Origin of the sequence: Pseudomonas protegens, from assembly GCF_013407925.2 — a bacterium.
Taxonomy (GTDB): domain Bacteria; phylum Pseudomonadota; class Gammaproteobacteria; order Pseudomonadales; family Pseudomonadaceae; genus Aquipseudomonas; species Aquipseudomonas fluorescens_AP.
The window spans coordinates 2304992-2362662 of record NZ_CP060201.1 but is presented as its reverse complement, the minus strand read 5'-3'; the positions used below and the strand labels follow the sequence as shown (position 1 = coordinate 2362662).

Here is a 57671-nt window from a genome sequence, read left to right as displayed (position 1 = left end):
GACGTTTCTTACCGCGAGAGGGGGATTTGCGCCGTGGCTTCACATCCGCAGTCTGATTCTTTGACCTTCGTCACAGTGATGGCGCAGTGCCATTAAAGAATCCCCGGGTGGCGCCGAAGTGCTGGGAATCACCGTCGGTACAGGCGGCTTATTTCGGTCAGGGAGTCGTGCAATGAGCTTTGGCAAAACCACCCCCATCCTGCGGATCTTCGATGAAGCCAAGGCCCGGGAGTTTTACCTCGACTTCCTGGGGTTCAACCTGGATTGGCAGCATCGTTTCGAGAATGACTTTCCGTTGTACATGCAGGTGTCCCGGGGCGAATGCGTGCTGCACCTGTCCGAGCATCACGGCGATTGCACCCCGGGCGCGGCGCTGCGCATCGAAACCGACGAGCTGGAAGCCTTCCAGCAGCAATTGCTGGCCAAGGACTATCGGTTTTCCCATCCGCAGATCCAGGCCATGCCCTGGGGCAGCCAGGACATGACCATCAGCGATCCGTTCGGCAATCGGCTGGTGTTCACCAACGCCATCAGCGTCTGAGCGGGCTCAGGCCTTGCCGGCGCCCAGCGTGGCCTGACGAAACTGCCCCGGGGTCAGCCCGGTGCGGTTCTTGAAGCTGCGGTGAAAGGAACGGGATTCGCTGTAGCCCAGGCAATCGGCGATGTCCTGGATCGACAGGGCGCTGTGGCGCAGGTGGTGCTCGGCCAACTCCTGGCGCAGGTCATCGAGAATCTGTTGGTAGGAGGTGCCGGCCTGTTGCAGCTGGCGCTGCAGGGTGCGTTCCGACATCTGCAACTGCTCCGCCACCTGCTCCTTGCGCGGCAGGCCGTCCTTGAGCAACTGGCGCAATACGTTCTGCACCTGCAACGCCAGGGGCGCATCGCCCAGTGATGCCATCATCGCCTGGGCATGTTCTTCCAGGGTCTTGAGCAGGCGCGCGTCGGCCTGGCGCAGGGGCAATTGCAGATAGCCCAGTGGCGCCAGCAGCGCCGAGCAGGGTTGCTGGAACAGCACCGGGCAGCCGAACAACGCCTCGTACTGCGCCGCCTCGGCGGGTTCCGGCAGGGCGTGCTCGAACCACACCGCGCTGGGCGACAACTGCGAATCGGCGATCCAGCGCGCATACAACAGCCAGGAGGCCAGGACGTTTTCCACCAGATGCCGGCGAATCTCCGGGCGCTGATGGCGACAACTCCAGATCAGCCGCACCTGATCGCCGGCCACCTCGGCACGACTGGTGCCCATGTCCCCCACCAGTTTTTCGAACGGCATGATGCGGCCCATGGCCTCGCCCAGGGTCGCGCAATTCATGGTGATGTAGCCCAGCACATTCCACGAGCTGGGTTTGACGAAGCGCGCCGAATTGAGCCCGAACAGCGGATCGCCCGAGTGCTGGCAGAAATAGTCCAGCAGTCGCTCATGCACCTCCAGCGGCAGGCGCAGGCTGGTGTCGTTCAATTGCGCGGTGCTAAGCCCGGCCGCCGCCAGCGCCGGCTCGGTGGCAATACCCAATTGCTCCGCATAGAGCAGGTATTTCAGCAGGGGCGGGACCGAAGTAAAACCGAGGCTGGGCATCGAGGTATTCCTGGTGACAGATCCTTCGGACAGCAGGACGAAGACCGGAAAAGGTAAGGGCAAACCCCAAGTCCTGTAAATGGCCTGCGCCCGCGCTTCTTGCGCGCTTCTTGTAGCCGCTGCCGCAGGCTGCGACCGGCCCCGAAGGGGACGCTGCTCTTGAGGGCCTCGGAAGGCCCTGCGGGCCTTGTCGCAGCCTGCGGCAGCGGCTACAGGGGATGCGATAAAGTTTGCCTCTGATGGCGGATTTTCGCTTTGATTTGTAGGGCGTTTCCGCGAGAGTCCCCTCGTTACATTTCGACTGTTTGCATGGCTTGTGCCTATGAAATGTCCAGGGCTAGTCTTCGGCCGTCGCTGACTTTCGACAGGCCTTAATCTGTCGACGTGTTATGGCGGTGCTGCGCAGGGCACCTTGTGTGCGCTGGGTTTCCTGGAGTCCCGGTCTACCAACCTGCGTATAGCCGCCACCTTGATCGTTTGGTAGCGACGCGTGGCGGTTCAAGTTCGATTCATTCGGTGGAGATGGCGCGGGCGGTGATGGATGCGCTGCTCGACGGTGCCGAACAACCCTCTGTAGCCGCTGCCGCAGGCTGCGATCGGCCCCGAAGGGGACGCCGCTCTTGAGGGCCTAGGAAGGCCCTTCGGTCCTTGTCACAGCTTGCGGCAGCGGCGACAGGACCGAAGGGCGCGCTGCAAATCAGACGCGGAAGTGGCTGACCATCATCTGCAACTGGCCGCCCAGGCGCGCCAGTTCAACACTGGAGGCAGCGGTTTCATCGCTGGCGGCGGCGGTCTGTTCGGAGACGTCGCGCACGTTGATGATGCTGCGGCTGATCTCTTCGGCCACGGCGCTCTGTTGTTCGGCAGCGGCGGCGATCTGCTGGTTCATCGATTGGATGTTGGACACGGTGCGGGTGATGCTTTCCAGCGAGGCACCGGCCTTGCGGGTCAGTTCGACGCTGCTGTCGGTCAGGCTGCGGCTGTTGTTCATCACCGTGGCCACTTGCTGGGTGCCGTTCTGCAGGCCGGCCACCAGTTCTTCGATCTCTTCGGTGGACTTTTGGGTGCGCTGGGCCAGGGCCCGCACTTCGTCGGCGACCACGGCGAAACCACGGCCGGCTTCACCGGCGCGGGCGGCTTCGATGGCGGCGTTCAGTGCCAGCAGGTTGGTCTGTTCGGCCACCGCCTTGATCACGTCCATGACGCTGCCGATCTTGTCGCTTTCCTGTTGCAGCACGGTCATGGCGTCGGTGGAACGCACCACTTCACTGGCCAGGCGCTCGATCTGCTCGATGGCCTGGGCCACTACCTTGTCGCCCTGGCGGGCTTCGCCGTCAGCGGCGGCCGCGGCCTGGGAGGCTTGTTCGGCGTTGCGCGCGACTTCCTGCACGGTGGCGGTCATCTCGTGCATGGCGGTGGCCACCTGGTCGGTCTCGACTTTCTGGCTGTTGACCCCGGCGCTGGTTTCTTCGGTCACGGCGGACAGCTCTTCCGCAGCGCTGGCGATCTGGGTCACGCCGTCGCGGATGCCGCCGATCAGCTCGCGCAGGGTCACGCCCATGCGCGCGATGCCCTGTTGCAGCACGCCCAGTTCATCGCGACGGGTGACCCGCAGGTTTTCGGTGAGGTCACCGGAAGCGATGCGCTCGACCACGGCCAGGGTTTCCTGCAGCGGGCGGGTGATCTGCCGGGTGATGATCACGGCGGCCAGCACACCCACCAGCAGCGCCAGCAGGGTGCTGATCAATTGCAGGCTGCGGGCCTGGGCGCTTTCGATGTCGCGGCGGTCCAGCTGGATCTGGTACAGGGCGTCGCTGCGGCTGACGATGTCGGCGCCCTGGTCGGTCATTTCCTTGCGCGCCTGCACGGCGTCGGTGAAGGCGACCTTGAAGGCCTGCAGCGAACTGCGGTAGCCGCTCAGGGCGCTTTCCAGCTGTTGCAGGGCCTCGCGCTGGGTGCTGCCGAAGTGCGCATTGAGCTGGTCCAGCTCGGCAATCGCCGCATTGAGCTGGGTCACGGCTTTCTGTTCGGTGTCCGGGTTGCTGGTGTTGGTGTAGCCGCGCACTTCGTAGCGCGCCAGCTGGAAGGCTTCCTTGGCCTGGGTGATGGCCTGGAATTGGGTAAAGCGCTCGTCGCTCAGGGGCATCTGCTTGACCCGGGCGTTGATGGCGTTGATCAGGTCGTTGGCGCGTTCGGCGTTCTGGTTCATGGCCTGGCGCGCGGCGTCGCCGGTGCGGTAGGCGTTGCGCATCTTGTTCAGCGAATCCTGGTAGGCGCTGATGGTCGCGCCCAGGCCCTGCAGGAGCTTGATGTTGTCCGGGCTCTGGAACGAGGCCAGGAGCTTTTTCTGCTGCGCGCTGAAATCGTCGAGGGTGTTCTGTACGCCCTGGGCCGCGGTTTCGTCGCCGTTGGCCAGCATGTACTGCAGGCGGGTGACCCGCAGTTTGGTCAGGCCGCTGTTGAGCTGGGTGATGTCGCTCATCCAGTTGCTGCGGTCGATCAGGCTGCCCAGGCTGGTCCAGCCGGTCAGGGCCAGGACGGTGGTGAGGGCCAGGACCAGGCCGAAACCCAGGCCCAGCTTAAGGTTGACGCTGATGTTGGCAAACCAACTACTCATTGAATTCCTCCAGGAACGTAGCTCTTCTTGATCTTGAGTTGGCTGGAAGATTGTTGTTGTTGGTGACCAGCAAGGTGTTTTGTAGGGGGTGTATCGGCGGGACGGCCCATAGCTGAAACGATTTCGTTGGTATTGTCCCAGGACAATGTTTGAGGCGATGGACGGTTATTTTGCGGGATCACCGTCGGTCCGTTGAGCTTTTTTTCACATTCATTTCACCCGCGCCCCACGCTTGCCGCCCTAGAGTCCGACGAGTCGATGCCACAGGCATTGGCCGGCACTCGATTGTCATCAGCAGGCGCTAGCCTGATGGCGAGTTGCTCAACACATCGGATCATTCTCAGAGGGGCGGTTGCTCAGTGGCCACAAGACTTGCTTTGCCGCCGGTCAAACGCTCATTGGCGATGAGCGGCCTGACGCGTTACAAGAACCGCCTGGCCTTGCTGCTGGCGGTTCTGTCGCTGCTTGCGTTGTGCCTGTTTTGCTGGCGTCCGGCGGCGGTGCCCGATCTGGCTCATGGCAACGTGGCCGGGATCAAGGCCCTGACCAGCAGCTGGGCCAAGGGCGACACGATTGTCCTGGTGCGGCATGTCGAGCGCTGCGACCGTTCCAGCGCCCCCTGCCTGGGGCCCGCCGATGGCATTACCGATCGTGCGCGGGAAGTGGCGGTGGCCATCGGCGCGCGATTCGAGCAGTTGGGCCTTGCACGCACCGAGATCTACAACAGCCCCATGACCCGCACCGCGCAGACCGCCGGCTACATGTTCAGCAAGGTCAGCAGTGGCGATGGCTGGCTGTATAACTGCAAGGGCAGCATGCTGCGCGACGCCCTGGCGCATAAGGTCGCCGGGCGCAACCTGGTGCTGGTGACCCACAGCGAATGCATGGATGAACTGGAGCAGGAGCTGAAGCTGGCGACCCCGACCCTGGGCTACGGCGCCTCGCTGTTCATCACCACCGATACCCTCAACGGCGCGCCGAAGATGCTTGGGCTGATCGAGGCCAGCGACTGGCGTTCGGTGAACCTCAAGCCTTGAGGCGCCTTGGGGCTGACCGCTGCGGTCAGCCGGGCGGGCCCGGGGCTCAGGGGACCAGCAAGTCCGGGTCGGCAGGCGCAGCGCCAGCCGCTGCGGCCGGGGCCGGGCCTTCATTGATGCGTTGCGGGCTGATCAGGTTGGTGAACTCTTCGATCAGGCGCTGGATCGCTTCCGGCGGTTGGCAGTCGCGAAACTCCATACTGATCTGAACTTCGTCCGGGTCGCGTTCCTGGCCATCACGCTTGCCGCTGCCGAAGGTGACGAAAAACTTCTCGCTTTGCAGCTCGCCATTCTCCAGGTCGTGGCTGGCCTTCTGCAGCTCGGTGGCCTGCATGCGCACCGACAGGTCCACGGTCATCTTGTGCAGGGCCAGGCCCTTGGGCGAAACCAGGGCAATCAGCGGCACGTTGATGATGTGGTCATCGTTGAGCGCCACCTCGACCATCTTGGCCTTCATCGGCGTGCCCAGGTCGTTGACGTTGTAATCGAAGAACTGGTCGAACAACTTGATGTACTGCTGGGCGATCAGGTTGTGAGTGGCGGCGGCGGCCTGGTGCATGCCTCGGGTGATGTGGCTCAGGTCGCTGGCCGACATGGGCTCCTTGCTGCGGGAAAAAAACGCCATGGATCACGCTCCTTGTTCGGTGGCTGAGGTGCCCCGCCGTGAAGGCGGGGCGGGTTGCTGGGGCGACGGTGCCGCGTGGATCAACCGCCGGTGCCGGTTTTCTTCTCGGCCGGGGCGTCCGGCATTGCCAGCGTATTAGCGGTTGGCAGCTTGTCCGGGTCGGTCGGTTGCGTGCTCGGCAGCCGCACCGGTTTGGTGGCCGCGTCGGTGAGGAAGTCGATGACGCGCATCAGGGCTTCCGGTGGGTCCTGGCGGACGATCTTGGTGCTGATGGCGTAGCGCGCGCGGGTGTCGGTCTTGCGGGTCTGAGTGGATTTGTGGCTCGCCGCGCCCTTGACCGACACACTGAACGGGCCCCAGCCCAGCTTCGCCTCGAAGCTGCCGGAGGCTTCGGTGGAGCTGGTGTCCTCGGCCATCTGGCTGATGGTCAGCTCGAACTCGATGGAGCCTTCCTCGATGGTGATGTTGGGGTGACTGATGGCCGCCAGCAGCGGAATGCGCATCGACTTCTTCACCGTGCCCTTGTAGACGCCCTGTTCATCCACCAGGGTTTCGTCGTAGTCGAACTGCACCGATACCGCCTGGCCGTCCTTGATGCACACGCCCATGAGGAAGTCCGCATAGGCTTTGCTCGCGGCGACCTGCGCCTGAATCATCGCCATCAGCGGACCGGTGATCATCTTGTCCAGGGGCAGCGCGGCAATCACGCCGCCGATCAAGCCCTTATCAATATCTGCCATGGTCTAGCTCCTTGTTCTTCGTTGCGCGAAATGCGCCCCTGCACCTTAAGAAAGCCGCGGCGGCCGATTCAGCGGGAATCGATTACCGGTGAGTGTTGGCCTCCAGGCGACGGATATTGCCGATCTGCCGCAGGCTCAGGCCGTACTTGTCCGCCAGCACGCTGCGGGAGATGCCGCCGAGACTTTCCAGTTGGATGTGCTGGTTGCGGATCTGCCGGCAGAAGTGGTCGGCCTTGGGGATTTCCAGGGCCAGGCCGGCGAAGCGTTCGATCAGCGCGTTGAGGGCGTCGGGGGGCAGGATCAGGGCCAGTGAGGTGCGTTCGGCGTGCTTGGGAATGTACTTGGGGCGGCCGCCGTACTCTCGGGTCAGGCGGTAGGCGTTCTCCAGGCCGATGCAGTCGATGAGGGCCTGGAGCGAGTGAGGGAGTTGACGAACATCGATGAGACTGAGGTCTTTCACGTCCATTTGGTACCTCCTTGGAATTATGGATAACGCTGGTTCGATCCTAAGGAGGTGCCTCGTCCGTTGTTCAGTGGGAAATTTCCCCCTTATTAAGGGGAACTATTACATCCTGATGCTGTATCGGTCGCCGGTGGTGCACTGGATTTTCTTCAACTGTTGGAGGAAATATCCATGTCACGTTATGCGATTGATTTCAGCTTTATCGCCGCCCTCGAAGGCGGTGCCATGACTCGCGGTTATGTGCCCGATGCGGCCAATAGCAAGAGCGGGGTCACGGTGGGCACCGGGTTCGATCTGGGGCAGCGCGGGGTCCAGGATCTGCAGGCGCTGAACCTGCCGGCGGATCTGGTGCGGCGGCTGACGCCCTACCTGGGGCTGACGGGGCTCAAGGCCAAGCAGTTTCTCGATGGCCAACCCCTGAGCATCAGCAGCGCCGAGGCCGAGCTGATCGATGAGGCGTACAAGGCGCCCTTCGTCGATCGACTGGCAGCGGCCTACACCCGGGCCAGCGGGGTGGATTTTGCCCAGCTGCCGGCGCCGATGCAGACCGTGATCGCCTCGGTGGCCTTTCAGTACGGCAACCTGGCCACTCGCACGCCGAACTTCTGGGCCCAGGTGGTGGCCCGCGACTGGAAGAGTGCCCTGGCCAACCTGCGCAATTTTGGCGACAGCTACGGCACTCGTCGGCGCAAGGAGGCCGATCTGCTGGGCTCGCAGCTAACCTCGTAAGTGCTCGCCGCCCAGGCTCAAGGCCTGGGCGGCTTGCCGCTGTCAGAGGCAGGGGTAGGTTTGCAGCAGGCTGGCGTTGCCCATGTGGCTGGTGTCGTCCGGTGGCGTGCCGCTGGGCAGCGAGCGCCAGTCCACCAACAGGCACATGGCCTTGAGGGCAATGCCCTTGGCCTGGCCAATCGGGTTGGCAAACTCGTAGCGGTACAGCGCCTGGGTGGTGTTTTGCGCGGACACGCTGCTGGCATTGAGCAAGGTGGTGCGGACCATGTCCGGCAGTTTGTCCTGGCTGACGGTAAAGCGCGGTTGCTCGCCCTGGTGGGTGAACGCGCCCTGGTCCCGAGAGCGTTTCCACAGTTGCTGCCACTGGCTGTTGCCGGCGACGCTGTTCAGGGTGGCGGCGTAGGCCTTGAGGGTGGCGGGTGGCAGGTGGGTGGTTTCCAGGGCGTGGGCAGCGCCGGCCAGCAGGGTCAGGCCGAGGATCAGTGAACGCAGAATCAACATGGGAATATCTCCTTTTCCAGGCCGCAACGGCCCGGCACGAACAGCGGGAAGTCCCCCGGCGACAGGGTGCCGCCGGGGAAGCAGGGCTTAGCGAGCGTCAAGGTAATCCCAGCGCAGGCCTTCCTTGTTGTTCTTGGCGGTCAGCTCCTTGGCCACGGTGTTTTCGATGGCGTTGACGTTGATGTTTTCCACTTCGAGGATGTTCCTGTTCGCCAGTTGCTTGCGGAACTCGGCCTTGTTGGTGAGGAACTGGCAGGCGTGCCCCAGCTCATGCATCAGCACCAGGGCCGGGGACAGCCGCTCGACCCGGTCGCTGCTGAACAGCGCGAGGAATTTCTGGAAGTTGCTCAGGTCCGGCTGTTTGTATTTTTTCTCGATGGCGTACACCTGGGACTTGAGGTTCCACACCACGCGTCCGGCGGACGTGGTGGAGTTGGCGGCCGGAGGAATCCAGCGGTCGGTCTTGTCCGGGGCCGAGGAGTTGGTGACTTCCACGATCAGCTCTTCCTTGACCGCGATCAGTTCGTCGAGCAGGAAATTGGCCAGATCGGATTGGCGCAGGTAGCGGCAGGCATCGTCGAAACGCTTCTGGGCGACGGCCTGGTCCAGGGTCGTGGTGGTAACAGTGATGGTCATGACTGACTCCTTTGAGGAAATGCCCGTCAATGGGCAGGAGTCATGGTTTCAAGGGCGGTGAGCGGGTATCAGCGGGAAAGGGTTCAAGGGGAAGCGATTTCGGGATGGGCATTTTTACCCCTCGCGAGTAAAGTGCCGCGCCCGGGAAATGAATCCCGGATGTTTTTTTCATGGAGTTAAGCCTTGAAACACATCAGCAAAGTCGTTGCCTCTGCCTGTCTCGGTCTGGTTCTTGCGGGCTGCACCGGCACCCCGATGAAAACCCAGCAGTTGGACAGCAGCCAGTACACCGTCATCGGTCACAGTGAAGCGACCGCCACCGGCATCATGTTGTTCGGAGTGATCCCGATCCAGCAGAACAGCCGTTTCGTCCGCGCGCAGACCGCGGCGATCAAGGCCAAGGGCGGCGATGCGCTGATCAATACCCAAATCCAGGAAAACTGGTTCTGGGCCTGGGTCCTGAGCGGCTACATCACCAAGGTCTCCGGCGATGTGGTCAAGCTGAAGAACCCTCAGTAAGCCTCGCCCGGATAGACAAACGGCACCTGATTCAGGTGCCGTTTTCATTGGTGGGTCACTGGCCCGGCGCCAGGTTGACGAAGTGGTAGGCCTGGCGGCTGACCATGATGGTCTTGAGGATCTGCAACGGCGGCTTGGGCGTCTGGTCGCCGCCGATAAGGGCCACATGCTGCGGCGACTCGGCGAGAAAGGCCTGCAACTGCGCTTCGGTCTGCAGGTCCTTGAGCAGGCTTTGGGTGTAGAACACGCTGGCCCCGGCGATGCGCTCGTTGGCCTGATACAGCGCCAGCTGATGCCCGCTGGCCTGCAGCGCGATGATCTGGTCGGTCACCGGGACGAAGGACAGTTCACGGTCGGCCCGGGGCGCTGCCCATTGGGCGTTCGCCAGGTAGGCGCAGACCATCAGGCTCATGATGGCGATGGTCAGGGCCCGACGCCGGCGCCCCACCACACTCCATAACCCCGCTCCCTGGGCCCGCTGCGCGAGGCGCTGGTACAGCACCGCGCCGTACTCGGCCGCCAGCACCGCCGCCGCCGGGGTCAGGGACATCAGGTACACCGTGCGCTTGCTGGAGGCCAGGCACAGCAGGGTGAACTGCGCCAGCAACCAGAGGCTGAAGAACAGCAGGTAGCGGTTCTGCACCAGGGTCTTGCGAAAGTGCCACAGGCCCAGGTAGACCAGGATGTTCCACGGCAGGAAGGCCTGGGGCAGCTTGGCCAGGTAGTAATAGAAGGGCTCGTAGTGCCCGGCCTCGACAAAGGAGCCGTCGAAGCGCCCGACGCTGTTGGTCCACAGCACTTCGCCCAGGGCTTGCAGGCCGCCGCGCTGATAGAGCATGTACAGCCAGATCATCAGCGGCACCAGGCCCAGCAGGGTCAGCAATCCGGGGCGTAGCCACTGGCTGAAGCTGAAGCGTTTTTCGATCAGGCTGTCGGCCAGCAGGTAGGCGAAGATCACCACCCCCGGCATGGCCAGGCCCAGCACCCCCTTGCTCAGGGTGGCGATGGCGATGCCGACGGCGAAGGCCAGCCAGGCCAGCCGCGCCGGTTGCTGTTCGGCCTGACGGCGCTGGGCCTGAAAGAACGCCAGCAGGGCCAGGGTCACTCCAAGGCTGAGCAGGGCATCCTCACCCACGCCGCGCACGTTGCTCCAGTAACTGGCCATGGTCGCCAGCATCAAGCCGGCGACTGCCGCCAGGGTGGCCGGCCGGCCAAAACGGCGCAGCATGGCGTACAGCAGCATCACGCTGAACAGCCCGGCAAAGGCCGAGGCCAGGCGCACTGCCAGGGGCGTGCCGCCGAAGGCGCGGATGGCACTGGCGTCGAGCCACAGGCTCAGGGGCGGTTTTTCCAGGAACGGCGTGCCGAACAGGCGCGGCGTGACCCAGTCGTCATCCAGGTGCATTTCCATGGCGATCCCGGCCACCCGGGCCTCGGTGGAGCCTTGCAACTGGTGATTGCCCAGGGCGAAGAAGAACAGCAGGCAGGCCAGCAGGAACAACAGCGGAGCAGGTCGTGACATGAGTTTTTGGCTACCAGGTCGAGGGGCGCAGGCAACGGGCTGCGGGCAAGCGCGAAAGTATACGGCGAGGACTCTTAACAAATTGTGAACAAGAGCTATGGTCTAGTGCGCGTCCACCCGTGCTTCTTCCTTTTGCCCCCCCGGAGTTGAGCCTCCTTGAAAGCACCCTATGAGAAAGAGTCCGCGGTTGAATCGACACGCCGGCGCCCCTGGCTGTGGGTTGCGCTGTGTCTGCTGGCAGGACTCGGCCTGGCCCTGGGGTACTGGCTGATCGCGCCGCCCCAGGCCTTCGTGCCTGTTGTCGCGGCGCCCCCGGAACAGATCGCGTTGATTGCCCTGGGCGACCAGGGCAGCGGAGCCTTGCAGCAATGGCGGGTGGCTCGGGCCATGGAGCGGGTGGCGGCCCGCGACCGGCGCCTGGATCTGGTGGTTCTGTTGGGGGACAACTTCTACGGGCCGCCCCTGAGCGGCACCGGCGACATGAGCTGGCAGCTCAAGTTCGAGCGCGTCTATTGGGGGCGCTGGCTCAATCACGTGCCGTTCTACGCGGTGCTGGGCAACCACGATTACCCGGAATCGCAGCAGGTCGAGCTCGACTACAGCCAGGAGCACAAGGGTTCGGGGCGCTGGCAGATGCCGGCGCGCTATTACCAGAAGGATTTCGGCCAGGTGCAGGGGCGTCCCTTGCTGCGGGTGGTGTTCCTCGACACCGCGGCCCCGCGGGAAACCCTGGCGCAGCAGGTGGCCTTTCTCCAGCAGGCGTTTGCCCAGCCCGGCCCGCGGCCGGTCTGGCGAATGGTGGCGGCTCACCATCCACTGCGCAGCGCCGGTCGCCACGGCAATGATGAGCAATTGCTGCAGGATCTGTTGCCGGCCTTGCAGCGCAGTCAGGTCGATCTCTATCTGGCCGGGCATGAGCACAATCAGCAGTTGCTGCTGGAGCCCGGAGAGCCCGCCTGGGTGATCTCCGGAGCCGGTGGGCAGAAGCTCTACGAGATGCCCGACGTGATCAACGACCGCCAGTTCAGTTCGGCACGGGCCGGTTTCGCCAAGCTGGATTTCAGTGCCGAGCAACTGCAATTGGTGTTCTACGACGAGCGCGGCACCCCCGAGCAGCGCTATCGCTGGCAGCGCCAGTGCCGGTGGCTGGCCAAGGGTTGCCTGTTGCCCCAGGCCGAAGTCAGGTAGGGGCGCAGGCGCTCATCCTCGGGTGTAGATCCGGCAAGCGCCGCGGGGGGCCACGGCCTGGTTGCACACCCGGAACCCCGGGCGCGAGCCGCGGCTGGAAGGCTCGAGGGCGGCGAACTCACAGCACCGGGGCCGTCGCTTGCGATGGCTCGACAGTGCCTGGCCGCTGTTGGCGGCTGATCCGCCCGTGGCCCCAGGCGGACAGTGCCTCGATCACCGGTTGCAGCGATTGGCCTTCGGCGCTCAGGCGGTATTCCACGCGCGGCGGCACCTCGGCGTACACCGTGCGCAAGACCAGCCCGGCGCCTTCCAGGTCACGCAACTGCTTGGTCAACAGGCGCTGGGAAATGCCCGGCAGGCGGCGTTGCAGCTCGTTGAAACGCAGGAAGTCATTGGCCAGCAATTGATGCAGGATCACGCCTTTCCAGCGGCCGTCGATCAGGTCCAGGGTGACCTCCACCGGGCAGCCGGGAATGTCCTGGTAGTGTTTGTTTTTCATCGCCTGACGGTCCTTTTGCGTAGCAGGTACGCAAAAGTACCGTACTTGTGCGCGCCGGGCATGAAGGATTTAAGTGGGCGCTTTCAATCCCTCAGGAAGCGCTGCAATGAAGGCCATCGCCTATCTCAAAGGCTCGTCACTGTCCGATCCCCAAGCCCTGTATGAGGTGGATCGGGCCGAGCCGCCACTGCAACCCCACGACCTGCTGGTGGCGGTCGAGGCGGTGTCGGTCAACCCTCTGGACACCAAGGTCCGCGACGGCCGGGTGGCGGTGCCGGACGTTGTGCACACCCTGGGCTGGGACGCTGCCGGGGTGGTCCGCGCGGTAGGCAGCGCGGTGACGTTGTTCGCCCCCGGGGATGCAGTGTTCTATGCCGGCACCTTCACCCGCGATGGCGCCAATGCCGAGCTGCACCGGGTGGACGAGCGCCTGGTGGGGCACAAGCCCAAAAGCCTGTCCTTTGCCCAGGCGGCTGCCATGCCGTTGACCGCGCTGACCGCCTGGCAATTGCTCTTCGAACGCCTGGGCCGGGTGCCCGGTGACCTGTCACGGCAGGGCACGCTGCTGATTATCGGCGGCGCCGGCGGGGTGGGCTCGGTGCTGATCCAACTGGCCCGTCAGCTGACCGGGATGACCGTGATCGCCACCGCTTCGCGCCCTGACAGCCGCCAGTGGTGCCTGGACCTGGGGGCGCATCAGGTGCTGGATCATTCCCGCTCGCTGGTCGAGCAATGTGCCGACCTGGGGCTGCCGGTGGTGACCCACATCGCCGCGCTGACCCACACCGAACGGCACTTTGCCGAGCTGGCCCAGATCATTGCGCCCCATGGACACATCGCCCTGATTGACGACCACGACTTTCTCGATGCGGTGCCGCTCAAGAGCAAGAGCGTGTCCCTGCATTGGGAAATGGTCTTCACCCGGGCGTTGTTCCAGACCCCGGACATGATCGAGCAGCACCACATCCTCAACCGACTGGCGCAGCTGCTGGACCAGGGCGTGATTCGCAGCACCCTGAATGAAGTCATCAGCCCCTTCAACGCCGTCAGCCTGCGCCGGGCCCATGCCCGCGTCGAGCAAGGTGGCGTGCTGGGCAAGGTGGTGGTGGCTCGCGACGCCGAGCCCAGCGCCTCCTTGTAGGCGCTGGCTGGGTGGCTGCTGGCTTGCCAACGAGGGCCTCGTCACGTCTGGCGCAGGAGCGGAGGGACCCTTCGCCGGCGAGCCGGCGCCTACCGCAGGGCGTGGTATCGGCGTGGGCGGTTGCCTTGAGGATCAGCGCAGGTGACGGCCGCTGCGCCACCAGAAAACCAGCCCCAGAAAAGCCCCCGAGCAGCCGAACAATGGCGCCAGCGGCAGGTAGCGCGGCAAACCCTCAGGTGGCGGTTGATCCTCGTCGCGGTCGGTATAGAAGCTGGAGGGCGCCAGGCTCGCCACCACCGGGATGGTCGGCATCGCGGCCACGGCGCCACTGAACAGGTAGATCAGCACGTTGCGCCAGGCAAAGCGCTGGGCCAGCCAGAAGAACAGCGCGCAAGGCAGGGCCGCGAGAATGCCGGTCAGCACGCCACTGACCACCAGGGTCAGCAGGCCGACGAACAGCGTCTGGAGAATGATGTCTGCGTTCAACGAGCCGGCGCTGGCCAACATCGCCAGCATCAGCAGCAAGGCCAGGACCGTGGCCAGGGCCGTGACGCCGATGAAGTAAGCGGCGAACCAGTCTTCCGGCTGCACGCTGCGTTGGGTTGGAGTTGTTACGGACATGGAAAAGATCGCTCTAGGGGTGGCTGCTTTGGCCCTGCTCAAGGGGCGGGTTGCTGGGCGTCGGGCCGGTGCTGAGTAAAGGTTCGGTTCAGCGCAAGTGACGCCCGCTGCGCCACCAGAACAGCCCCCCCATGAATACTCCACAGCCGCCGAACATCGATGCCAGCTGTAAATAGTGCAGCGCAGCGCTGACGCCGTGCGGGAGGTTGAAGAGTTCGGGGAGTAGCTGGGTCATCACGGGAATGGCGAACTGCGCCGCCAGGGCTCCGCTCACCAGGTAGATCCACAACTGGCGCCAGGCAAAGCGCTGGGCCAGCCAGAAGAACAGGATGCACGGCAAGGCGGCGATCAGGGTAATCAGCACCAGGCTCACCATCAGCACCGCCACGCTGAACGACAGGGAGTCGAGCAGCGCTTGCCACGGGTTCTGGCTGCTGGTCAGCAACACCAGATTGACCACCAGCATCAGGGCCAGGGCCAGCCCCGCGACGCCGAAGAAGTAGGTGGCGATCCAGTGACCGCGGTTCAGGGGGCGAATGGATTGGGGCGCTTGGGACATGGTGGGCACGGGCTTCAGGCTGAGGATGACCGGACCCAGGCTATCGGCAGGCAGGCCTGTTGACTGTGGAGTTTGCGTGGTTTTTTCGCGGTGAATGCGCGTGGCGGATGACGCCGGGGGCGCCAATCCCTTATACAGGCAGCGGCCCGTCGACAGTTCACGGGCCTGGTTTGCATCCCCCACCCAGAAGGAGATGGACATGTTCAAGTTCCTGACTATGACCGAGTTGTCCCGTACCCCTGCGCATCGTGATTCCGGCTCCGTCAGCGGAGCGATCAATGCCTGGGAGCTGAAAAATCGGGCTCTCAATACCAAGGGGTTTGTCACATGTCCAAAGAATTACTCGGAGTTTCTGCTGTAGGGCTGATGGTGCTGGGCGAGTTCTGCGCCATCTACAGTGAAGTGGTGGTGGCGCGGCTGGCCCATTCCGGCAACACCTCCGGTGCCGAACTGGCGTTGCCGGTGCTGATCATGTGCCTGGGCGGTATCTGCCTGCTGGCGGCCTACTGGCTGGGTTACGTGGCGGTGGGCGACATCTGGATCATCACCGTGGTCTCGGTGACGTCGCTGCTGCTTCTGGAGCCGCTGGTGATCTGGGCGCTGTTCCAGCAGGCGCCCGGACGCGGTGCCTTGATCGGCTGCTGCCTGGGGGCGCTGGGGATGTTGTCTGCCGTGTTCCTCTAGCACGGCCTCGCTCAGGCTCGGGTCCTTCAGGCCCGGGCCCGGGCAAAGTAACGACTGGGCGCCTCGCCCAGGACCTTGCGAAACACACTGCTGAACGCACTCGGGCTGCTATAGCCCAGGTCGCTGGCGACCCGGGTCACGGCCTCGCCCTGGCCCAGGCGCACCACGGCCGCCAACAGGCAGGCCTGCTGGCGCCATTCGACGAAACTGATGCCGGTGTGCTGGCGAAACAGCCGGGTGAAGGTGCGACGGCTCATGCCGGCGCGCTTGGCTATGGCATCGATCCCCAACTCCAGCGATGGCTGCTCCAGCAGCTCGCGACAGACCCTGGCCAGCCGTGGCTCGTCCGGCAGCGGGGCGTTGAGGGTCAGGGCCGGCATGCTGGCGATTTCATGCAGCAGCAGGTTCATCAACTGCCCCGGCACGCCGTCCCTGGCGTAGAGCGCGGGGAGGTGCATGGCCCGCAGCAGCAGTTGGCGCAGCAACTCGGACACTTCCCGCACCTCGCATTGCTCCGGCAAGCCCAGGCGCTTTGCCGCCCGGGGACGCACATAGGTGTTGAGCAGGGTCACCGGCCCGCGCATGTGCATGGCGTGGGTCACCCCGGCCGGCACCCAGATTGCCCGCTGTGGCGGCACCACCCAGTTGCCCTGCTCGGTAAAGACGCTGATCACTCCGGTGGCGGCGTAGGCGAACTGCCCGCGTCGATGCTGGTGTTCGGCGAAGTGCTGGCCGTCCGCATAGTCGATGGCCGTGACCAGCGCGTCTCGGGGGATGTTTTCGTAGGGATCGATAGCGATAGGGTGCATGGCCCGAATCTACTGATAGTTGACCTGATACTGCAAGCGGGCCATGGCGTACTGCGGCGATAGTTCGGCCCCGGCCGGGGATTTGCTCGCGGCCGCCTTTCCTGGACCGCGCGACATGCAGAAAAAACACCTGTTCCTGGCCCTGCTGGTGACCGCCTTGTGGGGCCTGAACTTCCCCATCACCAAGCTTGGGCTGGCGAGTCTCGATCCATTGCTGCTCACCGCCTTGCGCTTCACCCTGGCGGCGTTGCCCTGGGTATTGCTGATACCTCGCCCGCCGGTGGCATTCGCCTGGTTGGCGGCCTACGGGCTGATTTTCGGCGTGGCCATGTGGGCGCTGATCAACCTCGGGATCGAACAGGGCGTGGCGCCGGGTACGGCTGCGCTGTTGATCCAGTTCAGCGCCTTTTTCTCCCTGGGCTGGGGCGTGTTGCTGTTCGGCGAGCGCCTGCGCTGGCAGCAGGTTCTGGCCACGGCCATTGCTTTGTGGGGGCTGCTGCGGATCATCGGCGACAGCCCTGGGCACGCCACCAGCCTGGGTTACGCCTTGCTGTTGGTGAGTGCGTTCAGCTGGAGTGTGGGCAACGTCATCATCAAGCGCTGCGGGGTTCGCGAGGTGTTCGCCTTCGTGGTCTGGGCCAGCCTGTTTGCGCCGTTGCCGCTGCTGGCACTGACCTGGATAAGCCATGGGAGTGCGCCGTTTCGGCAACTGGCCGGGCAAGTGTCCATCAGCACGCTGCTGTCGTTGATGTTCCAGGTCTATGCGGCCACGCACTTCTGTTACTGGGGCTGGAACCTGTTGCTGCGGGAGTATCCGGTCTCTCGGGTGGCGCCCTTGTCGTTGCTGATCCCGGTGTTCGGCATGGCCGGATCGGTGTTGATCCTGGGGCAGCGGTTCGAGGTCGATGAGGCTGTATCCATGGGCCTGATCCTGCTGGCGCTGGCAGTGGGGCAGTTCGACTGGCGCCGCTTTTCGGCCCTGCGCCGCCGGTCCCTGTAGCCGCTGCCGCAGGCGGGTTTCTTATCCTCGTTCAGTCACCGTTCAGGGGTATCGCGCGCACCATGTCCAGCCTTACGCCGAGCTCATGGCACGGCACTTTCTGACGGGGCGAAGATGGTTCGAGAAACGCGTATCGGGATGGAGTCCTGGGGTATCTACCTGGTGGCCCTGCTGCTGTTTACCTTTGGCATCTGGGACCAGCAGCCCCAGGGTTTCGACGGCCGCTGGGCGCTGTTTCTGCAGGAGATGTTCCGTCACGGGCCGAGCCTGTTCCCCACCACTTACGGCCAGCCGTATCCGGATTACCCGGGCACGGCGACCTATCTCAGCTATCTGTGCGCCCAGCTGTTCGGCGCGCCCAATCACCTGGCCAATGTCCTGCCAACGGCCCTGGCTTCGGCGGGGGTACTGGCGCTGCTGTACCGCTTGCTGGCGCCCATGGGCCGCACCTGGGCGCTGCTCGCGGTGCTGCTGACGGCGCTGACCAGCCAGCTGTTGGACAAGTCCCGTTCGGTGTGCCTGGACCAGATGATCTCGCTGCTGTGCCTGGGGGCCTTCTACCTGCTGCACAGTGGCGAACAGCGTGGCTCGCGGCTGCGGCCATGGCTGGTGCTACCGCTGTTCGTCCTGGCCTTCGCCATTCGCGGGCCCCTGGGGCTGGTGGAGGTCTGCGGCGTGGTCTGCACCTACTGGCTGCTGGGCGACAGCCGCACCCAGGAGGCGCGCCGGATCTTGTTCAAGCGTGTGCTTGGCTACGGCTTCGGTGGCCTGCTGGTGCTGGCCGGCTGTTGGTGGCTGCTGATGAAGCTGGCCTATGTCAGCGGCGGCGAGGCCTTTGTGCAGCAGGTCTACAACATGCAGGTCAGCGGGCGCCTGGATGAAAGCGGCGAGCCGTTCTACTTCTACTTCCAGCTGGCGCTGTACCGCTATTTCCCGGTGGTGCCCCTGGCCCTGGTGACCCTGTGGATGTTGCGTGGCCAAGTGTTCCGGCGCCATGCCGACCCGCAACTGCGCCTGGTGCTGCGCCTTGGCGCCTGCGGCCTGATGATCCTGCTGGGGCTGTCGGTGCCGCACTTCAAGCGCGCCTACTACATCCTGCCCATGGTGCCGATGTTCGCCGCGGTGGCGGCCTACGGCCTGCTCATGGCCCGGGGCAGAATGAGCAAGGTGCGCAGCGCCTACCTGTGGCTGGTGGGCGTGCTGCCGGGGCTGTGCATCCTGGTGCTGTTCGTCCTTAAACACAGCTGGCACAAGCACGGCTACTGGCCGCCGGTATCCATGCCGCTGCTGATCGCGATCTTTGCCCTGCTGCAACTGCTGGCGCTGTACTGCTGGCGCCGCACCCGAGGCAGCTTCGGGCGGCGCCTGGTGCTGCTCAGCGCCCTGGCCCTGGCGGCGCAATGGACGCTACTGGTAGCGGTGGTGGACCCGGCCAAGGACCGGCAATTCGACACCCAGGGTTTTGTCCGCGATGTGGAGCAACTGCGCGCGGCCGAACACGGACCCCTGGTGTTCTTCAACCTGGGCCAGGACACCTGGGCCGTGCGCTACATGATGAACCTGGACCACGACGAGCAGCCGCTGTTCGTTCGCGGCGACACCCCCGGAGAGCTGGACGCACTGCCCCACGGTTCCTGGGTGATCGTGGCGCGCAAGGATCGAGAGAAGCTCCAGGGCACCTCGCTGGAAAACCAGCAGCCGGTGTATGAAGGGCGCTTGAATGACAATCCCTGTTTGGTGTTTCAGTTGCAGTAAGTCCTTGGCAGCAAGTGGTGCGGGTCGTATTTTTGGCCACTGCGATCCGCGTTGAAACCAGGGAGTGGTCATGAAATGCCAAGTTCGTCCGGCCCTGGAGGCCGATGCCGCGCGGGTCAGCCAAGTGATCCTGGCGGCCCTGCTCACCAGCAATGCCCAGGACTATCCCGCCAGTGTGATCGAGCGGGTCCAGGCCAGCTTCACCACCGATTCTGTGCGCCAACTGATGCAGCGCCGGCAAATGTTCGTCGCCCTGGTGGACGGGAAACTGCTGGGCACCGCCAGCCTCGACGGGCGCGCGGTGCGTTCGGTGTTTGTCGATCCGGCGTACCACGGCCATGGCCTGGGGCGGCAACTGATGGCCGCGGTCGAGCAGGCGGCGTTGCAGGCGGGGCTGGCCTCGCTGGTGGTGCCCTCGTCGGTCACTGCCGAAGGCTTTTATGCACGCCTGGGGTTTGTCCGGGTGCGAGAGCATTACGAGGGCGAGGAGTTGACGTTGATCATGGAGCGGGCGCTGTCCGGGCCGACTTGACCTTTCCCGCCATGAGCCTTGTGGGAGTGAGCTTGCTCGCGATGGACGTCAAGGATAACGCGCGTCGCTGGGGGAATGCGGCGCTCTTGGGAGCTTCGCGAGCAAGCTCGCTCCTACAGGGCTGGGTTGAGTTCAAGGCACCTGGATACTTCCGGGTGCCAGAGCCGTCGAGTGCTTATGGCCGAGCCATCTCTACCTAGTGCATCAGGATCCTGATCAGGCCGGTTCCGGCAGGTGTAGATGGAAACAGATAGGGCTTTCGTGCCCACGGCTTTCCAGTACCAGGGTGCCGCCGTGCAATTCGCTGATGCGCTTGACCAGATAGAGGCCGAGCCCGGCGCCCGGCGAGTGCTGGGACTGGGTGCCACGGAAGTATTTCTGGAACAGCAGCGGTGCCTGGTCGGCGGGAATCTCGGCCCCGGCGTTGAGTACTCGAAGCTGAATGCCCCGGGGGCCGTCGTCGACTTCTACCTGCACCGCGGTGTCGGCGGGGGCATGGCGGTCGGCGTTGGCCAGCAGGTTGCGCAAGGCCACGCGCAGCAAGCCAAAGTCGCAACTGATGTGGCTTCGCCCTGCCCGGTAGTGGAGTTGGATACGCTCGGGCGGGAACTCGCCCATGCAGCCCTGGAGCAATGCCATCAGGTCATGTTCAGTGCGCCGCAGCTCAATGGCGCCGTCCGTCATGCGGTCATGGTTGAGGTAGTCGTCTACCAGTGTCATCAGGCGCTTGGAAGCCTCGTGGATGTTCTGGCAGCGTCGTTCATTGCGTTCCCGCGGTCCCGCCAGGTTGCGCATCATCTGTTGCGCCGAGGTGCCGATGATCGCCAGTGGCGTGCGGAATTCATGGGAGACCATGGCCACGAAGTCGCGTTGTTCCTCGCGGATCTGTTTTTCCTGGCGCAGCGACTCGCGCAGCTCCTGCTCCAGTAGCGCGCGTTGCTGGATCTCGTTGCGCAGTTCGTGGGTGCGCAGGGTGATGCGCGATTCCAGTTCGGCATTCTGGTTCTGGATCAGTTGGGTGAAGGCATCTTCAGCGTGGCGGGTCTTTTCCTTGAGCCATCGGTAATGAAGGATGATGCGCATGCTCATCAGGAGCATGTGCATCAGTGCGCCGATGGCCACGGCGTTGTCGGTGAAGAAGGTCGTAGGTACGTAGCCCAGGTTGCGCAGGAAGCTGATGCCGATTCCCGCGTAATAGATGCCGAACAGCAACAGGAAATAGCGCGCGGGCCGGTGGCCGGTGAGCGTCAGCCACAGGGCCAGGCCGATGAAGAACGGGATGCTCAGCAACACGGTGATCTGGTGCAGGGGCGCTCCGATCTGATAGTGCCCGGTCAGCACCGCCAGGGCCGAGATCAAGCCAATCACCAGGCTCCCCACGGTCAGTACCCGCTGCAGGCGCCGGTAACCTTCAAGCCGCAGTTGGCGCATCGCGAAGATCACGCCCACCGGCAGGCTCAGGCCCAGCGCGCAACCCAGCAGCGTGTCGCTCAGTTCCATGGGCAGGTTCAGCACCTGTTGCGGCAAGCCCAGGGTCAGGCTTTCGATCCCGATGCAGAAGCTCACGTACGCCAGGTACCAGCCACTTTCCGGTGCCTGGGTCATGCGCCAGAAAAAGCCGTGGAACAGGATCAGCACCAGATAGATGCCGAAGTACAGGCCGTAGCCCAGGTACTCCATGGAGGTGGTTTCGGCGAACCGGTCCTGGGGCATGAGCCGGACGCTCACCGACATGGCGTTCTTGCTCTTTAGCCGCAGCAACAGCACGTGCGGCTGCTGGTCGGTCAGGGTCAGCGCGAACACCGGCGAGCGATAGTTGATCGGCCAGTGATCTCGGCCTATGGCTTCGCCACTGCGTATTTCCCGAGGCGTGCCGGTCATGTCATAGAGGGTCGCCTCGTCCAGCAGAGAGTTGCTGAGCATCAGCATCCAATGCACCGGCGAACTGGCGCTGGCCTGCACCTGCATGCGCACCCAGATCACGCCAGGGACGAAGCCCGCACTGAGTGAGCTGGGCAGCGTTTTCCAGTCGCTCGACGCCAGGGCCGCTGCGGCATCCAGCTGTCCTTGCGGATCGTCCAGGCGCTCAAGGAATCCGCGCGCGCTCAGGCTGCTGCTTTCCAGCATCAGAGGGGCGGCAGGGGCAGGAGTAGGAAATGCCGTCAGCAACAGGCACAGCAGCAACAGGAGCGAGTAAGGCATCAGTAGGGGTCATGAGCAATGAAAGGGGAGTGGTTGTTCTGGCAGCCGAACTCCTTGCTCAGATTTGCTCAGTTCCGTTCTGGGCTATTTGCGTAGCATCGTGCTCATTGGTCTGACCTTGACGACTGCGCCAGCATGATAATCCCTAATGCATTCCCTTTCCCTCCTCTTGTTTGCGCCATGCGCTTGATGGTGATTGAAGCGCTGCCCGCAAGCCTCGGGAGCGCCCACTCGGACGGCTACTCGATGGCTCACTGTCTGTGCATGATCGAGCGGTCGCGCCTGCAGGATGTCGACATCGCGCTGTTCGCGCCGCATATCATCCTTCTGCAAGTGCTCCCCGAAGATGGCCTGGAGTTGGCCCTGATCAAGCGTATCCGCCGGCTGTGGCCGGATATCGGGTTGATCCTGGTCACCGAGCGCGGCGCTCTCAAGCAGCACCTGCAGGGGTATGCGCTGGGCGCCGACTATTGTCTGGCCAGCCCGATCGTGGATGCCGAGCTGAAGGCTGTCAGCGGCGCCTTGATGCGGCGCATTTCCATGCACATTGGGCCTGACAGCGACTGCTGGGTCCTCGATCTGCCACACCGGCGACTGATTGCGCCTGACGGCAAGCAACTGGAGCTCAGCCGCACTGAATGCCTGGTGTTGCGATGCATGCAGCAGGCGCCGAAGTGCACCGTCAGTCGGCGTCAATTGGTGGAAGTCCTCGGCGAGGATTACCTGAGCTACGACGAGCGCCGGCTGGAAGCCATCTTCAGTCGGCTGCGGCGCAAGATGACCGCCTCAACCGGGCTGCAGGCTCCGATCCTGTCGCTGCGCAATCAGGGCTACGCCTTTACCGCCTCGCTGCTGCAGCACCGTTGAGCGCTCTCAGTCGATGATCGTCACGCGCTCGTAGAAGCAGTAGCCATTGTTGCGCAGGGTCTTGAGTGGCAGTTCCAGGCCTGTGGCCTGTTCGACCTTGCGCCGCAGCCGGCGCATCTGGGTATCCAGGCGGCGCTGGTCGTAGCTGAGCCAGTCCTCGCCCAGCGCCTCGACGATCTGGCGTCGGCTCACATTGCTGCCGGCGTTGCTCATCAACGGTTGCAAGACCAGGGTGTCCTGGTTGGACAGGCGCAACACCCGCTGATTGGGTGCCCACAGTTCACGGGGCCCGGTCGCCAGGCGCCAGGGTTGCGTCTCGCCTTGCAGGCCCAGGCGTCGCACCAGGGCGCTGAGCACCGCCGCCAGTTCCTCCAGGTCGCAGCCCTTGGTCAGGTAATGATCGGCGCCGATACGCAACCCCAGCACTTTTTGCTCAATCGCGGCGCGCGCGGTGAAGGCGACAATCCCCAGGGTGCCGCCCTGTTGTCGCAAGCCGTGGATCAGTTCCAGGCCGTCGCCGTCGGGGAGTCCCAGGTCGATCACGGCCAGGCTATGGCGCTGTGCATCGAAGGATTGGGTGAACGCGGCGATGTGGCGGACCAGGGTCACCCGATAGCCGCAATCGCCGAGGAACTCGGCCAGCTCCTCGGCAATCATGGGTTCGTCTTCGAGTAGGATCAGTTCGAGCATCGATTGGGCGCTGTGGTGGTGGAGACGGCAGGACGCTAAACACCACTCGAACCGCAAGAGAAAGGCCAGGAGAGTAGGGCGTTAAACGGCGGCCATTGTACTGAAAAGGCCATGCCGTTAGCACGACCGCCCTCCGGAGAGGGCAATCGAACAGGCGTTGCCTTCTGGGTGCGTGGCCCAGTGTCCGCGCTCATCTCAGAGGATCTTGTACACCAGTTGCAGGTTGATGTAGGACGAGTCCTGATCGTTGCGGACCTTGGTCAGCGGCACGCCCACCGTCAGCTCGCCACTGAGCCGCGAGGTGGCTTGCCAGTTGACGCCGGTGCCGACGCTGTCGATTTTTTCGGGCTGGCGGAATGACGAGTCGATTCGCCCGTAGTCGTAGAAACCAAAACCGGTGAGCGCCTGGGTGATGCGATAGTTGGCCTGCAGGTTGGAGTACAGGCCGCCATCGCCGGCCAACTCGCCCTGACGGTAGCCGCGCACGGTGGACGCCCCTCCGATCTGGAACAGCTGGCTGGAGGGCACGCCTTCGCGTTTCGAGTACTGCCAGGCGCCGCTGGCATTGAGGAACCAGTCCGGGCTGAGCGCCTGGTAGAGCTGCCAGTAGCCGACCCAGAGGCCGAAGTGGTCATGGATCGGCGTGCCCTCCACTTCGCTGCGCGCATCCTGATAACCCAGGCTCACCCGGAGCGAGCGGCCGGGCGCCAGATACAGCGCGGTGAGGTCGGCCTGGGTGCTCTTGACCCGGTTTTCGTTGAGAAAGACTCCGGAAATGTAGTTGCGGGTATTCTGCTCGCCGTAGGTCAACTGGCCGGTGAGCAGCCAGCTCTGGTTGCTCCACAGCGGGTGATTGATGAAGAGCGAGCCGTTCTTCGAGTCGCTCTGCGAGTCCAGGCTGGCGAACGGACCGTAGATGACCTTTGCCCGGCTCTTGCCGATACGCCCGCCAATGCGCCCGCCCAGGCTGTTGAAGGGCGCGTCGTAGGACAGCATGCCCATGCCCGAGCCCCGAGCGCCGGTGAGGAAGGCCGAGAACACGTCGTCCCCGCCCAGGGCGCCGTAATGGCGGTACATCATGCCGCCGGTTTCTTCCCCGGTGGATTCGTAGCCGTGGTTGTTGGCGAACAGTTCCAGGCTGTTCTGCGGCGGCTCGTTGACGTTCACGTAGACGTCGGTCAGGCCATACCCCTTGCCGTGCTGCAACGAGGCCGAGAGGTTGCCCGAGCTCAGGCGGTTGAAACGCGACAGCTCGGCTTCCAGGCGCTTGGGATCGACCAGTTCGCCGGAGTCGATGTTCAGGCGCTGGCGGATGAAGTCCTGTTTCATGTAGCCGTTGCCTTCCAGGACCAGCTCGCCGACCCGGCCCTCCACCAGTTGAATGCGCACGCGACCGCCTTCAATGCGTTGCGCTGGCAGAATGGCCCGCGCGGTGGCGTAGCCTTTCTGGTCATAGAGCCGGTTCACCGCCGAAATCAGCTGCTGCAGCTCGCTGAAGCCGACCTTGTGCCCCAGGTACGGCTGGACCAGTGCCTGCAATTGGGCGCTGTCGAGAATTGCCGTTTCACTGAACACCACCGCGACCAGCTCGAAGTTGAGGCTGGCGTTTTCCGGCAGCTTCTGGTCGCCCACCAACGGCACGGTCAGTGCCGGTGTGTTGTCTTGCGGCACAGTGTCCTGACGCTCCAGGGCCCGTTGTGGCTGGCGCAGGAGTTCGGAGCTGATGGCGCCCGGCAAGGCACCGGACGGCAGCGATTCAGCGTTGGCCACGAGCGAGAACATCAGGCCGGCGGTGCCGAGCAGAAATGGCAGCCTGAAGGCGGTGGCGCTCAGGCCACCGCGCTGCTGAAGGTTAGATCGAGTCATCGTTGCTCTGATTGCTGAGGTTGACCGCCCGTGGGGCGATGGAAAGTTCTTGGGCCGGTTGCAGCACCGGGTACACCGGATGCGCCGCCGACAACGCCGGCATGACTCGCCCGTCATGGCTACTGCGCCAGTCGGCGCTGAAGTGCGCACGAGCGATGTCGAAGGCGGCGTAGCCGCTGGTGACCAGGTTGCGGGTGAACACGCCACGGGCCGAGTCGAACCACATTGGCGCGCGGGAGCCGGTGGCGCCGCGGGTTTCCAGGTCGAGGCTGAAACCCTTCCAGGGGATGTAGTACTGGAAGTCGCTGGCGTAGCGCAGCGCCGGGGTGGTGTTGTCCATCAGCGCGGTCACGTAGCCGGTGCTCAGTTTCATTTCCTCGCCGATGTAGCCGTTGAGGATGTTGAAGCGCTCGGCATTGGAGCGGATGTCGGCCACGCGGGCCGCCAACTGCTCGGCGCGGACATAAGGGGCGTTGCTGATGCCCAGGTCGATGCGGTCGGCGACCCCGCCTTGCAGGTTGCTGGCCCACAGGCGCAACGGCGTGGCCTGGACGGTCTGGGTGATCTGACCGCGAATGCTCTCGGCCCGCAGTTCCAGATCGCGGGCGACGCGCACGTCGGCCAGGTCCAGATCGGTGGTGCCCAGCACCCCATCGCCGTCGCCGATTATCCGGGCCGAGCCGGTCAGGGCGTGCACGTGGTCGGCATGGGCCTCGCGCAGCAGGTGCAGGTTGACGTCGCCCACTGGGGTCTGGGCGTTGAAGCGGCCGGTGTCCAGGCGCACGGCGGTCGCCGCCTCGCCCACGCCGGTGGCCGCCACCAGGTCGACCTGGCCGTCGGCCTCGTCGGTGGTGCGGATCACCGAGTCTTTGTCGTCCATGCGGATCGCCCCGGCGCCGGCGCGCAGGCCCACGCGGCCGTCGAGCACGCTGTTGCTCATCACCAGGTCGTTCTGGGTGGCGAGGATGTTGGCGCCCAGGCCGAACAGCCCCAGCGCGCCTTGCTGCTGCACCACCTGGAACGGGTTGGCGGCAGTGCCGATGTAGCCGGCGGTCTTGCCGTTGGCGTCCACCGCGCGCAGGTTGACCAGGCCACCGTCGAAGGTGGCGTGGTCGCCCAGGGAGGAGAAGTTGCCGTGGTTGGCCACCAGGTTGGTTTCGCCCTTCACGTCGATCTTGCCCACCACCACGTTGCCGTTGAGCACCACCACGTTGGCGGTGCCCGGGGCCACCAGACGGTACACGGTGACCGGGTCGTTACCGCGGTTGGTGACCTGGATCGGGTTGTCCGGCGAGCCGATGTTGCGCCCGGCGTCGATGTACAGGCCGCCGGTGACCGCACCGGCCACGCCAGTGGCGGTCTGGTTGATCACGTCACGGCCGGCGTAGACATACAGGGTGCCGCCGACGGTGATGTCCTTGAGAATCACGTCCTGGGAGGTGCCGACGTGGTAGTCGCCCTTGGCGTCGATCACCACCGGGTCCTTGGCTTCCACCACCAGGTCGTAGCGCGGCCGCAGGGTGACGCGCACGGTGTCGCCGTCCAGCTGTTCGGCCTGCAGGGTGCCCGGCTTGGCTTCGGCCAGCAGGGCCATCAGCTGACTGGAGCTGTAGCTGTTGCCCTGCGACGAGGACAACTGGGTGACGATGGGCAGGTAGCCGTCGGTGCGCTTGAGGGTGAATACCAGGGTCTCCGGGTCCGGCAGGGGCTGGGTCGGATCGTTGTTCAGACGGATCGAGCCCTGGGTGGCGGCGACATTGGGCAGCGCGCCGGTGGACGGACGTTCCCCGGCCACGGCGCCGGCGTTGATCACCGTGCCCAGCATGCTCTTGTCCCACACCGCGCCGTGGCTCATCTGCGCATAGAGCGCGGACTGGCTGTCCAGGGTGTACTGGAAGCCGCTGTCGCGGGTTTGCAGCAGGCCCTGGTCGAAGCCGGGGGTGCCGGCCAGGAAGCTCTTGGCCTCCTGGTAGCGAGCCTTGATCGCGCTGTTGATCTCGGCATCGGTCGGGGCGCGGCCGAGGCTGGCGGCCACTTGCTCGCGATACAGGCCCAGGCCCTTCTGGCTCAGGCTGAAGGCGCTGTCGGGCTTGTTGGCCAGATCGCGGATCGACCAGTAGTCGCCGTAGTAGCGCACCACCAGATTCTGGTAGCCGTTGATGGTGCTCTTGGCGTTGTTGGTGTCGGTGAGGCCCAGGGCCTCCCATTCCTTGATCTTCTCTTGCAGCTTGGCGTCCTGAGTCTCGCCCTTGGGCGCGGCGCCGATGATCTGACCGCTCGGGGTATTGAGCTCGACATTGCCGAACAGCGACTCGATAAAGCCGACCTTCATGTGGCCGCTGGCCTGGGTCAGGGTCACGCTGCCGGGCGCCGAGGCGTTGATCTCGTTGCTCTGGGTCACCAGCGGACGGTTGACCCCGCCGATGGAACTGCCCGAGCCCGAATGCAGGTTGAGCACATCGCCGGCGATGGCCACGCCAGGGGTGTCGGCGTGCTGATAGATGCCGCCCACGGCGTTGACGGTGACGTCGCCGGTGGTCTGGATCGACTTGGCGTAGAAGTCGCCGCTGCTGTTGAGGAACACATCGCCCTGGCTGCTGGCGCTGACCGAGGCGCCGGCCACGCGCGAGTCGATGATGTTCAGGCCCTGGGTGGCGCTGCCGATGCCCTGGCTGGCGTTGAGCACCAGATCCTTGCCTTGCAGCGAGCCGCCGGCCTGCAGCAGCGAGCCGCCCTTGACGTCGAAGGTGCTGGTGCCGACGTTGTTGCGGATATCGCCGCCGAGCATGACGTTGGAGGTGGAGTCCACCTGCAGGCGCGACTCGCTGTTGCCGACGAAGCGGATCGGGATGGCGTAGTCGGCCTTCACGCTGTTGGTCAGATCCAGCTTGATGTCGGTGGCCAGGTTGAACTCGGTGCCGTTGACGAAGCCGCCCCAGTCGTTGTTGCCGTCGCTGGTGACGGTGACCTTGGTGTAGCCGATCTGGCCATTGGCCCACTGCATGAAGGCCTTGTCGTCGCCGGTGGCGTCGCGCACCACCACCTTGCCGTCGCTCACGCGGTATGAGGTGCCGTCGGAGTTGGAGATGGCGGTCACCCACTGGCCCAGCTTCTCGTCCATGTCGGTGGTGTCGCCGGACGCTGAGGTGTCACCGCTGTAGTCGCGGGTTACGTGGTACTCGTGGGTCCACTCGTAGCGCGCGCCGGTCTGGGGCTTGTAGCTGAATTCACGGCCGATGGTGCTGTCGAGCAGGGCGCCGCTCAGGCCACTGGCGCCGTTGGCGTCGTTGTAGACCGCAACGCTGTTCTGCCCCGCCTGATTCACGTACCACCAGGTCTGTGCGCGGCCGTCGCCCCAGGATTTCAGGGTGTCGGTGATGCGCACCACGCTCTGCCCGCCGTTGCCCAGGTCGATGTCCGTGAGTCGCAGGTCGTAGCCGGTGCTGTTGTTGATCTGCACATCGCCGTAGCCGGAGTTGACGCGGATGTTGCCCAGCACGTTGGTGTTGATGATGTTGCCGGTCAGGGACACCGAGCCGCCGCCGGCGGCGTCGATGCGCTGCACCTGGATGCGGCGGTTGTCCGAATCCCAGTAGACCGTCGGCACTTCATCGCTGCCGTCGATGGCCGCGACGCTGTTCAGGCGCACCAGGCCGTTGCCCGCGGCGATGCTGCCGATTTCGTTGGCCACCGCGCTGTTGAGGTTCAGCGACCAGTCGGTACGGCTGCCGACTTCGATCCCGGCGTTGATGTTGATGTTCTTGGCGTTGATCGCCAGGGCACCGCCCACGCGCATCGCACTCTGTGACGAGCCGCTGGTGTCGGCCTGGCTCAGCGCCGCGTTGTTGCGCGTCGCCAGGGTGTTGAGGCCGACATAGGTCCAGTCCCATACGCCGGTCGTGCAGCTCCAGAGCACGCACGACAGGTCGTCCGCGTTCTGGTTGCCGGTGTAGACGTACTTGCCGTCCTTGAGGCTCACCCGGTCGGAGGTGTCGGTGTCATCGTTTTCCCAGTAGCCGCGCACCACGCCGCCGACGATGACCTGCTGATCCTTGCCGTCGCCACGGCCGTACTTGCGGATCAGGAAGTCGGTGAAGGCCTTCTGGTCGCTGTACTTGCGCGAGCCGTCCGGGTTGGTGTTGTAGACCGCATTGGCGGTGTATTCGGCAATGGCATCGGGAATCGAGCGGCCGTTGAGCAGCCCGAGCACTTCCGGCGACAGGCCCTTGATGATGTTGGCCCACTCGGCCTGCACCGAGGCCAGGTTCCAGTTGCGCCCCGGCAGGTTCACGAACAGGTCGCCGTTGGGCACGTTCATGCTCAGCTGGTAGCTCTCGATGGTGGCGAACTGCGAGACGTTGCCCGAGGTGTTGCTCAGCGCGGTGTTGCCCTTGAGGTTCTGGATATCGCCCAGCACCAGGATGCCCGGCGCCGGGCTGGTGTTGCCCGCCAGTTGGGTGTCGTAGGTGTTCTGAATGACGATCGACGGCACGCTCGGGCGCTGGTTGGCGTCATAGAAGTCGGACTGGGAACGGCCCACTTCGGTCAACCGGGCGCCGCTGGCGTTGAGCTTGGCCGCGCCGGTGGAGGTGATGGTGCCAGTGCCTGCCGCGGACACCAGGATGCCGTTGGTCACCAGGTAGTCGTCCGAGCTGTTGTGGATCACCACGGTAGGCGCGCCGTAGGCGGTCAGCTCGGCACCGGACTGCTGGATGCGGTCGGCGCCGACGCGGATGTCTCCGGCCCCGGCGATCAGGTCGTTGACGATCAGGCTGTCGACCGTGGTGCTGCCATCGGCGCCGGCCCCCAGGGATTTGGCGGTGCTGGCGCGCATCTGGGTGTACAGGGCGATCTGCTCGCTCAGCCGCGCACGCTCGCTGGAGCCCTGGGGCAGACCGGCCAGTTGCTGGTTGAGCTGGGCCAGGGTCGCGTCGATCTGCGCCAGCGGGCGGAACGCGTTGGCGCTGCCAGCCTTGGACACGCTGTAGGTCAAGTCGCCCAGGGACGACACCACACGGGCGGCCTGACCGTCCCAGTAGAGTTCCTGACGGTTGCCGACACCGGCGATGACCTCGGTGTCGGCCAGGTTCAGGCTGGCCAGCTGGTTGACCTTGTTGGAACGCACCGTCTGCTCGCTGGAGAACAGTGACAGGTAGGGGTTCTTGCCGGTGCCGCTGCCATCGGCGCTGACCTTGCCGTTGGTCGCGGTGAGGTCGACGTTGCGCACCGAGCGCAGGCGGTCGTTGCGGCCGAAGATCAGATCGTTGGTGGTGCTGGCAGTGGCGTCCACCCCGAGCTTGGCGGTGATCGGAATCAGGGTGTTGTTCACCACCAGGGTGCTGGCCTTGGCGCGAATGTCATTGGACTGGTTGCCGTCGGCGCTCTGGCCGGCGCGCAGGCCGAGGTTGCCGTAGCCCAGCAGGTCGGCATTGGCGCCAAAGCGGATCATCTGCGCGGCGCTCAGGTCGATCTTCGAGTTGCCGCCGCCGGCGCCCACCAGGCCGAACACGTCCACGCGGGCGTCGGTGCTGGCGCGGGTGTCGCTGTAGGCACCGACCTGGAGCAGGCCGCTGCTGCGCAGGTTGGTGTCGTCGCCCACCAGCACCTGGTTGTTCACCGTGACCTTCATGTCGGTGCCGGCATAGGGCGCGGCGATGGCGCCGCCGGCCTTGAGCTTGCCGACCTCGGCCACGCGCATGGTGTTGTGCGCGGTCATGCGCAGGTGGCCCTTCTCCACGTCCAGCGGGCTGCCGTTGGTGGCCAGGCCGACGTTGTTGCCCAGCAGGATGCGGCTGGTGTCGCGGATGCTGTTGTCGACCAGTACCGCGCTGCCGGTGAGCACGCCACCGGAGCCGGAATAGGCGTTGGCGCCGCCCTGGGTGATGTTGTGGGCCTCCACATCGAGGCCGTCGCGGGCGGCCAGGCGCGCGCCGTCGTCGAACTGCACCTGGGTGTCGGCGCCCAGGGAAAGGTCGATGAAGGTGCCGGAGGCGCCCACCGCCGCCGCTTGCAGCGAATCGCTGTCGGCCTGGTAGTCGAGTTGATGCTCGGCCTTGACGTTGGCCTTGGCGCTTTGCAGACGGGTGCTGCCGAGCACGTCCACCGCGGTGTGGCTGGCGGCGTTCAGGTCGAGGGTGGAGGCACTGCCGGCAATCAAGCCGCCGCTGCCGGCCACGGCATCGCCGGTGACGCCGTTGCTACCGCTGGCGGACAGGTCGAGGGTGCCGCCAACCTGGCCGCTGGCGCCGAAGCGCACGCGCTGGGTGGCGTCGATGTCGGCCTTGCCGATGTTGGCACCCATGGCCAGGGCACCGCCCACGGCGATGCCGGTGGAGTCGGTCTTGACCCGGGTGGTGTCGGCGGCTTTCACCGCTGCGTCACCGGTGACTGTCAGTTGACTGCCGTCGCCGACCTGGGCCAGGACATCGGTGTTCAGGTCGGAGGTGGCCACGGTGGCGTTGATCCCGACCAGGGCGCCACCGGTGGCGCCGGTGGCCTTGGCTTCGGCGCTCTGGTCGCGGCTGCGCTGGGCGGTGGCGTTCACGTCCAGGGAACCGGCGCCGATGTTCACCGCGCCGGTGCCGGCCTCGACGCCATTGTTGACTTGGGCGGTGGCGACACTGGCGCCGATGGCGCCGCTGCCGATGCTGGCGCCGAAGGCCAGGGCACGGGTCATCGGGTCGGTGCTGGCACGGATGCCGACATTGTCACGGGCCAGCAGCAGGCTGCCGTCGCCCACCCAGGCGCGGGCCTTGGTGGTATCGCTGGCGGTGGCGACCACCGCCGTGCCGGCGAGGATGCCGCCACTGGCGCCCACCGCCTCGGCGTTGTTGGTGGAGCGCGCGCTGGCGTCGACCGCCACGCTGCCGGCCTGCACCTTGACGTTCTTGCCCAGCAGCGCCTGGGCCTGGCCGGCGCTGTGGGTGGTGGCGACGCTGGCGCCGATGGCCGCGCCGCCGACGGCGACGCCGACGGTTTGCGATTTGAGGGCGTGATCCAGGTGCGCGCCGACCTGCAGCGCGCCACCGCTGGTGATCTGCGCGCCGTCGAGCACCTGGGCGGTGGTGCTGCTGGTTTTCTCGCTGACGGCCACGGCGGCGCCCAGGCCGACCGCGCCACCGCCGCCGGCCTGGGCCTTGGCTTCGGTGGTGCCGCCCTGGGCGTCTTCGGCCTGGATGCTGAGGGTGCCGCCGACCTTGGCCACGCCGCCGAGTTCGGCCAGGCTGCGGTCGCCAACGTTGATCACCGCCACACCCGCACCGGCACCGACGGCGCCGGCGGCCACGCCGGCCGCCTCGCTGGCGACGTCGGTGGTGTTGTGGGCGCTGACGCTGAGGTTGCGGCCAGCGTCGAGGGTGGCGTGGCCCACCCGCGCGGCGGTGGAGTACTGGGTGGTGTCCGGGCTGGCAAGGAAGGTGTCGTTCGGGTTGATGCTCTGCTGCCGGCCGTTGATGTCGGCTTGCAGTTGCGCGGCGCCGGAGAACTGGTTGCCCATCTGCCCGTTGAGGCCGGAATTGCGTCCGACCTGTTGGGCGTTGTTCAGGCTGCTGTCCAGGCTGCCGGTGGCGTTGGCGGAGGCGCCGGAGGCGACGCTGACCACCGAGACACCGGCGCCGGCGCCGACATAACCACCACCGGCGGCGGCGATGGAGGTGGAATCGATGTCGCGCTTGTTCTCGGCGCTGACGCTGAGGTCGCGGTCGGCGTTGACCACTGCGCCGTCGCCGACGCTGGCCACGGCGCCGCTGCGCACCACTTGCACGTCGGCCCCCGCGCCCACCCCGGCGACCCCGCCCGCGGCCAGGGTGCCGAGGGTGCTGGTGGTGTCGAGGCTGTCCCGGGCGTGAACGCGCACGTCCTGCTGGGCGCCGTCCTGGCGGGTGTTGACCCGGGAACCGGCGCCGATGCCGGCCAGGGTCTGCCCGGTGGACGTCAGCACGTTGACCGTGCCAGCCACGCCCGCGGTGCCGCCACCGGCGCCGGTGAAGGCGACGACGTCGATGTCCTGGGCGGCCTGGGCGTCGACCTGGGTCAGGCCGATGGCATCCAGAAGGGTATTGCCGGAGGTGCCGGCTTCGGTGCGCTGGTCGAGGTCGGTGACCACCACGGTGGCTCCCACGCCGGCCACGCCGCCGCCGGCCACGCCGCCGGCGATGATGTTCAGGTCGTTGTCGCTGTCGGCGGCGATCTTGATGCCGGCGCCCTGGCTGTGCAGGCTGGAACCGTCGACGCGGCTGCGCACGGCACCGTCCAGGGTGGTGACCGCTACCGAGCCGTTGACCCCGGCGCTGCCGCCCAGGGCCGCGCCGACCACCACGGCATCCAGGTCATGGGTGGCGCGGGCGTTGACGCCGATGTCGCCCTGGGCGTTGAGGGTGGCGGCGCTGACGCGGGCCTGGGTGTCATGGTCCAGGGTGTTGGTGGTGACCGAGGCGCCCACGCCGGCGGAACCGCCGCCGGCGCCCGCGCCATTGCCGCTGGTGACGCGGGTGTGGTGGTAGGCGCCGACCTGGGTGGCGGCCTGGCTGGTGACGCTGGCGTCGTCGATGGCGGCCAGGGTGGTCCCTCCGGCGTGGTTGACGGTGACCGCGCCGGAGACGCCGACGTTGGAACCGCCGCCGACGCTGGCGGCCACGGTGTTGATCTCGTCGGTGCTGCTGGCGATCACGCCGATGCCGTTCAGCGCGCTCTGTTGGGTACGTTCGCGCAGGTCGCGGCTGGTGTTGCTGTCGAGCTGGCCGTTGTCCACCTGCACGGCGCTGCCCTGGCCCTTGGCACTGAGTTGGGTGCCACTGCCGCTGACCCGGGCGCTGGTGCTGCCGTCGAGCTGGTTGACCGCCACGGCGCCGGCCAGGCCGACACCGCCCATGCCCACGCCCAGGGCGCCGGCCACGGTCTCGATGTCGCTGTCGGAGCGGGCGCTGAGCAGCAGGTTGCCGTCGCTGCTGGCTTTCACCCCTGTGCCCAGCTCGGCCAGGGTGCTGCCGCCGGCCATGTTGACCGCGACCGAACCGGCCACGCCGCTGCTGCTGCCGCTGACGCCGGCCCCGGCGGCCAGGGTCTGCAGTTGCTGGTTGCGCAGGGCGTTGACCCGCAGCAGTTCGCCAGCCTGCAAGACCCCGCCGTTGGCGCCGGCATAGACCCCGCCGAGGATCTTGTTGTACGAGCCGGCCAGGCCGATGCCTGCCCCTTGGCCACCGTAGGCCAGGGCGCCGGTGAGGCTGCGGATGCGTGACGCGTCCTGGGCGTCGATCGACAGCGCGCCCTGGCTGACCAGGGTGCTGTCCTGGCTGCGCGCGCGGGTCTGGTTGTCGATGGTGTTGATGGCCACCGAACCGGCCACGGCGTTGGACTGGGCCGCCACTGCACCCCCGGCCACCAGGGCATTGATGTTGCTGTCCTGGCGAGCCTTGAGCTGGGCGCTGGCGGCGTGCACGTCACTGTTGAGCAACTCGGCGGTGACCCGGTCGCTGATGGTGTTGTAGCCGAAGCTGGCACCGATGGCGCCGCCACGGCCGATGGCCGCCGAGCCGCTGGCGTTCCAGATGGTGCTGGCGTTGTGGGCGTCGAGGTTGAGGCCGCCGCCGAGCACCAGGTCCTGGCTGCCGCTGATGGCAGCGCGGGTGTCGTGGTCCAGCTCGTTGATGGAAACGGCGCCGTCGAAGGCGTACTTGTTGGAGTAGCCCATGGCCGCCGCGACCGACACCAGGTCGGAGGTGTTGCTGGCGCTGACTTCCAGGCCGCCGTTGCTGTGCAGGCCGCGCAGGTTCTCCAGGGTGGCCTCGGTGCTGCCCTCGACGTGGTTGATCGACAGGCCCGCGCCGACCCCGGCCTTGCCGCCGTAGGTCACGGCGCCGGCCACGGCGTGCAGGGTGGAATCGTCGCTGGCGTGAACGCTGACGCCGTCGCTGGCGCTGATATTGCCGTCGGCCAGGCGTGCCTGGGTGTTGGCGTCGATGTGGTTGACGCTGACCGAACCGGCCACCTGGTAGCTGGTGGCCGAGGCGCTGGCGGCAACGCCGGCGGAGATGGACAGCGCGCTGCTGTCGTTCTCGGCGCCGACGTCGATGTGCCGGCTGGTGACGTTGCCGCTGGCTGCCAGCTCGGACGTGATGTGTGAATTGACGTTGTTCTGGGTGTAGGCCCCGCTCAGGCCGACACCGTTGCCGGTGTTGCGCGATACGGCGGCGCCGCCGGCGATGGCGTGCATGGCGGTGTCGTCGCTGGCCTGCACATTGACCGCGCCGGCGGTCAGGTTCAGGTCGTCGGTGATGCGGGCGCTGACGAGGTTGTCGACGTTGTTGACCGCCGCCGAGCCGGAGATGTTGATGCCGAACGCGCCGCTGCCGTCGCGGGCCTGGGGCTGGCCGGGTTTCGCCGGGGCGGGCGGAGCGGTCAGGGCCACGGAGAGCGCGTAGTTGCCAATGCGCCCGTCGGCGCTGGCCTTGACGTTGAGGTCGCCGTCGGCGCGGGTGCTGCCGGTGGCCAGATGGGTGTCGCGGCTACCCAGCCAGGCCTCGGTGGTGCGGTCGATGTCGTGCACGCCGGTGGCGACGCCCGCCGCGCGGGTGGTGGAACTGACCACGCCACCGGTGATGGTCAGGGCGTCGGTTTCGTCGCGGGCACTGATGTCGATGTTGCCGTTGCCGCCGTTGCCGCGGGTCAGGTCGAGGCGCGCGCCGTCGTCGATGCCGGCGCGGGTGGTGTTGTGCATGCCGGTGACCGACACCGAGCCGCTGAGGGCGTTGGAGCCGTTGCTGGTGCCGGCGACCGCGTAGTTGATCAGGTCGATGTCGTTGATCGCCTGGACCTTGAGGTCGTTGGCGTGCAGGTCCACGGCGCCGACGCTGGCTTCGGCGGTGTGGGTGTAGTTGCCGACGATCACGCCCGCGCCCAGGCCGTTCTTGGCGCCGGAGCTGTTGAACACGGCCGGGTCGGCGGCGACGTTGACCATCTGTGATTCGGTACGGGCGTGGATGTCGACGCTTTGCTGCTGGCCCTGGTAGGCGGCGTCCTGGTTGATGCGCACGCCATCGGCGACGTTGACCTTGGCGGACAGGCCGACATCGTTGATGTCGACCATGCCGCTCAGGGCGTTGCCGCTGTCCTGGGCCTTTTCGCCGGAGACGGCGGCGGTGGCGTTGACCCAGGTGCTGAACAGTTGGTTGCCCGTGCCCAGGGCGCGGGTGAAGTCGTCGACGTTGTCGCTGCTGAAGCCCTTGATCAGGTTGGACAGTTGGCTCTGGTCGAGCCAGGGCAGGCTGGCCTTGGAGCTCAAGGTCAGGGCCTTGATCGCATCCAGCTCGGCCCCCGGGCGCACGTTGAGCACGGCGCTGTTGTTCTGGGTGCTGATCAGGATGGCCACCGAGGCGGCGTTTTCCTTGCCGGTGCTTTCAGTATCGAAACTGAAGGGTTTGGACGCTGCTTTCTTGTCGGAAATGGTGGTGGCGACGCTGGAGTTCAGGGCGTCGGTCACCTGCGCGCTGAGGTTGGCGTTGGCCCCGGCCTTGACCTTGGCCTGGCTGCCCACGTCGAGGCTGGCGTTGTTGTCGTGATCGATGTAGGCCACGGCGCCAGCCACGCCGAGCTTCTTGAGGAAACCTTCGGTGTTCTCGTCCTTGTTCTGCTCGCCGGCTTTTTCGGTGGTCTTGCCAATGAAGGACTTCATGCCCTCCACCAGTTTGTTCACCGCGTCGCTCTGCATCTTGGCGACCCGGGTGCCGAGGGTGTCGCCCAGCAGCACGCTGGCGTTGTGCTGGTTCTGCTGGGTATTGAGGGTGGCCGAGAGCGTGGCGTTGTTGCCGGCCTCAAGGGTGCCGTTGAAGGTGTTGCGCGCGTCCAGGTCGGAGAGCGCCACCAGCACCGCGATGCCGACCGCGCCTTCGCTGTCGCCGGCAATGGCGGCCACCTTATAGGACTTGTTCTGCTCGGCCTGCACGCTGGCGTTGCCCGCGGCCTTGATCAGGCTGCCGGCGCCGACCTGGGTATCGGCCGTGCCATCGGCGTAGGACACGTTGGCGGTGAGGGTCACCGGCAGCTTGGAGGACACCTTCATGGCCTTGACGCTGGTATCAACGGTGGTGTCGGACTGGCTCTTGAGGGTGACGTTGCCGGTCTGGGATTCGATGCGGGCACCCTGGCCGACATTCAGCGTGGCGTCGGTGCTGGTGACCGCCACCACGGCGCCGACGTGCAACCCCATGACTTGGGCCGTGGCGTTGGTGGCGGCGTGAGCGGCAATGTTCACGTCACCGCTGCCGACGATCTGCACCTGATCGCCGATGTTGACCTTGGACTGGGCGTCGAGCACCTGCACACCCGCCAGCAGGCCATTGCTCACCAGGGTGTTGATCAATCCTTCGAAGAAGCCTTTCTGCCCGGCGGCGGCCTGATCCGGGGTGATCGCGCCGGACTTGAGCAGCGCCTCGCGCTGGGTCGCCATCTGCTGGTCGGTGAGCACCTGGGCGATCGGGTTGCCGTCGGCGTCGTAGGCGTTGTACAGGCCTTTCTCGGAGAGGCTGTCGGTCAGCGCGGTGGAGGATTCGGCGCTGATGCTGACCTTGCGGCCCCGCACCTCGACGCCCTTGCCCAGGGTGATTTCAGTCTTGTTGCTGCCGACTCCGACCTGGATCCCCGGGGTGATCAGCGCGCCTTCGGTGGCGCGGGCCTTGAGGCTGATGTCGCCCGCCTGATAGGCGCTGGTGTTGGTGTGGGCATAGAGCTTGGCGTTGTCGCCCAGGACGATGCTGGGGGCTTCCAGGCTGATATTGCCGGAGTCGCCGATGGAGACGGCATCACGGTGCTCGTCCTGGCTGGCGTTCTGGTAGTTGGCGATGTTGCGGGTCGAGACCATCACGCCGTTGGCCAGGTTGATCTGCTTGGAGGCTTGCAGGGTGTAGTTGGCCCCGCCCAGCCGCTGGTCCTGGGTGACGTTGATTTGTTCCGGATCGATCAGCACCTGGCCGGCCTTGCCGCTCTGGCCGGCGCTGGCTTCCAGGCTACCGGCCCAGGTCACGGTCTTGTCCGCCGAAAGCTCCACCGAGCCGCCATCGCCGCTGCGCCCGGCGTTGGCGGCGACCGTGGCGCCCTTGGCCAGGGTGGTCTGTTCCTTGGCCTTGACCAGCACCTTGCCGCCATCGGAGTGCTCGCCCTGGCCGGACGCCGAGACGCGCGCGCCCTGACCGATGACGATATCGCGACCGGCGCGGATCTCCACTTCGCCGGCCTTGTGACCACCGCTGCCGTCGGCAATCACCCGGCCGTCCACCTTGACGTCTTGAGCCGCGACGATGCGGATTTCACCCTCGACTTCGACCATGGCGGCGCCACTGTCCAGGTCACCGATGTTCACCAGTTGCTCTATGCGTGGCACGGCCGGTTGCGCGCTGTTGAGGCTGGCGCCGGCAGCGATCTCGACGTCATGCCCCTGCAGCTTGATGGCGCCGCTGGCGTTGACCTGCCCACGCACGGACACCAGGCCGCTCTCGGACAGCGGCAGGTTTCCCGCCTTGAGCTGAGCCACGGCCTGCTCGTCGATACGTCCATCGGCCCCCAGCAGACGCTCCAGTGCGGCGCTGTTCGGCGTGCTGACGTTGAGGGAGCCAACGTTGATCACGCCCTTCTCGCCAACCACCATGCCGTGGGGGTTGGCGAAGTAGATATCGCCACCGATTTGACCGTTCTTGTAGCCGTTGAGGATGCCGTTGATTTCAGTGCGCTGGTCGCGAACGATGTTGATCAGCGCGTTGGCTGAATCGGGCACATAGAGGTTGGCTGTTTCGCCACTGCCCACATTGAAGCGAGAGAACGAGTTGAAACCGTTGCCGCCCTGGATGGTGTTGGTGCGGATGTCCGTCACCTGGCCATTCTGCACCAGGCTGGTGGCCGTTCTGCCGTCCGTGACAATGCCCTGGGCATAGACCCCGGGGCTGCTCAGGATCGCCCCCAGCGCCAGCAGCCCGGCACTGCTGGCAGTCTTGCTGGATTTGGTCTTGCCCTGGCTGGTGGTGTGTTCACCGACGACTTGCCAGACACCTTTGGCGTGGTTCCAGATGGTGCGATAAACGTGATTCATCCGCGCAGTCCTTGGGGGCATGGGCGTCCTGGCGTCCGAGCACGAAAAGGCGTGCTGGAGACCCACGGGGCCAGCTAGAGGTAAAGGTTTGGCGCGAGTATAGGGACGGAGAAATGCTCAGAACTGAGCAATGCTGACAATTGGCCATTACTTGGTTTTGTCGCAATGACGCCTTTGTTTGCGGCGCCTGGCGGGGGTAAACGCGCTGCTGCGGATGGGGTGGTGGCGAGCGGAACATTGAGGGAAGGACGCGGCGGACCGAGCCGCCGCGTGGTGCGTTCGTGGGGCGTGCTACTTAAGCGAAGGCCTGTGGCGACTGCCATCGAGCAAGGCATCCACCACCGCCCGGGCCATCTCCACCGAATGCACCAGGGACCAGATCAGGCCGCGCTCGATGCCGCTGCCGCGCTCGGTGATTTCATCGGAGACTTCTTCGGCGCTTTTCAGCAGCAGGGAGACGTGGAGCAGGGCTTCTTCGGCGGTGATGCCTTCTCGGATGGCAAACAATGAATTGCTACCAACCGGGATGCCTGAAGTGTGTTTGATGGATTTGGCCAGAGGTTTACCGGTAGGCCGAAGAGCCAGTTTTTGAAGTAACTCTTTATTGGCTTGGTCTAGTTCAGGGCTTCTGCGTTTGTGGGCGGGTGTTTTGGACTGATCGGGAACGAGCTTTTTCATGGCGTAACTCCAAGCGCCTAGTCAACATCGAGCTGCTAAACCCGGCCATCGAATGTTCGGTGACAGGTCGAGGCTAGTTAGCCGGGATTCTCGAAACAAGGGGGCTAGGTACAACTAGGACGTTTCGCACAATAGAAAGAGACTTAACGCTGCTTCAGTAGATCATTACAAGGTGTGTATGAGCTCATACAGGCTCATAGCGGCTCATAGCGGCTCATAGAATTCTTAGCCGAGCTTATAGACCGCCCAGCGTCGCTCACCTTGCTGTATCAGAGCGCCTTTGTCTTTCATGCGTTTAAGCAGCTTTGCCGCCTGATCAGGCGAGAGCCGGCACAGATCCATCACTTCCGCGCGCTGGATCTGCCCATGCTGCTGCACATAGTTAAACACCATCTGTTCATGCTGAATGGTTGTGAAGCCTGCCTGGCGGGTATAGGCAGCCTTGTCGCCTGCGGCCTGATACAGGCTGGCCGACAGGGTATAGCTGCGACCTCGGGTGGACCCATGGGCTTCCACCAAACCGGCTTCGGTCAGGGCTTCCAGAGTGCGTTTGGCGCTGGTGGCGTCGCGCTGGATCAGCACAGCCAGTTCATCGGTCGTGACGCGCTTGCTTTCGCGCAGGGCGGCCAGGGCGATCAGGCTGTCGATAGGCAACTCGGCGTGGGTGGCGCGTTCGTGTTCGACCACCAGGCGGCGAAAATCCAGGTCGGCCTCGGCGGTGGGCAGGCGCAGCACCACGCTCTGGGCATTGGTGTAGCTGTAATCCGGTGCCGGGCGGCCAAACTTGAGCATGCCGCGAAAGATCTTGTCCACGCCGCGGCCGGAGCGTTCGACCACGCCGATACGCTTCATGGCGTCGGCCAGGGCCGGGTTGCGCGGGCGCGGTTCGGTCACCAGCAGGTTGGCCAGGGTTACGCCGTCGACTAAGCCACCCGGGTTGCTGATCACCAGGGCATCGTCCTCCAGGCGCACATGCACCGCGCCGCGACCGTGGTAGTCGCGGTGGACCAGGGCATTGGCCACGGCTTCGCGAAAGGCGCCGAGGTCGACCTTGGGCACTGGCACGCGGAACAGACCGACTTGCAGCTCTTCTTCCGGGTTATAGGGGCGGAAGTTGGTTTCCAGCCAGTCCAGTGCCTTGAGCAGCGGGAAGCGACGGAACTCGTTGAAGCGAACGGCCTGCTGGGCCAGCACTTGGAAGGCGAATTCGTGAGTGGGCACCAGTTGGCGAATAGAGGTTTCCCGGCCAACCAGCAACAGGCCGGTCAGGGTTGGCACCCGCGAACCGTCGGGTTGGCGTACGGTGAGCAGCAGTGCGCCGTCGAGGGCTTCGTCGTCCAGTTCCAGTAGCATGCGGTCGCCGCCGTACTGTTGCACGGCCTGGCGCAGGCGTTCGCGCTCCAGCGGGTCGAGGTCGGCCAGGGTGGCACCGGCCACTGGCTGTGCGGAGACATCGAGCAGGCCGAAGTTGCTCGCACGGCTGCTGCGCTCATGGGGCAGCATCGCCACGCATTCGGGTGTGCCGTCGTGCTTCAAGCGGCGGCGCAGGTACACGCCACTGGTGGTAGCCACGTCGCCCTGGGACTTGGGTATATGGATGCATGCCACGGTTACCCCGTCCAATTCGACCGCTTCGGCCCGTACGTTCAGTGAAGGCGAGGTGCGCGCTGCCACCATACCGGCCAGCCCCTCCAGCAGGCGGTGCTCGGCATGTAGGCCGGTGGGTGTGCCATCATCTTCTACGCCCAGCCACAGCTCGCCGCCCTCGGCGTTGGCCAAGCAGACCAGTGCTTCGATTAGCTCGCGGTCGGGGAGCTTGCTGCGGTCGCTCTTGAACTCGACGGTGAGGGATTCTCGGGGTGGCAGGTACGGCGTCATGTCAGGTTCCCATCTGTGCAGTCGCTTGCCGAGCGGATTTCAGCAACGGGATTACACGGACGCTGCCGGTTAGCATCTTGCCGCGCAGAATTGAACAGATGGTGTTCCAGTTGCGGCAGCGTGAGGGGCATTACGCAATCCCTTGTAGGCACCCAAGGAGCGAGTGCCTATTAATTGGCGGTGATTGTATCCCAAGCCAAGCGATGCGCTGCACTCGTTGAGGGCGCGCGGGGTTGCAGTAAGGTTTACACCATCGAGCCAGCCACTCAAAGAAGATGTTTGCCTAGCCGTTGCTTAGAGACTGGGAAGGGGGAGGGCCTGATGTGTTCGGTCTGATGAGGCAGTCATGAAAGCTCATTCCAGGCTCTGTACGGCTGTTGAGCTATGCCTAGCAGGCTGTCATTGAGCTGGCATTGCGGAGCCAAACTAGCCCATCCAGGCACAAAAAAAGGCACTTGCGAAAATCGCCAAGTGCCTTTTTTGTACTGCTTCATTTGGTGGAGCCGGGGTAATTTGAAACAAGGCGGTATCTAGTTGTTTTGGCTGGTAAACAAATGTTTGGTCAACTTGCTTGGAATACCAGTTGGAACGCTGTGTGGACTGGATTCCGATGGACGGTGCTTTTTCAGCTCCGCCCCCTAAAACGAATCGGAGCCGAATCTATCAAGCAGATGGTCGCGCTGTTGATTGTTGCCCTTGGGCTCGCAGGTCAGGGGCTCATAGGCTCCGTACGAGAAGAGGTGTCGCAAAAAACGCATGGAACAAGCCAGCGATACCCTAGCTGCATAGCTTTTCGCGAGCTTGTCCAAGCGTGTCACGATCCGGCGGTTCTCCTTCTCCCAGCCAAACATGCGCTCGATGATGTTGCGCTGTCGATACTTGGGCCAGATCAAACAGTCTGGCTATGCTGTTACTGCCGCCAGTAGTAGCCCGAACACTCATGCTGAAGTGCGTCAGGAAAGTCCCAATTCCTGACCAGAAAGCGCTCAGAACCTTCCATTGCGCAGTCGATATGCACGCGGTTCAGAGCTGGTTTGTGAGCAGCGACTAAGATCGACTCTACGAAACGGATTTCTTGTGGCATGAGTTTCTGGTTGCAGTCTGGGGTGCCAAGTGCGACGGACAGGTTGGCGTGGTACCAAAATCGCCCTTTTAGGTGTTCACCTAGCCGATCTCGAAAGGACCGGCCACTCTCCGTCTCCTTCGTTTCGCCGATGTACAGAAGCACGTCAGGGCCGTAAACGGGATGGCGCCCATAGACGCAATAGAACCCGTTTCCATCCATATCGCCGTTCCCAGGAGGGATGTACGTCTGCTTTTGGGCGTCATATTGGAGCTTGGTCCGTTCGGTCCAGTAAATATCGACAATGGTCAACTCGGTCATGAGGCTATCTCGGTAGATTGCAGCTGCATCGGGATCTCGCTTGCAAGGGGCGCGGGTTTTCCAATCTGGATCAGGCCGACATGTGAGAGGATCTAACAGAGCAACTCCCCCGGGGTACAATCGCCGCTGACGCGGATGCGCCTCCAGATCGACGGATTGAGTTGCATCTGCTCCAGTTAGATGTGCAGGGTGTAGAGAATCGGCGGCGTGACCACGTATTTACCTTTGCTCAGTGGTACAGCCAAGGCTGCAGCTCATCCAGGTTGGCGACGACAATCTGCTGCGCTGTCGCCTTGGCATGCACTTTGGTTGGGTCGATCTGATAGCGCTGCAGCACGTATTGCACTAGTGAGCCACGGGTTTCGATTGGCAGTCGGCCATCCCGCATGCCGTAGTCGGCCTCGATGATGGCGCGTTGTTCCGGTTTCAGACGCGAGTCGGGTTCGATGATCACCTGCAGCAAGGTGGTCCAGCCCGGATCACTCTCGCGGCCGTGGTCTGTAGGATCATCCATCAGATCCGGTATGCCGCGGAATCGGCTCAGAACGAAGTCGCGATAATCCCGATTCTTCTCGCAATAGGCCCGCACGTGCCAGCGCATTCCGGTGTAAACCAAGGTGTGCGGGGCGATCAGGCGAGTTTCGCCACCGGGGCTGGTGAAGGACACATACTCGCACTCCAGGCGCAGACCATCCCGGCAGGCTTTTAGCAGCGGACGCAGCACTTCCGGCCGTACCGAGCGATCCGGCACTGCTAATACCTCTGTGTGTGCATAAGCAAGTGCCAGACCCTCGATGTGTGGGGCGCGCTCATGGTTCTGGTTGAGAAGGTGCAGATAGGCACTGGCGCTGTCATCGATGAACAGCGGTTGGAAGCGGCGGCTTGGGACGTATCCCTTCAAATGCTTGTCATATTCGAGGTTCTTCGGCGCATGTTCGTTGATGTAGGTGTTGATGTCCTTCGACGCTTGTTGACGGCTGATGCCGAAGCTCTGCATCAGGTGATTGGTGGTCAGGCGGCCTTCCCACCAGACCACTGTCTCGATCAGACGATAGCGCAGTGCTAGATCCCAACGTATGGACTCGATCGACTGCTTGCGTTTCATGGTCCCTCCATCTGTTCGAAAACTTTACCTGTACAGGTAAACACTCTAGATGAGTCGCTAAAGATTACATATCGTGATTGCCGAACTCAATCAAAGGCTTGCATAGTGCGGAGTGGCCGCTTGATCGCAGCAGTACGGGCGCTTGATCAGAATGGAGCGGGAGGCCAAGGGGATGCATCCTCACGAAGGAGGGCGTTTTTCATTGAGCCCGGCCGTAATTTCTTGAATGTTTACAGCTCTACAAGGAAGTCCAATGTCATCTGTCATTTATCGCTACCTTGACAAGATTCAATCTAGGCAGCCTATCAATTTTGATGCACTGATTGCCAAGCTTTTGGCTGCTGGCGTGGCACGTGCAGATATCAGTCGAATATTTTTTTCCAAGAAACTTAAAAAAAATAGTTATCACGTCGAAGTGCTTCTTTCGGCTGCATTCGATGAGCTCTTGATGAGGTTCAGGCCTTCTGATGTTGGGGGGCGAGTCGGTGCTGCTATAGACGGCAACAGTCATCGAATTGGTGTCTCCGAGTCGCTACTGATGTTTCGCTCTTTTCAGCACCGGCATCCGGCTGTTGCGGTGACTGAGGCTGGGTCTTGGGTGCTGCCGCGCGTGTTGGGCAAGGTGGGAGTTATTGTCGAGAATCTGGAGAACTTCCTTCGAGTCGATGAAACGCTGCCATTCATTGCTGAAATTTTGGCTGTTACTGCTAGTGATATTGAGTTGATTTCCGGTTCGGGCAACCAGGTGACTAACAGGCTGAATGCAAAAATGTTAGGTCAGTTCGATAGGCTGTATTGCTTGTTTGATGTGGACATTGGGGGGCTACGGATGTTCGCTTCCTTGACCACCTTGCTGCACGACAAGCCCCCCGTATTCCTTGTGCCGCCTGACGTGAGAGAGCGCCTGGCTCAGTCAAAGTACGCGTTGACTGATCAGCAACGCCAAGAGGTAATTAAATATCAGGGGTTATCACCTGAAACAGATCAATTGATCCAGTTTATGCGTGAGACTAGCAAAGTACTTGAGCAAGAAACCTACTTGGGTCAGTAGTATTTGGGGAGCGGCCATGAGCATTGAATCTATGTTTCACGAAACCTTTAAAATGAAGCAGATCGTTTTGATAAATAGCGGGGCATACTGCTATACGAAGGTTCGTATCGACCAACACACAGCCTTACTCGGCGATAATAATAAGGGTAAGACTTCAATGCTCAATGCATTGAAGTTCTTTCTTTTGCCCGAAGAAAACCTCCACGATTGTGAGAGAAAGTTTGGATTCAAAAGCACAAAAGGCTATTACGGTCGAGATGCGACTTTTGGATTTTATTTTCCCGAGCGAAACTCCTTCATGGTTCTTGAAGCGGAAAACCCGCATGGTCCGTTTTGTATCATCCTTAACGTGGGAACCAAGCAATACAGCTATGAGCGTACTGCTGTGCCAGTGCAATATTCGGAAATCGAGCACCTGTTCTGGAATCATGAATCTAGCCTCAATGGAGGGATGGGCGCACCAATTGAAGAGTTGTCGAGATCACAGATTGAACTGCCCCTGAAAAGGCTAGGCGCTGTTGTGATCAAGGATGTAGCTAATATCAAGGAGCGAGTTTACAAGCACCAGCCGACACGCCCTGATGCCGGACGCTTTTGTCTGCTGCCGCTCAAGAGTGGGGGGGGGCAGGCTCGCGAGATTGATGCCTGGAAGCGCCTGATCCACCTGGCCTTTGACATTGCAGCCAAAGACAAACGTACTCTGCCGGACACCATCGCCACGATTATTGAAGGCAGAAAGGATCGTACTGAGGCTGAGCTGAACGTCAACCTCATCGAAATTCTGTCGCGCTATGAAACCCTGAGCTCGGTAAAAAATCGGCTCCAGATGATTCGTAACGGACAGCCGTACTGGGACCGTTTCAATCAAGGCTTCGCAGATTTTTATGCTCAAAGTTCGGATCTGATGAACTTATTGTGTGACGTTGAGCAGAGCATCAACGAGCAGGGCTCTGCCTACCTCGACGTTCGCATGCAGTGCTCTGCGAACTACAGTGCGGTCAAAGAAGGTGCTGACCATCAGCGTGAGCAGGCGATTAGCAAAAATACCCAGCTCAAGGAGCTAAAAGGCGCAATCGGCGAGATTAGGAAGAACTACGACCGGATCAAGAAGGATTCCATCGACCTCTCAACGGCAATGCATGGCTACGCGTCTATGACCCCGGAAGAGATTGCTGCGGCACTGGCGGCGCAGGTCGAGGAGAATCGAGCCGACATTAAGGCTCTGAAGGACGATGGCGAGTTTCGCCGTGAGTTCGAGCAGTTAACGCGCGAGATCAACAAAGGCAGCCAGAAGGTCAAAGACCTTGAAATCCTTATTGAAGGTGCGAGGCCATCACTCCTGGATCTGGATCAGATCCCCAGCCGCACAGCGGACATCCTCTACTCGCTGAACCAGGAGGTCTTCACCGGCGAGTGCCCGCCATTGCTCGAGGGCAATATTGAGACGATCAGTGATTTCACCGCGCTGTTTAATGAGCTGGATGGCTCGCTCACGTTTCTGAGCAGTCCGACTCCAGTCCCGGTTAAACACTACGATGCTGGAAAGCTGCTACAGAGCCGTAAGGACGAATTGGCATCTGTTGGAAAGCGCCTTACCCAGCAAAAGCGCCGCGCCAATGATCTTGCCAATAAGACGAAAATGTCAGTCGAGCAGATCGAAGCCACTATTGCTGCTAAGCAGGCTCAGATCGAGAAGGATGAACGCAACATTGCTCTTCTGAAACGCCATGAGTTCATTGAACAGGAGTTCGTGCGGCTTGGGCAGGAGCACGGCGAGACCACCGAGCAGTACGCAATTCTTGAGGCTCGTTGTCTTGAGCTCAACCAGCAGCTCGACGAGGCCAACCGTCTGGTTGATCAGGCCAGGACGGCATTAGAGGCCGCCAAGGAGCGTGAACAATCCATGCTCCGCTGGGGTAGGACAGTCAACGACATCCTGCATTCCCGTCTGGAGTACTTGAGTACCGGTTACCAGCGTGCAGAGCGGCAGGAGATCGTGGTCACTCAGGATTTGATGGATACCATCGAAAGTCGCAGCCAAGCCACCACCCGTAGTTTTAACCAGATCAAGTTGCTGGTATCCGATCTGTTGGATGTGGTGGCTCTTGACGATGATGCCGAGCATGCCCATCGCAGCGCCATCAGCCTAGAAACGCTAACCAATTTGCATGAGAAGTACCGGGTTCTTTACGGTCGTCTCGATATGGAGGAGAGCAACCATTTCAACCAAGTGGTTCAGCATAACGACGACACGATGATCCAGATTCAGTCGATCAGGCACGCGCGCACCCTGATCAGCACCTTTCTCAAGGAGATCGAGAATCACCTGTCGTCAATCAAGGTATCCAACCTCACGGCTGTGGCTATCGACTGCAAACTCCATCCCCAGTTTGATGAGTTGCTGAAGACCGTAGATTCGGTGAATCTGACCGGTGGTGAGCTACCACCACAAGTCCTCTACGACCGTCTGGGGAGTTTCTGCACTCAGTTCGTCGAGTCCGATCAACGTCGCGATGCCACCCTAAACATGGCTCGCCTGATTGTCAGCATCGATTACCGCGTCAAGCTTCACGGCAGTGACGAGTTCACTGTAGAAGCGCAATCAACTGGCACTTCAGTGATGATTAACTGCCGCCTGCTGGCTTTCCTGCTAAAAGAGTTGCTGCAAGCCGACACCAAGGTCAGCTTGCCGCTGTTCATCGATGAGCTATCCAATCTTGATGATAAGAATCTGCGCTCTGCCCGCGACATCGCCGACGCGGATGGCTTCTGTGTGTTCGGGGCCACGCCTGGCCTGACCTCCGGTATCAGCAAAGTGCTGGGCAACTACATGAATCTCGACTACTTCAACGCAACTGACCAGTCCTACAGCCCGAACCGGACGATTCTTTATACCGGAGTAAGTGAGTCATTGATCGCCCTGGAGTGCCTTGAGGCTGTCGAGCCGGATCTTGCTGCCGAAATGGAAGAGTAGAGGATCTGATGGTCGTCAAAACAGACGTTGCACTGATCAACATGATCCAGAACAAGGGGGTTTTCCTTGATCTGATTGACCACATGGATAAAGTTGGTGAAGGCGAGGAAGTACGCATTGTCATGTACCAGCAGAAGTTACGCGCCCTGCTGGACTCTGTAGCACCGTTACCTAATACGCGGGTTTTACGTGAGGTGCCGGCCGAGCGGCGCAAACTAGAAAGTGCTCTTTGTGTTGAAAACCTTGAGCGTGTTGGGCTAGTCATTCAGGTAGACAGCGCTCGTGGCGTGATGGTTTTTGCCCCCTTCGTGATCGAGATGTTCCGTCACTTCGACGGAGCGCGTCTGCGTCATTTGAACAGTGCTGATTATGAGTTGATCCGGGCCTCGTTCAATCGACTATACGAAGTGTTTGTCACTCTGCCCTCCCTGAGCAATGAAGATATCGGTTTTCAGGAGCAGGTGAGCGTGCTGCGCAAGGAGATACGCGCTGCAACCGCCAAGATGAAGGAGTGTGTGGATGCGCTACAGGGCCGGCTCCAGCGACTCGGTGAGATCGTCGATCGGATGCGCTATGACGTAATTGATGAGGTGGCTAAGGCTCAGGAAGCCTTGGGGGAGATCAACAACATCTATCTACGCAACATCCTGCCTGCTTTGCAGTTTCTGGGGGAGCACACTGACCTGAAGGGGACTAAGCCTGCTCTTACAGCACTGACCTGCATCGGCGATCAACTGGCTCACTATGGTCACGACAAGCTGGCCAGCTCGGTTTATTACTCCGTCGAGTCGATTCGCTCATACCGGCATGACATTTCGATCATCAGCGGTTCGTTGATGCGCTATGTCCAGCAGAGTGAGGCGCACCGTCGTGCCTATGACAAGATCGAACAGGCTTGGAATCGTCTCTATGGCAGCGTGCGAGAGCTGCATGATGGGAGTTTGAAGGACAATATTTTGCCCAGCACGCACCCTGTCTTCGCCCATCTGAACACCTACTCCGGGCTGAAAATGCGAGTGTTCGAAGCAAAAGTTGAGTGGCCAGACGCTAATCAGCGCTTGGCGCTGGCAGAGCATCTGCGCGCAACGCTGCCCAACATCAAGATCAGCACCGGGAAGATTCACCAGCTCAGCGGGCAGGCCAACGAGTCGGGCGAGCTCAAGCGTCGGCGCGATGCTCGCTTGTTGGCCATCGGTAATCTGGTCGAGGAGTGGGAGCCACGGCTTACCGATGACGCCCATGTCGCCATGCATGAACACCTGAAAGGCCGACTTAAAGGGTACGAGTTGACTGATCTTTTAATGTCGGTGGGCTGGCTGCGCAAGCGAGAAGGAATTCGCCTCATCCCGCACTACCATATCGGCAACCTCGCAACTGACTGCGAGAGCCTGAGGTACTACAAGCTACAAGTGGAGACTGAACATGTTTGACCACGAACCTTCGCTGCCGATTGCACAGGCCAAAGTGATTAATCGAAAGCTGTCTGTAGAGCTCTATGGTCAGCTCATGTACGGAAAGATGATCAACCGCACCGTCTTTATTGATGGTGGCTTGAAGTCAAATCCGTACTTCGAGGAGGTACTGAATAATTTCGATCATTACCGCAGTCTCTACGATCTGATTGGGTACGAGCTGGTCATGCGTGATGGCTTTGCCTACATCCGCACCAGTGATGGTATTGATGCCAGAGATGATCTAGCACGCAACATCCAAGGCCTGCTGCTGGTGCTGTTTCGGGGAGCATTGGAGTTGGGATTCACAATGGACGTGCTGCTGAAAGACTCGGCGGGTCTGTCAAACATCCATATCGAAGAAATCGGCAAGGCGGAGGATAAGGTTGAGGTTTTGATAGCGTGTGGGATGAAAAGCGGTATGTTAATGGAGCACATCAAGAAGCTCGAAACACGAGCCATTGCTTACCGTAACGGAAGGGGGAATTTAGTCTTATCTGAATCAGGCGCCGCTTTTTTTGATGATCTCCTTGGTGAAGGCGATCTCGACGTTTAGGGTGAGCTGACCCCAGAGAGGTACGTATGCCAGGAAAATTGGGCGCAACTCAATCCTTGGGCATATGGCCATGCCTACATTGCTGCCGCATCAGTGGGTGCCGACCTGACTTACGTAAGGCGAGTTGGGTGGACGCTTACGATTATTGCCCCTGTGCGTACGATGTCCCCACTCACATGAACAGGGGCTTCTAGGAAACGATAGCGTCAATCATTGCTGTGCTGGCTAAGCCGACTCTCGAAGTATTGCGCAGTCTCTTTGTCGGTGCAGTACAGGTAGCAACCCTTCATCCCGCGTGTCATCAGAGTTCGATAGGTATTTTTGATGATCAGGTCTGTTTCATTTTTCGCGAGGGTAGGTTGCTCTTTCATCATTTTTTTCCAGCCGCGAATCGATTTATCATGCTTGTCGCGCTCATCTGGGGATGTCACTACCTTACCGTCACGTACAACTAGGTCTGGCCCGATGATCACCCCGATGTAGTCCACTTCCAAACCTTGGCAGGTATGAATGCAGCCAACCTGCTCGATGGAGTTCTCAGCGATGATCCATAGGCTGCCGTCCTGATCCAGGTTCCATTGGCGTTTGTAGTCACCAATGACGATGTCAGCGGCGGTGGGGTCTTTCTTGCTCAACCAAGGCCAGCAATAGCCCGCGACCACACGAGCTTTGTTTCCGTGGTTTTTCTCGTTGATTGCTTCATGCATCGCCTGAGGTGAGTCGAACACCTTAAACTCGTACTCTTGAGTCTCAAGCGTCGGATTTGCCGTCGAGCGAATGCCTAGCGTGTCATCCAGCCATGCTAGGTAACCGTCAGAACCACTGCAGCGAAACTGCGAAGACAGCACGTGTTCTTCAACCACAGCACCCTTGGCTTTTGCAAAGGCGCGTATCGCCTGCTTGCTGCCGATATCCCTCAAGGTTACACGCTGGTCTTCATCAATGAAGAAAATTGAGCATTTCGCTGAATCAATCAGCTCCTTGATCTGGTTTTCCCCAAGGTTTCCATAAAGCCCGCTTTTCTCATTCAGCCGGTGAGCTTCGTCTACGATAAGCGCATCGAATGTGTTGGGCTCAGTCTCGATGAACGCCCCTGAGCCTGAAAAGAAGTTGGAGAAGTGGCTGCGTTTGACGGTGCCAACCAATTTGCTTTCGTAGACCTTGCGCGGGGCAGCATTCTTGGAGACGTATTTGCTCAACAGCTTCAATTCGGTGAGCCTCACCAGCAGATTGATAGCTAGAACAGTTTTCCCGGTGCCTGGTCCCCCCTCGATGATCAGCACCTTTGGCGTCTGTTCCGAAGCCTCGCTTGCCGCTGCGAGCGCCGACTCGAAAATTGCCTTCTGATCGTCAATCAATACGAACTCAGGCTTGCCTTTCATCAGCCCGCCCAGGGCCTCGGCTAGCGCTTTTGACGGGCGGATTTTTCCATCGGACAGTTCGTAAAGGACCTCTTTGTTGTCGCCGTGAGCAATATGATTTTTCAGAAAGCTTCGGAGCTTGCTGAGCTCTTCAGGGCCTTTCAGAAACAGTGGAGCTTTGCTGATATGAGGCTCGTAGTGCGCTGAGTCTATGATGCCGTCGCTGACGTAGTTATGGAGGTAGGCACACGGGCGGATCTCGATGCTTTTGTCGTACACGGCCTCGTTGAAGCCTTCGAGCAGCGCTGCGTATGACCATACCTGATAGGACGGGTGAATGGTTTCAACGAGGCCGCCACCTAGCGCCGTTTTGACGATGGCATCCTTGGTCGTGGCGTTGGCTTTGCTCCATTGCTTCAATTCGATCAATACAGCTTTTTTTGCTTGGTTTTCGTCGCGACCGGTGAGCAGAAAATCGATCCGTTTCGACGACTGCGGAATGTGCAATTCGATGGCCAAGCCTGCGTCGTTCGGCAAGCCTTCATCTCTAAGGACCTTGGCCATGTACGTAAGGGATCCTTGCCACGACCTGATTTCCGAACTGCCAACGTTCTTGCCGGTAGCTTCCTTGTAGTGCCTGAGGATCACCTCCTCGATGTCATCGTTATCGTTGTCTTTTAGAAATTGCTGTTTGGTCGCAGCGTAAACGATCACGGGCTGTCCTTAGATTCGAGTTGTTCAGAGTCGGTCGTACTTTTTGCTGCTGCTTTTGGCTTTATCCACGGGGTACTTCTGGCCGTTCGAGGCGAGTTTCCGTGTCACCGCCTCGTTGAGGTCGATGCCGAGCACGCTGCTCAGGCGAACCAGGTACATCAGTACGTCCGCCAATTCGTCTTTTACGGCTAGGCCGATTTCGGGATCTTTAGCTACGGAGAGCGAATCGGCATCGCTCATCCATTGGAAAATCTCGCACAGCTCTCCTACCTCGCCAGTGAGCGCCAGGATGAGATTTTTTGGGGAGTGGAACTGCTGCCAGTCGCGATCATCTGCGAAACGCTGAAGGGATGCGGCAAGCTTCACTACGTCAACCAGTGGCGCGGATGAGCTGTCTGAGTCACTCACGGGGCTATCTCTTGAGTATCGGGGGGCAAAAAAATGTGTAGGAAGTCTGGCGTAAGATTGTAAGAGTTTTCGCCGCTTGCGCAGCTTTTTTGTGTTTTTTCTCACACGCTCTCTGCTGGCCGCATTGCTTGCCAGTATTCGCTAGGTACTTTGAGCGTGGCTAAGTAGGCCGCGACGACCCCACGCCCACCGACTAGCGGCCTTTTCTCCCTCTGTTCGTTAGTTTGCAGAATGGGCCGTTTCTGGCTAGCAGGTGATGGCAATCGGCACCAGGCGAACGGATGTTGGCCGTGACGTAAATTATTGCTGGGGCTGGACACTTCCTCTCCGAACTGGTCAGCGGCAACAGCCCTGAGAGGGCCTCCGGCAAGAGGTACACCTTTGCTCTTCTTCGACGGGAAGCGCGTCGGCGGAGGAGGTAAGGACCTTTTCAGCTGATTTTTTAGCGACTAGAGTAATGGACTTAAGGTGGCAACAATCGGAACACCACACCCCAATTGTTGCCGCTACTAATTTTTTCTGTCAGGACATAATAATTGTATTTTTTATTTCGTTAAGCACCTCTTCTAGTGGGGTTTTATGTTCGAGCTTTAGCTTCTCAAGTGCTGATATTAGGTCTGCGTCAGTTAATGGTATAATTAAGCCGTGGCCATTTTTAAATGAGTCTCTGCATCTTTCAATGAATAATTCTTTTTTAGATATCTCTCTGCATGTTATGATTCCAAGCATTCCTCGATTAACGGTTAATCGTCCAATCATTTGATCAAGCTCGGGGTTTTGTATGTCCTTTGAGTAGTTCTTGCATTCGATAATTAGATACGGGCAGGGTATTTTGTGAATCATATGGAGTGTATGAAAAAAGCCTTCCTTGGCTGAGTTTTCGAAGTATATATCAATCCTCTTTCTGCCCTGGTTTATCTCGGCTTCGAGTACAGGTGATGAGGCGTTTGGATAAAGTAGCATTTCAAGAATGCCAACTATTGTTTTGTGATAATCTGATGCCGTTGATGGCCCCTGCTTAATCGAGCGTAGTTTCGCAATCAGGTGATCTACTACTGAATTCAAGTTGAGCTCGGGATCAATTGAATCAGATGGGAGAGATCTAACCTGCTGCGCTTGCTGATCTCTGAAGGATTTAAAAACCAGTGGGTGTTTTTCTGTGAAGTCGAATAACCATTCCTTGGTAAAATCTTTTACTACATTTTCTTTTAGACTCTTTTTTGAAATATAAGGAGTTCCATCCTTGCGATGCTCGACCCATATGCTACCTGTTCTTATGTGCTCATGTTGAAGATACTCAAGTACATGTTTATTATAGTAATTCTCAGGGGCATAAGCCTTGCTATAAGAAACGATTCCTTTCGGGGTGAGAAGGATCTTTTTCCCTTCAACAAGCAGTGTGTCTTCGTGAGTAAATATCCACTTTTTTCGGGGTACATCCCATATAGGTCCGGCGGAAACACCAGCTGTTAATTTTATTTTATGTAGTTTGCATTGGGCCTGCGTATAGGTAATGAGGCTGCCTCGTATGAGGTTGGTAGTCATATCTGAAACTTTATCTTTGCCGATTCCTGGAATAAATAGTCTAAAGTCTTCTAGGTCGGTAATTTTTCCGGACTGTATTGCCTTACTTCCCATGATGCTTTCGAAAAGTTTCTTTGCGTCCTCACTACCAATTCCGTTACCCCTAGGTTTCCCTGAAGAAAGCCCGAGGCAGGTCTCATTAGGCTCATGAAGATGTGAGAAGAGTTCAAAAGCATCGTCCTCTTTCCCTTGGCGAACTAGATCTAAGAAATGAGAAAAAAAGGACCTTACTGAACTGGCAGCCTTTATCGACCAGCGATCCGGTCTTAATCCAAGAAGATAAGGGTCCACAAATAATCGCGTGTCAAAATCAGTATCAATATCGACAAAGTCCAGTTCGAATTGAGTTTTGGAGAGTTTGAATCGTTCCGAAAGCTTCATGTTTTTGCCTTTTGCAGTCTAAGCTAGATAAGTAATAAAATTAATGTGCGGAGATGCCGGAGGGTGATTGTTCTTGGGGTTCACGAAATTTCAGATTCGAAATAAAGGGCTTCAATCCGAGAATAATTATCTGCATCCTTGACCTCTAGGGTTTAGCGAGTTTCTTTGCGCAAGCTGTGAACTTTAGATCAATAGAGGCATTTTGCAATCAGTGGGGCGGACGAGCGCTTGGTAGTGGAGACAGACGGACGGTTGTTGGCCGTGGGGTCCCGGTTTTCGCGGGGCTGGAATTGTGTGGATTTTTTGACGTACCTCATAGGGTATCTATAAACAAATCAGCTAGTTATGGCTTTCGATGGAATCGAATCGGGAGTTTTTCCACAATCTCGCAAAGAAGTTACGCGTGACATGGCGCAATCAGCGCTCCGCGCCAGCAAGGTGGCACCTTGCCACTCAATGCGCCTGCACTATAAGCTCCGGCCCTCATTGACTCTTTTATTGAGCCCAGCAACGACTCCGCTGTGGGCTCGGCAACTGAACGCTTAAAGGGACCTGACGTTGAGACATATCTGGCGAGCCCCAGAGCTACAACCCACCGCACTGCGCAGCGAGTCGCTGGCAAAAGAAATGGATCTGCTACGTGCCCACTTCGAGCTGCCAGATGACGAGCGCTTGAGCCGGCGCCCGAACCTCGATTCTCGCCTCTGGAATCAGCCCAGCGTCAGAATGGCTCTTCTTGAGGTGTTCGAGAACAAATGCGGTTATTGCGAAAGCCCGCTGAGCGTTCAGGATTTCGCTGTTCATCACCACCGACCGTTGATGAATGCAAAAGGACGTTTAAGGTATGAAACTACGACAAGTGCAGACCACTATGTGTGGTATGCGTACGAGTGGAACAACCTGATTCCGGCCTGTCCGGTATGTGCAAGATTCAAAGCAAACCAATACCCTACAACATCAAAGCGTGTACCGCCGTTTACCCCGTGGCATGATGCAGAAATCGAGTCGCCTGTACTAATCGACCCCTGTCGCGACAAGCCATTCGATCATATAGCCTTCAGATTCAATGGCACATGTACTCATAAAACTAGCCGTGGCCGGGAAACGATTGAAACGCTGAAGCTCAATCGTAGTAACCTCATGGTCCACCGGTCTGCATACTTTTCTGACCTCTGGGCGCGCTTGGGCCAATTGCGTGGTAACAAGTACGAGACCATACTCCCTACGCTGGAAGAGTTATTCAATAAACGTCTGCCATTCGTAGGCGCCGCGAAACTTTGGTTGCTCGGAGCACTTCTAGAAACGTCCATCAGAAAATCTCCGCCCACGGAGGGCGAATTTTCCAGCGAGCTGGCGGGATTCATTGCGGAGACCTCCACAGCAGAGTGGCAGGCGTTCATGAATCGCCTCGCCGGGATCAACCCGGCTTTTACCGAGCAAGTCGTTACCGTTCGAAACCCTGAAGCGAACCCAGAAAAGCCCCACTTCTCCCGAATCCGGGTCATTGAAATCGAGCATTTCAAGGGGATTCAAAAGCTAAAAATAAACCTTGGTCACCACGCCACCCAAGAACGCGGCATTGCCCCGGCAACAGTGCTTCTGGGAGAAAACTCAGTAGGTAAGAGCTCGATTCTTCAGGCGATTGCATTGGGTGTGATGAGCCCAAAATTGAGGTCCCGAATAAATTTTGATTGGGAGTCAACCCTGCCCAGAGATACCTTGGCAGAGGGTACAGACGATCAACCTCACGTAGTTCAGTCAAACATTAGAGTCACCTTCGATGACGGCGAAGCTAGCGATATCTGTATTCGTCGGGACGGCTCTTTCTCAAGCCAAAATCTGCGCAGTGGCTTAATTCTTGGCTATGGTGCGCATCGTTCATTTCACGATGAGCAGTCTAGTTCTAGAATCATCAGAAAAACTTCGAGCATTGCTTCCCTGTTCGAAAAAAACAAACCACTACCCCACTCAGCTACCTGGTTGGAATTACTTGGTGAAAAGGCTTTTTTCCCGGTGGCGCGAGCGCTGCGCGAGATCCTGAATCTCGACACGTACGACGAGATGTATCGGCTGGCGTCGGGTGAGGTGCTCGTACGAAGACACAACGAAAGCATCCCGATCTTTCGCTTGAGCGATGGGTATCGCTCGCTATTTGCTATGAGCCTGGACATCATCCGTAACATGCTCCGGACTTGGGAAAATCTTGAAGATGCCCGTGGAATAGTACTGATCGACGAAATCGAATTGCATTTGCACCCCCGATGGAAAATGCAGATCGTTTCTGCATTGCGCCGCGCTATGCCTCAAGTCCAGTTCATCTACACCACCCACGACCCCCTTTGCCTAAGAGGTATGTTCGACGGCGAGGTTCATGTACTTATCAAGGACGATGAAGGCTGCGTCCAGGAAATGACGGGCTTGCCGGACGTCACCGCCATGCGCGCAGAACAACTGCTGACCTCGGAGTATTTCGGTCTGGCTAGCACCGTGGAACCCGAGACCGTACTCAAGCTTGACCGGATCGTGTTGTCCAATTCACGCAGCACTTCGCCTGATGCGCATTTCTCGGAACAGATGAACGCCTTTTCCATTATCGGTGACACGCCTGAAAAGCAGGTGGTCAATGAAGCATTGCGCCGGCACATCATCGAACAGCTTCGTTCAGATACCCTAGATAGGACAGCAGTACGAGAA

Annotated in this window: 41 protein-coding genes and 2 pseudogenes (2 of these 43 running past the window's edge); 18 read left to right on the top strand and 25 right to left on the bottom strand. The window is 61.5% G+C overall.

Annotated elements, in window-relative coordinates; translation table 11 throughout:
• Positions 1 to 56: the 3' portion of an N-acyl-D-amino-acid deacylase family protein gene (locus tag GGI48_RS11035; protein ID WP_179598290.1), read on the top strand. The gene continues 1411 nt to the left of window position 1, outside the view; only the last 56 of its 1467 coding nucleotides appear in the window; its start codon lies off the left edge, out of view; it ends in the stop codon at positions 54 to 56.
• Positions 57 to 172: 116 nt separating this feature from the next.
• Positions 173 to 541, top strand: coding sequence for a glyoxalase superfamily protein (locus GGI48_RS11030; RefSeq protein WP_179598288.1), 369 nt, complete (start codon positions 173 to 175; stop codon positions 539 to 541).
• A gap of 6 nt (positions 542 to 547) precedes the next feature.
• Here GGI48_RS11030 and GGI48_RS11025 read toward each other — a convergent pair whose 3' ends face one another.
• The 3 genes and pseudogenes from GGI48_RS11025 to GGI48_RS31435 form a co-directional block, all read right to left on the bottom strand.
• Entirely contained in the window at positions 548 to 1576 is a 1029-nt protein-coding gene (locus GGI48_RS11025) for an AraC family transcriptional regulator (RefSeq protein WP_179598285.1), read from the bottom strand.
• A 697-nt stretch (positions 1577 to 2273) separates the two neighbouring features.
• Positions 2274 to 2978 carry a methyl-accepting chemotaxis protein gene (locus GGI48_RS31440; protein WP_372840377.1) on the bottom strand — a complete coding sequence of 235 codons (705 nt, stop codon included), beginning with the start codon at positions 2976 to 2978 and terminating at the stop codon, positions 2274 to 2276.
• 201 nt (positions 2979 to 3179) lie between these two features.
• A pseudogene (locus GGI48_RS31435) lies at positions 3180 to 4058 on the bottom strand (methyl-accepting chemotaxis protein); the annotation flags it as partial.
• 494 nt (positions 4059 to 4552) lie between these two features.
• Here GGI48_RS31435 and GGI48_RS11015 point away from each other — a divergent pair.
• A complete protein-coding gene (locus GGI48_RS11015) occupies positions 4553 to 5230 on the top strand; it encodes a histidine phosphatase family protein (RefSeq protein ID WP_179598283.1) in 678 nt (225 codons plus the stop codon).
• Between the two features lie 46 nt (positions 5231 to 5276).
• Here the strand turns inward: GGI48_RS11015 and GGI48_RS11010 are convergent, their stop codons facing one another.
• The 3 genes from GGI48_RS11010 to GGI48_RS11000 all read right to left on the bottom strand — a co-directional run bounded on the left by GGI48_RS11010 (position 5277) and on the right by GGI48_RS11000 (position 7061).
• Complete coding sequence (locus GGI48_RS11010) at positions 5277 to 5855, bottom strand: DUF2589 domain-containing protein (protein ID WP_179598281.1); 579 nt, start codon at positions 5853 to 5855, stop codon at positions 5277 to 5279.
• A gap of 80 nt (positions 5856 to 5935) precedes the next feature.
• Positions 5936 to 6595 (bottom strand): DUF2589 domain-containing protein, encoded by a 660-nt coding sequence (locus GGI48_RS11005; protein WP_016965009.1) that lies wholly within the window; start codon positions 6593 to 6595, stop codon positions 5936 to 5938.
• 82 nt (positions 6596 to 6677) lie between these two features.
• Positions 6678 to 7061, bottom strand: coding sequence for a hypothetical protein (locus tag GGI48_RS11000; protein ID WP_016965010.1), 384 nt, complete (start codon positions 7059 to 7061; stop codon positions 6678 to 6680).
• 168 nt (positions 7062 to 7229) lie between these two features.
• On the opposite strand from GGI48_RS11000, the gene GGI48_RS10995 reads away from it, so the two are divergent.
• Positions 7230 to 7787, top strand: a complete 558-nt coding sequence (locus GGI48_RS10995; protein ID WP_179598279.1) for a pesticin C-terminus-like muramidase — start codon at positions 7230 to 7232, stop codon at positions 7785 to 7787.
• Positions 7788 to 7829: 42 nt separating this feature from the next.
• Here GGI48_RS10995 and GGI48_RS10990 read toward each other — a convergent pair whose 3' ends face one another.
• Positions 7830 to 8288, bottom strand: coding sequence for a hypothetical protein (locus GGI48_RS10990; RefSeq protein WP_179598278.1), 459 nt, complete (start codon positions 8286 to 8288; stop codon positions 7830 to 7832).
• An 87-nt stretch (positions 8289 to 8375) separates the two neighbouring features.
• Positions 8376 to 8924, bottom strand: a complete 549-nt coding sequence (locus GGI48_RS31155) for a hypothetical protein (protein ID WP_016965013.1) — start codon at positions 8922 to 8924, stop codon at positions 8376 to 8378.
• Between the two features lie 183 nt (positions 8925 to 9107).
• On the opposite strand from GGI48_RS31155, the gene GGI48_RS10980 reads away from it, so the two are divergent.
• Entirely contained in the window at positions 9108 to 9443 is a 336-nt protein-coding gene (locus tag GGI48_RS10980; protein WP_179598276.1) for a hypothetical protein, read from the top strand.
• 55 nt (positions 9444 to 9498) lie between these two features.
• Here GGI48_RS10980 and GGI48_RS10975 read toward each other — a convergent pair whose 3' ends face one another.
• Entirely contained in the window at positions 9499 to 10965 is a 1467-nt protein-coding gene (locus tag GGI48_RS10975; protein WP_179598274.1) for an ArnT family glycosyltransferase, read from the bottom strand.
• Positions 10966 to 11121: 156 nt separating this feature from the next.
• On the opposite strand from GGI48_RS10975, the gene GGI48_RS10970 reads away from it, so the two are divergent.
• Positions 11122 to 12153: a metallophosphoesterase gene (locus tag GGI48_RS10970; RefSeq protein ID WP_260620649.1), complete on the top strand. Its 1032-nt coding sequence runs from the start codon at positions 11122 to 11124 to the stop codon at positions 12151 to 12153.
• Positions 12154 to 12271: 118 nt separating this feature from the next.
• Here the strand turns inward: GGI48_RS10970 and GGI48_RS10965 are convergent, their stop codons facing one another.
• A complete protein-coding gene (locus GGI48_RS10965) occupies positions 12272 to 12652 on the bottom strand; it encodes a winged helix-turn-helix transcriptional regulator (RefSeq protein WP_016965017.1) in 381 nt (126 codons plus the stop codon).
• Positions 12653 to 12758: 106 nt separating this feature from the next.
• Between GGI48_RS10965 and GGI48_RS10960 the strand changes: the two genes are divergently transcribed.
• Positions 12759 to 13793, top strand: coding sequence for a zinc-binding alcohol dehydrogenase family protein (locus tag GGI48_RS10960; RefSeq protein ID WP_179598272.1), 1035 nt, complete (start codon positions 12759 to 12761; stop codon positions 13791 to 13793).
• 132 nt (positions 13794 to 13925) lie between these two features.
• On the opposite strand, the gene GGI48_RS10955 is transcribed toward GGI48_RS10960, so the two are convergent.
• Both GGI48_RS10955 and GGI48_RS10950 read right to left on the bottom strand, forming a co-directional pair.
• Positions 13926 to 14414 (bottom strand): hypothetical protein, encoded by a 489-nt coding sequence (locus GGI48_RS10955; protein WP_179598270.1) that lies wholly within the window; start codon positions 14412 to 14414, stop codon positions 13926 to 13928.
• A gap of 88 nt (positions 14415 to 14502) precedes the next feature.
• Positions 14503 to 14973 (bottom strand): hypothetical protein, encoded by a 471-nt coding sequence (locus tag GGI48_RS10950; protein WP_181956961.1) that lies wholly within the window; start codon positions 14971 to 14973, stop codon positions 14503 to 14505.
• Positions 14974 to 15172: 199 nt separating this feature from the next.
• On the opposite strand from GGI48_RS10950, the gene GGI48_RS10945 reads away from it, so the two are divergent.
• Together GGI48_RS10945 and GGI48_RS10940 are read left to right on the top strand one after the other, a co-directional pair.
• Positions 15173 to 15334, top strand: a complete 162-nt coding sequence (locus GGI48_RS10945) for a hypothetical protein (protein WP_179598268.1) — start codon at positions 15173 to 15175, stop codon at positions 15332 to 15334.
• 5 nt (positions 15335 to 15339) lie between these two features.
• Positions 15340 to 15657, top strand: coding sequence for a hypothetical protein (locus GGI48_RS10940; RefSeq protein ID WP_016965022.1), 318 nt, complete (start codon positions 15340 to 15342; stop codon positions 15655 to 15657).
• Between the two features lie 26 nt (positions 15658 to 15683).
• Here GGI48_RS10940 and GGI48_RS10935 read toward each other — a convergent pair whose 3' ends face one another.
• Positions 15684 to 16466: a helix-turn-helix domain-containing protein gene (locus GGI48_RS10935; protein ID WP_179598266.1), complete on the bottom strand. Its 783-nt coding sequence runs from the start codon at positions 16464 to 16466 to the stop codon at positions 15684 to 15686.
• 115 nt (positions 16467 to 16581) lie between these two features.
• Between GGI48_RS10935 and GGI48_RS10930 the strand changes: the two genes are divergently transcribed.
• From GGI48_RS10930 to GGI48_RS10920, 3 genes are all read left to right on the top strand, one after another.
• Positions 16582 to 17466, top strand: coding sequence for an EamA family transporter (locus GGI48_RS10930; protein WP_179598264.1), 885 nt, complete (start codon positions 16582 to 16584; stop codon positions 17464 to 17466).
• Positions 17467 to 17580: 114 nt separating this feature from the next.
• Positions 17581 to 19221 carry a glycosyltransferase family 39 protein gene (locus GGI48_RS10925; protein WP_179598262.1) on the top strand — a complete coding sequence of 547 codons (1641 nt, stop codon included), beginning with the start codon at positions 17581 to 17583 and terminating at the stop codon, positions 19219 to 19221.
• Positions 19222 to 19291: 70 nt separating this feature from the next.
• On the top strand, positions 19292 to 19753 hold the full coding sequence (locus GGI48_RS10920; protein ID WP_179598260.1) for a GNAT family N-acetyltransferase: 462 nt from the start codon (positions 19292 to 19294) through the stop codon (positions 19751 to 19753).
• A gap of 216 nt (positions 19754 to 19969) precedes the next feature.
• Here GGI48_RS10920 and GGI48_RS10915 read toward each other — a convergent pair whose 3' ends face one another.
• The gene (locus GGI48_RS10915; protein ID WP_179598258.1) at positions 19970 to 21955 is read right to left on the bottom strand and encodes a sensor histidine kinase; all 1986 of its coding nucleotides are present in this window, start codon (positions 21953 to 21955) and stop codon (positions 19970 to 19972) included.
• Between the two features lie 192 nt (positions 21956 to 22147).
• On the opposite strand from GGI48_RS10915, the gene GGI48_RS10910 reads away from it, so the two are divergent.
• Positions 22148 to 22822 (top strand): response regulator transcription factor, encoded by a 675-nt coding sequence (locus tag GGI48_RS10910; RefSeq protein ID WP_179598256.1) that lies wholly within the window; start codon positions 22148 to 22150, stop codon positions 22820 to 22822.
• Positions 22823 to 22828: 6 nt separating this feature from the next.
• On the opposite strand, the gene GGI48_RS10905 is transcribed toward GGI48_RS10910, so the two are convergent.
• From GGI48_RS10905 to GGI48_RS10870, 8 genes and pseudogenes are all read right to left on the bottom strand, one after another.
• Complete coding sequence (locus GGI48_RS10905) at positions 22829 to 23512, bottom strand: response regulator transcription factor (protein WP_047301645.1); 684 nt, start codon at positions 23510 to 23512, stop codon at positions 22829 to 22831.
• Positions 23513 to 23707: 195 nt separating this feature from the next.
• Positions 23708 to 25378 (bottom strand): ShlB/FhaC/HecB family hemolysin secretion/activation protein, encoded by a 1671-nt coding sequence (locus tag GGI48_RS10900; protein ID WP_179598254.1) that lies wholly within the window; start codon positions 25376 to 25378, stop codon positions 23708 to 23710.
• Positions 25365 to 39452, bottom strand: coding sequence for a leukotoxin LktA family filamentous adhesin (locus GGI48_RS10895; protein ID WP_179598252.1), 14088 nt, complete (start codon positions 39450 to 39452; stop codon positions 25365 to 25367). Before GGI48_RS10895 ends, GGI48_RS10900 begins: the two co-directional genes overlap by 14 nt.
• A 291-nt stretch (positions 39453 to 39743) precedes the next feature.
• Positions 39744 to 40130, bottom strand: a complete 387-nt coding sequence (locus GGI48_RS10890; protein WP_179598250.1) for a hypothetical protein — start codon at positions 40128 to 40130, stop codon at positions 39744 to 39746.
• A 225-nt stretch (positions 40131 to 40355) separates the two neighbouring features.
• A complete protein-coding gene (locus tag GGI48_RS10885; RefSeq protein ID WP_179598249.1) occupies positions 40356 to 42008 on the bottom strand; it encodes an ATP-binding protein in 1653 nt (550 codons plus the stop codon).
• A gap of 728 nt (positions 42009 to 42736) precedes the next feature.
• Positions 42737 to 42892, bottom strand: a pseudogene (locus GGI48_RS10880) (IS5/IS1182 family transposase); the annotation flags it as partial.
• 26 nt (positions 42893 to 42918) lie between these two features.
• A complete protein-coding gene (locus GGI48_RS10875) occupies positions 42919 to 43392 on the bottom strand; it encodes a hypothetical protein (RefSeq protein WP_098467399.1) in 474 nt (157 codons plus the stop codon).
• A gap of 229 nt (positions 43393 to 43621) precedes the next feature.
• Complete coding sequence (locus GGI48_RS10870) at positions 43622 to 44497, bottom strand: helix-turn-helix transcriptional regulator (protein WP_098467398.1); 876 nt, start codon at positions 44495 to 44497, stop codon at positions 43622 to 43624.
• 253 nt (positions 44498 to 44750) lie between these two features.
• Between GGI48_RS10870 and GGI48_RS10865 the strand changes: the two genes are divergently transcribed.
• Genes GGI48_RS10865 through GGI48_RS10850 form a run of 4 tightly spaced genes read left to right on the top strand, consistent with a single transcriptional unit; the run spans position 44751 to position 50529 of the window.
• On the top strand, positions 44751 to 45548 hold the full coding sequence (locus GGI48_RS10865; RefSeq protein WP_098467397.1) for a hypothetical protein: 798 nt from the start codon (positions 44751 to 44753) through the stop codon (positions 45546 to 45548).
• 16 nt (positions 45549 to 45564) lie between these two features.
• Positions 45565 to 48522 (top strand): hypothetical protein, encoded by a 2958-nt coding sequence (locus GGI48_RS10860; protein WP_179598247.1) that lies wholly within the window; start codon positions 45565 to 45567, stop codon positions 48520 to 48522.
• Between the two features lie 8 nt (positions 48523 to 48530).
• Complete coding sequence (locus GGI48_RS10855; protein ID WP_130907444.1) at positions 48531 to 49952, top strand: hypothetical protein; 1422 nt, start codon at positions 48531 to 48533, stop codon at positions 49950 to 49952.
• Positions 49945 to 50529 (top strand): condensin complex protein MksE, encoded by a 585-nt coding sequence (locus GGI48_RS10850; protein ID WP_139648151.1) that lies wholly within the window; start codon positions 49945 to 49947, stop codon positions 50527 to 50529. Before GGI48_RS10855 ends, GGI48_RS10850 begins: the two co-directional genes overlap by 8 nt.
• Before the next feature lie 206 nt (positions 50530 to 50735).
• Here GGI48_RS10850 and GGI48_RS10845 read toward each other — a convergent pair whose 3' ends face one another.
• The 3 genes from GGI48_RS10845 to GGI48_RS10835 form a co-directional block, all read right to left on the bottom strand.
• Positions 50736 to 52604: a DUF2075 domain-containing protein gene (locus tag GGI48_RS10845; protein WP_179598245.1), complete on the bottom strand. Its 1869-nt coding sequence runs from the start codon at positions 52602 to 52604 to the stop codon at positions 50736 to 50738.
• Between the two features lie 24 nt (positions 52605 to 52628).
• Complete coding sequence (locus GGI48_RS10840; RefSeq protein WP_120731560.1) at positions 52629 to 53012, bottom strand: nucleotide pyrophosphohydrolase; 384 nt, start codon at positions 53010 to 53012, stop codon at positions 52629 to 52631.
• Between the two features lie 522 nt (positions 53013 to 53534).
• On the bottom strand, positions 53535 to 54977 hold the full coding sequence (locus GGI48_RS10835) for a hypothetical protein (RefSeq protein ID WP_098467391.1): 1443 nt from the start codon (positions 54975 to 54977) through the stop codon (positions 53535 to 53537).
• Positions 54978 to 55535: 558 nt separating this feature from the next.
• Here GGI48_RS10835 and GGI48_RS10830 point away from each other — a divergent pair.
• Positions 55536 to 57671, top strand: partial view of an AAA family ATPase gene (locus GGI48_RS10830; protein ID WP_179598243.1) — the 5' portion only. Its footprint extends 60 nt past the window's final position; the window shows 2136 of its 2196 coding nt (coding positions 1-2136); its start codon is at positions 55536 to 55538; its stop codon lies beyond the right edge, outside the window.

Coding starts and splice junctions, on each gene's coding strand:
- GGI48_RS11030 (WP_179598288.1), top strand. CDS start 173: ATGAGCTTTGGCAAAACCACCCCCATCCTGCGGATCTTCGATGAAGCC.
- GGI48_RS11025 (WP_179598285.1), bottom strand. CDS start 1,576: ATGCCCAGCCTCGGTTTTACTTCGGTCCCGCCCCTGCTGAAATACCTG.
- GGI48_RS31440 (WP_372840377.1), bottom strand. CDS start 2,978: ATGACCGCCACCGTGCAGGAAGTCGCGCGCAACGCCGAACAAGCCTCC.
- GGI48_RS11010 (WP_179598281.1), bottom strand. CDS start 5,855: ATGGCGTTTTTTTCCCGCAGCAAGGAGCCCATGTCGGCCAGCGACCTG.
- GGI48_RS11005 (WP_016965009.1), bottom strand. CDS start 6,595: ATGGCAGATATTGATAAGGGCTTGATCGGCGGCGTGATTGCCGCGCTG.
- GGI48_RS11000 (WP_016965010.1), bottom strand. CDS start 7,061: ATGGACGTGAAAGACCTCAGTCTCATCGATGTTCGTCAACTCCCTCAC.
- GGI48_RS10995 (WP_179598279.1), top strand. CDS start 7,230: ATGTCACGTTATGCGATTGATTTCAGCTTTATCGCCGCCCTCGAAGGC.
- GGI48_RS10990 (WP_179598278.1), bottom strand. CDS start 8,288: ATGTTGATTCTGCGTTCACTGATCCTCGGCCTGACCCTGCTGGCCGGC.
- GGI48_RS31155 (WP_016965013.1), bottom strand. CDS start 8,924: ATGACCATCACTGTTACCACCACGACCCTGGACCAGGCCGTCGCCCAG.
- GGI48_RS10975 (WP_179598274.1), bottom strand. CDS start 10,965: ATGTCACGACCTGCTCCGCTGTTGTTCCTGCTGGCCTGCCTGCTGTTC.
- GGI48_RS10965 (WP_016965017.1), bottom strand. CDS start 12,652: ATGAAAAACAAACACTACCAGGACATTCCCGGCTGCCCGGTGGAGGTC.
- GGI48_RS10960 (WP_179598272.1), top strand. CDS start 12,759: ATGAAGGCCATCGCCTATCTCAAAGGCTCGTCACTGTCCGATCCCCAA.
- GGI48_RS10955 (WP_179598270.1), bottom strand. CDS start 14,414: ATGTCCGTAACAACTCCAACCCAACGCAGCGTGCAGCCGGAAGACTGG.
- GGI48_RS10950 (WP_181956961.1), bottom strand. CDS start 14,973: ATGTCCCAAGCGCCCCAATCCATTCGCCCCCTGAACCGCGGTCACTGG.
- GGI48_RS10945 (WP_179598268.1), top strand. CDS start 15,173: ATGTTCAAGTTCCTGACTATGACCGAGTTGTCCCGTACCCCTGCGCAT.
- GGI48_RS10940 (WP_016965022.1), top strand. CDS start 15,340: ATGGTGCTGGGCGAGTTCTGCGCCATCTACAGTGAAGTGGTGGTGGCG.
- GGI48_RS10935 (WP_179598266.1), bottom strand. CDS start 16,466: ATGCACCCTATCGCTATCGATCCCTACGAAAACATCCCCCGAGACGCG.
- GGI48_RS10930 (WP_179598264.1), top strand. CDS start 16,582: ATGCAGAAAAAACACCTGTTCCTGGCCCTGCTGGTGACCGCCTTGTGG.
- GGI48_RS10925 (WP_179598262.1), top strand. CDS start 17,581: ATGGTTCGAGAAACGCGTATCGGGATGGAGTCCTGGGGTATCTACCTG.
- GGI48_RS10920 (WP_179598260.1), top strand. CDS start 19,292: ATGAAATGCCAAGTTCGTCCGGCCCTGGAGGCCGATGCCGCGCGGGTC.
- GGI48_RS10915 (WP_179598258.1), bottom strand. CDS start 21,955: ATGCCTTACTCGCTCCTGTTGCTGCTGTGCCTGTTGCTGACGGCATTT.
- GGI48_RS10905 (WP_047301645.1), bottom strand. CDS start 23,512: ATGCTCGAACTGATCCTACTCGAAGACGAACCCATGATTGCCGAGGAG.
- GGI48_RS10900 (WP_179598254.1), bottom strand. CDS start 25,378: ATGACTCGATCTAACCTTCAGCAGCGCGGTGGCCTGAGCGCCACCGCC.
- GGI48_RS10895 (WP_179598252.1), bottom strand. CDS start 39,452: ATGAATCACGTTTATCGCACCATCTGGAACCACGCCAAAGGTGTCTGG.
- GGI48_RS10890 (WP_179598250.1), bottom strand. CDS start 40,130: ATGAAAAAGCTCGTTCCCGATCAGTCCAAAACACCCGCCCACAAACGC.
- GGI48_RS10885 (WP_179598249.1), bottom strand. CDS start 42,008: ATGACGCCGTACCTGCCACCCCGAGAATCCCTCACCGTCGAGTTCAAG.
- GGI48_RS10875 (WP_098467399.1), bottom strand. CDS start 43,392: ATGACCGAGTTGACCATTGTCGATATTTACTGGACCGAACGGACCAAG.
- GGI48_RS10870 (WP_098467398.1), bottom strand. CDS start 44,497: ATGAAACGCAAGCAGTCGATCGAGTCCATACGTTGGGATCTAGCACTG.
- GGI48_RS10865 (WP_098467397.1), top strand. CDS start 44,751: ATGTCATCTGTCATTTATCGCTACCTTGACAAGATTCAATCTAGGCAG.
- GGI48_RS10860 (WP_179598247.1), top strand. CDS start 45,565: ATGAGCATTGAATCTATGTTTCACGAAACCTTTAAAATGAAGCAGATC.
- GGI48_RS10855 (WP_130907444.1), top strand. CDS start 48,531: ATGGTCGTCAAAACAGACGTTGCACTGATCAACATGATCCAGAACAAG.
- GGI48_RS10850 (WP_139648151.1), top strand. CDS start 49,945: ATGTTTGACCACGAACCTTCGCTGCCGATTGCACAGGCCAAAGTGATT.
- GGI48_RS10835 (WP_098467391.1), bottom strand. CDS start 54,977: ATGAAGCTTTCGGAACGATTCAAACTCTCCAAAACTCAATTCGAACTG.